This is a genomic window from Tepidisphaeraceae bacterium (assembly GCA_035998445.1).
Classification (GTDB): Bacteria; Planctomycetota; Phycisphaerae; order Tepidisphaerales; family Tepidisphaeraceae; genus DASYHQ01.
Window position 1 is genome coordinate 230,687 of the sequence record DASYHQ010000061.1, and the last position, 57,671, is coordinate 288,357.

45 protein-coding genes (2 of these 45 running past the window's edge) are annotated in these 57,671 nt (G+C 64.2%); 15 read left to right on the forward strand and 30 right to left on the reverse strand.

Translation table 11 applies throughout. The annotated features are described in order from the left end of the window. From VGN72_23380 to VGN72_23390, 3 genes are all read right to left on the reverse strand, one after another. A protein-coding gene (locus VGN72_23380; protein ID HEV7302300.1) for a xanthine dehydrogenase family protein molybdopterin-binding subunit crosses the window boundary here: on the reverse strand, positions 1–1,331 show its 5' portion. Its footprint begins 1,189 nt before the window's first position; only the first 1,331 of its 2,520 coding nucleotides appear in the window; its start codon is at positions 1,329–1,331; its stop codon lies off the left edge, out of view. Continuing rightward, a complete protein-coding gene (locus tag VGN72_23385) occupies positions 1,331–1,948 on the reverse strand; it encodes a (2Fe-2S)-binding protein (GenBank protein ID HEV7302301.1) in 618 nt (205 codons plus the stop codon). The genes VGN72_23380 and VGN72_23385 overlap by 1 nt, the downstream gene beginning before the upstream one ends. A gap of 338 nt (positions 1,949–2,286) precedes the next feature. Further along, positions 2,287–3,114 (reverse strand): AraC family transcriptional regulator, encoded by an 828-nt coding sequence (locus VGN72_23390; protein HEV7302302.1) that lies wholly within the window; start codon positions 3,112–3,114, stop codon positions 2,287–2,289. A 76-nt stretch (positions 3,115–3,190) separates the two neighbouring features. Here VGN72_23390 and VGN72_23395 point away from each other — a divergent pair, with 76 nt between their 5' ends. Both VGN72_23395 and VGN72_23400 read left to right on the forward strand, forming a co-directional pair. After that, positions 3,191–4,270: a glycoside hydrolase family 172 protein gene (locus tag VGN72_23395; protein ID HEV7302303.1), complete on the forward strand. Its 1,080-nt coding sequence runs from the start codon at positions 3,191–3,193 to the stop codon at positions 4,268–4,270. Positions 4,271–4,360: 90 nt separating this feature from the next. Continuing rightward, complete coding sequence (locus tag VGN72_23400) at positions 4,361–5,347, forward strand: aldo/keto reductase (GenBank protein HEV7302304.1); 987 nt, start codon at positions 4,361–4,363, stop codon at positions 5,345–5,347. Positions 5,348–5,513: 166 nt separating this feature from the next. Here VGN72_23400 and VGN72_23405 read toward each other — a convergent pair whose 3' ends face one another. The 9 genes from VGN72_23405 to hpnC form a co-directional block, all read right to left on the reverse strand. After that, complete coding sequence (locus VGN72_23405) at positions 5,514–7,373, reverse strand: alkaline phosphatase family protein (protein HEV7302305.1); 1,860 nt, start codon at positions 7,371–7,373, stop codon at positions 5,514–5,516. Between the two features lie 222 nt (positions 7,374–7,595). Then, positions 7,596–8,771 carry a glycosyltransferase family 2 protein gene (locus tag VGN72_23410; protein ID HEV7302306.1) on the reverse strand — a complete coding sequence of 392 codons (1,176 nt, stop codon included), beginning with the start codon at positions 8,769–8,771 and terminating at the stop codon, positions 7,596–7,598. Further along, positions 8,771–9,586, reverse strand: coding sequence for a lysophospholipid acyltransferase family protein (locus VGN72_23415; GenBank protein ID HEV7302307.1), 816 nt, complete (start codon positions 9,584–9,586; stop codon positions 8,771–8,773). The genes VGN72_23410 and VGN72_23415 overlap by 1 nt, the downstream gene beginning before the upstream one ends. 148 nt (positions 9,587–9,734) lie before the next feature. Beyond that, on the reverse strand, positions 9,735–11,306 hold the full coding sequence (gene crtI, locus VGN72_23420; GenBank protein ID HEV7302308.1) for a phytoene desaturase family protein: 1,572 nt from the start codon (positions 11,304–11,306) through the stop codon (positions 9,735–9,737). Beyond that, a complete protein-coding gene (locus VGN72_23425) occupies positions 11,303–12,787 on the reverse strand; it encodes an aldehyde dehydrogenase family protein (GenBank protein HEV7302309.1) in 1,485 nt (494 codons plus the stop codon). Before VGN72_23425 ends, crtI (VGN72_23420) begins: the two co-directional genes overlap by 4 nt. Before the next feature lie 67 nt (positions 12,788–12,854). Next, a complete protein-coding gene (gene crtI, locus VGN72_23430; GenBank protein HEV7302310.1) occupies positions 12,855–14,420 on the reverse strand; it encodes a phytoene desaturase family protein in 1,566 nt (521 codons plus the stop codon). Then, positions 14,417–15,907, reverse strand: coding sequence for a hydroxysqualene dehydroxylase HpnE (hpnE, locus tag VGN72_23435; GenBank protein ID HEV7302311.1), 1,491 nt, complete (start codon positions 15,905–15,907; stop codon positions 14,417–14,419). The genes crtI (VGN72_23430) and hpnE overlap by 4 nt, the downstream gene beginning before the upstream one ends. Further along, positions 15,904–16,812: a phytoene/squalene synthase family protein gene (locus tag VGN72_23440; GenBank protein ID HEV7302312.1), complete on the reverse strand. Its 909-nt coding sequence runs from the start codon at positions 16,810–16,812 to the stop codon at positions 15,904–15,906. The genes hpnE and VGN72_23440 overlap by 4 nt, the downstream gene beginning before the upstream one ends. Before the next feature lie 2 nt (positions 16,813–16,814). Beyond that, positions 16,815–17,789 carry a squalene synthase HpnC gene (gene hpnC, locus VGN72_23445; GenBank protein ID HEV7302313.1) on the reverse strand — a complete coding sequence of 325 codons (975 nt, stop codon included), beginning with the start codon at positions 17,787–17,789 and terminating at the stop codon, positions 16,815–16,817. 126 nt (positions 17,790–17,915) lie between these two features. On the opposite strand from hpnC, the gene VGN72_23450 reads away from it, so the two are divergent. Then, a complete protein-coding gene (locus VGN72_23450; GenBank protein ID HEV7302314.1) occupies positions 17,916–18,605 on the forward strand; it encodes a hypothetical protein in 690 nt (229 codons plus the stop codon). 192 nt (positions 18,606–18,797) lie between these two features. Here the strand turns inward: VGN72_23450 and VGN72_23455 are convergent, their stop codons facing one another. After that, positions 18,798–19,022, reverse strand: a complete 225-nt coding sequence (locus VGN72_23455) for a hypothetical protein (protein ID HEV7302315.1) — start codon at positions 19,020–19,022, stop codon at positions 18,798–18,800. Positions 19,023–19,130: 108 nt separating this feature from the next. Here VGN72_23455 and VGN72_23460 point away from each other — a divergent pair, with 108 nt between their 5' ends. After that, the gene (locus VGN72_23460) at positions 19,131–19,856 is read left to right on the forward strand and encodes an MBL fold metallo-hydrolase (protein HEV7302316.1); all 726 of its coding nucleotides are present in this window, start codon (positions 19,131–19,133) and stop codon (positions 19,854–19,856) included. Between the two features lie 284 nt (positions 19,857–20,140). On the opposite strand, the gene VGN72_23465 is transcribed toward VGN72_23460, so the two are convergent. The 5 genes from VGN72_23465 to VGN72_23485 all read right to left on the reverse strand — a co-directional run bounded on the left by VGN72_23465 (position 20,141) and on the right by VGN72_23485 (position 25,644). After that, on the reverse strand, positions 20,141–21,001 hold the full coding sequence (locus VGN72_23465; GenBank protein ID HEV7302317.1) for a sugar phosphate isomerase/epimerase: 861 nt from the start codon (positions 20,999–21,001) through the stop codon (positions 20,141–20,143). A gap of 317 nt (positions 21,002–21,318) precedes the next feature. Further along, positions 21,319–22,383, reverse strand: coding sequence for an ABC transporter substrate-binding protein (locus VGN72_23470; protein HEV7302318.1), 1,065 nt, complete (start codon positions 22,381–22,383; stop codon positions 21,319–21,321). Between the two features lie 176 nt (positions 22,384–22,559). Further along, positions 22,560–23,450, reverse strand: a complete 891-nt coding sequence (locus VGN72_23475) for an ABC transporter permease (protein HEV7302319.1) — start codon at positions 23,448–23,450, stop codon at positions 22,560–22,562. Positions 23,451–23,481: 31 nt separating this feature from the next. Beyond that, positions 23,482–24,261: a formylglycine-generating enzyme family protein gene (locus VGN72_23480; GenBank protein HEV7302320.1), complete on the reverse strand. Its 780-nt coding sequence runs from the start codon at positions 24,259–24,261 to the stop codon at positions 23,482–23,484. Positions 24,262–24,327: 66 nt separating this feature from the next. After that, positions 24,328–25,644: an aromatic ring-hydroxylating dioxygenase subunit alpha gene (locus VGN72_23485; GenBank protein HEV7302321.1), complete on the reverse strand. Its 1,317-nt coding sequence runs from the start codon at positions 25,642–25,644 to the stop codon at positions 24,328–24,330. A 730-nt stretch (positions 25,645–26,374) separates the two neighbouring features. Here VGN72_23485 and VGN72_23490 point away from each other — a divergent pair. The 4 genes from VGN72_23490 (at position 26,375) to VGN72_23505 (ending at position 32,020) form a co-directional block, all read left to right on the forward strand. Further along, complete coding sequence (locus VGN72_23490; GenBank protein ID HEV7302322.1) at positions 26,375–27,403, forward strand: ABC transporter substrate-binding protein; 1,029 nt, start codon at positions 26,375–26,377, stop codon at positions 27,401–27,403. Between the two features lie 185 nt (positions 27,404–27,588). Next, positions 27,589–28,977, forward strand: coding sequence for a hypothetical protein (locus VGN72_23495; GenBank protein ID HEV7302323.1), 1,389 nt, complete (start codon positions 27,589–27,591; stop codon positions 28,975–28,977). 240 nt (positions 28,978–29,217) lie between these two features. Then, positions 29,218–30,045, forward strand: coding sequence for an AraC family transcriptional regulator (locus VGN72_23500; protein ID HEV7302324.1), 828 nt, complete (start codon positions 29,218–29,220; stop codon positions 30,043–30,045). 112 nt (positions 30,046–30,157) lie between these two features. Beyond that, positions 30,158–32,020, forward strand: coding sequence for an FAD-dependent oxidoreductase (locus VGN72_23505; protein ID HEV7302325.1), 1,863 nt, complete (start codon positions 30,158–30,160; stop codon positions 32,018–32,020). Between the two features lie 194 nt (positions 32,021–32,214). Here the strand turns inward: VGN72_23505 and polA are convergent, their stop codons facing one another. Next, entirely contained in the window at positions 32,215–35,049 is a 2,835-nt protein-coding gene (polA, locus tag VGN72_23510) for a DNA polymerase I (GenBank protein ID HEV7302326.1), read from the reverse strand. 596 nt (positions 35,050–35,645) lie between these two features. On the opposite strand from polA, the gene VGN72_23515 reads away from it, so the two are divergent. Then, entirely contained in the window at positions 35,646–37,091 is a 1,446-nt protein-coding gene (locus VGN72_23515) for a hypothetical protein (protein HEV7302327.1), read from the forward strand. Between the two features lie 709 nt (positions 37,092–37,800). Here VGN72_23515 and VGN72_23520 read toward each other — a convergent pair. The 6 genes from VGN72_23520 to VGN72_23545 form a co-directional block, all read right to left on the reverse strand. Continuing rightward, positions 37,801–38,985, reverse strand: a complete 1,185-nt coding sequence (locus VGN72_23520; GenBank protein HEV7302328.1) for an ABC transporter permease — start codon at positions 38,983–38,985, stop codon at positions 37,801–37,803. Between the two features lie 243 nt (positions 38,986–39,228). After that, positions 39,229–40,257, reverse strand: a complete 1,029-nt coding sequence (locus VGN72_23525; protein HEV7302329.1) for a spermidine/putrescine ABC transporter substrate-binding protein — start codon at positions 40,255–40,257, stop codon at positions 39,229–39,231. A gap of 161 nt (positions 40,258–40,418) precedes the next feature. Beyond that, positions 40,419–41,351, reverse strand: a complete 933-nt coding sequence (locus tag VGN72_23530) for an ABC transporter permease (GenBank protein ID HEV7302330.1) — start codon at positions 41,349–41,351, stop codon at positions 40,419–40,421. 244 nt (positions 41,352–41,595) lie between these two features. Further along, entirely contained in the window at positions 41,596–43,005 is a 1,410-nt protein-coding gene (locus VGN72_23535; GenBank protein ID HEV7302331.1) for an aldehyde dehydrogenase family protein, read from the reverse strand. Between the two features lie 117 nt (positions 43,006–43,122). Then, positions 43,123–44,046 carry a histone deacetylase gene (locus VGN72_23540; GenBank protein HEV7302332.1) on the reverse strand — a complete coding sequence of 308 codons (924 nt, stop codon included), beginning with the start codon at positions 44,044–44,046 and terminating at the stop codon, positions 43,123–43,125. Beyond that, the gene (locus tag VGN72_23545) at positions 44,043–44,906 is read right to left on the reverse strand and encodes a hypothetical protein (GenBank protein ID HEV7302333.1); all 864 of its coding nucleotides are present in this window, start codon (positions 44,904–44,906) and stop codon (positions 44,043–44,045) included. Before VGN72_23545 ends, VGN72_23540 begins: the two co-directional genes overlap by 4 nt. Positions 44,907–45,089: 183 nt before the next feature. On the opposite strand from VGN72_23545, the gene VGN72_23550 reads away from it, so the two are divergent. From VGN72_23550 to VGN72_23575, 6 genes are all read left to right on the forward strand, one after another. Continuing rightward, a complete protein-coding gene (locus tag VGN72_23550; GenBank protein ID HEV7302334.1) occupies positions 45,090–46,712 on the forward strand; it encodes a glycosyltransferase family 39 protein in 1,623 nt (540 codons plus the stop codon). A 9-nt stretch (positions 46,713–46,721) separates the two neighbouring features. Further along, positions 46,722–48,077: an aminotransferase gene (locus VGN72_23555; GenBank protein HEV7302335.1), complete on the forward strand. Its 1,356-nt coding sequence runs from the start codon at positions 46,722–46,724 to the stop codon at positions 48,075–48,077. Between the two features lie 293 nt (positions 48,078–48,370). Further along, positions 48,371–49,417: an LLM class flavin-dependent oxidoreductase gene (locus VGN72_23560; GenBank protein HEV7302336.1), complete on the forward strand. Its 1,047-nt coding sequence runs from the start codon at positions 48,371–48,373 to the stop codon at positions 49,415–49,417. Between the two features lie 206 nt (positions 49,418–49,623). Further along, a complete protein-coding gene (locus tag VGN72_23565) occupies positions 49,624–50,787 on the forward strand; it encodes a PatB family C-S lyase (GenBank protein HEV7302337.1) in 1,164 nt (387 codons plus the stop codon). 380 nt (positions 50,788–51,167) lie between these two features. After that, positions 51,168–51,728 (forward strand): hypothetical protein, encoded by a 561-nt coding sequence (locus tag VGN72_23570; GenBank protein ID HEV7302338.1) that lies wholly within the window; start codon positions 51,168–51,170, stop codon positions 51,726–51,728. Positions 51,729–51,953: 225 nt separating this feature from the next. Further along, positions 51,954–52,406, forward strand: coding sequence for a hypothetical protein (locus tag VGN72_23575; protein HEV7302339.1), 453 nt, complete (start codon positions 51,954–51,956; stop codon positions 52,404–52,406). Between the two features lie 285 nt (positions 52,407–52,691). Here VGN72_23575 and VGN72_23580 read toward each other — a convergent pair whose 3' ends face one another. The 5 genes from VGN72_23580 to VGN72_23600 all read right to left on the reverse strand — a co-directional run. Further along, the gene (locus tag VGN72_23580; GenBank protein HEV7302340.1) at positions 52,692–53,126 is read right to left on the reverse strand and encodes a cytochrome C oxidase subunit IV family protein; all 435 of its coding nucleotides are present in this window, start codon (positions 53,124–53,126) and stop codon (positions 52,692–52,694) included. Continuing rightward, positions 53,126–53,914 (reverse strand): cytochrome c oxidase subunit 3, encoded by a 789-nt coding sequence (locus VGN72_23585; GenBank protein HEV7302341.1) that lies wholly within the window; start codon positions 53,912–53,914, stop codon positions 53,126–53,128. Before VGN72_23585 ends, VGN72_23580 begins: the two co-directional genes overlap by 1 nt. A gap of 129 nt (positions 53,915–54,043) precedes the next feature. Further along, positions 54,044–55,747 carry a cytochrome c oxidase subunit I gene (gene ctaD, locus VGN72_23590; protein ID HEV7302342.1) on the reverse strand — a complete coding sequence of 568 codons (1,704 nt, stop codon included), beginning with the start codon at positions 55,745–55,747 and terminating at the stop codon, positions 54,044–54,046. A gap of 188 nt (positions 55,748–55,935) precedes the next feature. Then, entirely contained in the window at positions 55,936–57,057 is a 1,122-nt protein-coding gene (coxB, locus tag VGN72_23595) for a cytochrome c oxidase subunit II (protein ID HEV7302343.1), read from the reverse strand. 189 nt (positions 57,058–57,246) lie between these two features. Beyond that, positions 57,247–57,671, reverse strand: the 3' portion of a protein-coding gene (locus VGN72_23600) for an SCO family protein (GenBank protein ID HEV7302344.1). The gene runs 322 nt beyond the window's last position; the window shows 425 of its 747 coding nt (coding positions 323–747); its start codon lies off the right edge, out of view; the stop codon is at positions 57,247–57,249.

Genomic DNA, 57,671 nt, shown 5'->3' on the forward strand with positions numbered 1-57,671 from the left:
GGACCGGCATTGGTGAAGACGTCGTACTGCTCGGTGTGCACGTTCTGGCAGGGGTAAAGCGAGCTGTAGCAAAAGCCGATGCCCGCGCCACCGGCCACGCCACCGGTGCCATGGCTGACGACGTGGATCGCCGTCAGCGTGCCGTCCTTCTTGGCGCCGATCTTCACCTTCTGGTAGCTGCTGGGTCGATTGCCGGCCGAGGTGTGTTCCTCGCGGCGGTCGAGCATCATGCGTACCGGCGCTTTGGCTTTCCGCGACAAGTGGATCGCGAGCAAGCCGAAGTTATTGATGCCGTACTTGGCGCCGAAGCCGCCCCCGATGTAGTCGCTGATGACGCGGATCTTGCTCTTGGGCAAATCGAAGTGCTCGGCCGCCTCGTCGCGCACGCTGTTGGTGTGCTGGGTGCTGGCGTAGATCGTCAAACCGTCACTGCGCCAGTCGGCGACCAGGCCGTGGGTCTCCATCGGCACGTGCGTCTGCACCTGCGTGCGGAACTCGCCTTGCACGATCACGTCCGCCTCGTCGAAGCCCTTGGCCGTGTCGCCGCTGGGCTTGGAACCGCGCTCGCCCATGTTCGGCCCGCGCACGTTGCCGTTCTGCGGCAGGCCCTTGGGCGCTCCACCCCCACCGGCGGTCGAGGGTTGCTCGACCGGGCCGGGGAAGACGACCGGCGAACCTTCCTTCATCGCGGCGTCCAGATCGGTCACGTGCGGCAACTGCTCGTACTCGATCTTCACCAGCTTCGCTGCTTCTTCGGCGGCGCGGGCACTCGTGGCGGCGACGGCGGCGATGGGCTGGCCGGCGTAGCGCACGGTGGGGTACTTGTTGCCCGCGTCGGCCTTGGGGTCGCGCAGCTGCGCGGTCTGCAGCACGCGCTCCAGCACGTGCACCGCCTTCACGCCGGGATGCTTCTCCGCCGCCGACGTGTCGACCGACAGCACCTTCGCGTGCGGCCACGGGCTCACCACCCGCCGGGCCCACAGCATGCCGGGCAACTGGATGTCGAACGTGTACTTGGCCTTGCCCGTCACCTTCGCGACCGCGTCCAGCCGTGGCACCGATTTGCCGATCGACTTCAGCGTCGCGTTCTCCCCCAGCGGTGGGGGCTCGTCCATCGGCACGCGGCGCGTGACCTGCTTCATGTCGGTGCCGACGATGCCGTACGTCATCTGCTGCTCGCGCAGCGCGGCCTGTGGGTTGGCCTTTTGAGTTGTCGGTTGCGTCGCCGCCTTGCCACCGGCGGGCTGTTGGGCCTCGCCCTTGGCTTGGTCGGACGATTCCGTGTCCCCCGGCTTCTGCGTCGCGGCGCCCTTTGCGTCCTCGTCGGCCATCACTCACCCACCTTTCGCCCGGCGACCGACAGGGTCGCGTTGAAGATGTTCTGGTACGTGCCGCACCGGCACAGGTGGCCGCTGATCGCGCCCTTCACCTGATCCAGATCCGGGTTCGGATTGCGATTGAGCAGGGCAGCGCAGCTCATGACCATGCCCGGCGTGCAGAAGCCGCACTGCAGCGCATCGTGCTCGATGAACGCCTGCTGCACGGGGTGCAATTGGTCCTCGCGCGCCAGTCCTTCAATGGTCGTCACCTCGCGGCCGCGCGCGTCCAGGGCCAGCGTCATGCAGCTGCTGGCCGGCTCGCCGTCCAACCAGACTGTGCAGGCCGAGCAGGCGCCGCGGTCGCAACCGACCTTGGTGCCCGTAAGGCCGAGCTCGTCGCGAATGACTTGGACTAAGGTGGTGGCCGGGTCGACCGTCACATTGGCCGTCTGACCGTTGATGGTGAGCTGCATCGGTACCGCGCCGGGTCCCAGCACTTTGGCGCTGCCGGCTATGGCGCTTTCCTCGGCCGCGCGGGCCAAGCCTGAGTCGAGCAGCGCCGTGGTGATGGCCGACGCGCCGGCCCCTTTGAAAAAGGCCCGTCGCGAGACGCCGGATCGTTCGGCCATGGTGACGCTCCTTCGCAAGCAGTTATGCGTTGAACGCGACTCGACGCGGTCGAGTTACAGACAAACGTGAAATTATCCGAAGCTGCGCGCGCGACGACATGCGTGGATCGCGATCGCACCTGCTAAGCATTGGCGCGCCGTCGGCGGCAGTCAACGCTATTTCGAAATGGATCGCTCACTCCGGCCCCTCTCCCGGTACTCCGGGGGAGGCTGGGTGGGGGCGATTTCGAACGGCTGACGGCTCAAAGAGAACAAAATCACCCTCACCCAACCTCTCACATGCGTACATGGGAGAGGGGCCAGAACTTGATCTCGGTACGTATGGCGTGCGTCACGCTTCACCGTACGCCGTTCGTCGACCGGTTGCGCAACTGCGACGGCGCAACGCCAAAGCAGGCCTTGAAGTGCTTCGAGAAATAGAACGGATCGTCGTACCCCACGCGCCGGCCGATTTGGCCGACCGCCTCGTCGGTCCCGCGCAACAGCGCCGCGGCGGCGTGCAGGCGGCGGTGGATAAGGTAGGCCATGGGCGAGGCGCCGAAGTGCCGGCCGAATTCCGTACAAAGGTGGCCACGCGACAGGTTGGCCATTTCGGCCAGAGCGGCCAGCGTGATGCGCTGCTCGTAATGCGTGTCGATGTGTTGCTTCACGCGCGATAGCCCCTCGGGCGTTTGCCGTCGCGCGGGGGCGCGTTCACCCCGAACGGCCTCGCGGATGAAGTTCTCCAGCAGGTTGCGCAGCACGATGAAGTCGGGCGCGTGCGGGCCGTTGATCTCCTCGTACATCGCCAGCAGGTAGTTCTCCAGAGGCGACGGGTCGCGCAGGCGCACGATGCGCTCGCGATCGCCACCCGCACCAGCCAAATGCCGGGAAACGACGTTCCCATCGCAGTGGATCCACGAGTGCCGCCATCGCCGATCGATGTTGCCATAGTGGTGCGCCGCTGCGCTGGGCCACAACGCAACGCTGGGCCCGCCAACTCGGCGGCGAGCGTTGGCCGGGCCTAGTTCCACGTCGTCGTAGAACAGCATGAACAACCGGTCACCGGTGCCGGCGGGGCGCTCGATGAACGACGGTGGCATTGTCTCGTTGATGCCGATGCCGCGAATCTCCAGTCCCGGCCCGCGGTACCAGGGTTGGCTTTGAAGATGGCGGATGGAGAGCATGTCGCCGGAAGATCGTACAAAGAATCGTCAATCGGCTCCATTCTGGTGCGTGGGGCAGTTCGATAAGCTGACCGGCATGAAATTCAACGGTCTTGGCATGAACCTCGGGAACCTGTCGCAACTGTCTGACGCGAAGACGCGCTCGATCAGCCCGGAGAACTTTACCGGCGAGAAGGGCAAGGGTGGCATGGCCACCGAGGGCACCGGCGCCAACTGCGCCCGCGACCTTGGCCAGGGGTGGAAGATCTCGCCGTCGATCACGATCAAGGCTGGCGAGGAGCGTGTGCTGGCCGACATTTCGGGCAGCGGGGCGATCCAGCAAATATGGATGACCCCGACGGGCAACTGGCGCATGAGCATCCTGCGCATTTACTGGGACGACCAGGAACAGCCGTCGGTGGAATGCCCGGTCGGCGACTTCTTCGCGTGCGGCTGGGGGCAGTATGCGCCGCTCAGCTCGCTGGCGGTCTGCGTGAATCCGGGTAGCGCGTTTAACTGCTATTGGGAGATGCCGTTCCGCAAGCGCTGCCGCATCACGATGACCAACATCGCCGCCGACGACATGCGGCTGTATTACCAGATCAACTACACGCTGACCGACGTCCCCGAAACGTGCGCCTACTTCCACGCGCAGTTCCGCCGGGTGAACCCGCTGCCGTACAAGGAGGTTTATACGATCCTGGACGGCGTGCAGGGCAAGGGGCAGTACGTGGGCACCTACATGGCGTGGGGCGTGAACAACAACGGCTGGTGGGGCGAGGGGGAAATTAAGTTCTTCATGGACGGCGACAAGGACTACCCCACCATCTGCGGCACCGGCACCGAAGACTACTTCTGCGGCAGCTACAACTTCGAGAACCAGGTGACCAAGCAGTACCAGGAGTTCACCACTGCCTACGCCGGCCTTTCGCAGGTTATTCGACCGGACGGCGTCTACAAGAGCCAGACGCGCTTCGGCATGTATCGCTGGCACATCACCGACCCCGTTCGCTTCGAGACGGACCTGAAGGTGACCATGCAAGCCCTTGGCTGGCGATCGGGTGGCCGTTATCTGCCGCTGCAGGATGACATCGCGTCGGTCGCCTACTGGTACCAGACGCTGCCGGCGGCGCCGTTCCCGAAGCTGCCGGATAAGGATTCCCTCGAGATCCTGTAGCGCCGGTAGTGCAGGCAGAGCCGCATCTGATGACACGAACCGCTCTATGCCTAAGATGCTCCGCGGCACGCCGTTACAGGAGCATCGATGATGGATTACGTTCGTGTTGGTAAGACCGGCCTCAAAGTCTCCCGTCTCTGTCTGGGTTGCATGAGCTTTGGCGTGCCCGAGCGCGGGGCGCACCCGTGGACGATGAACGAGGAGCAGAGCCGGCCGTTCATCAAGGCGGCGCTAGAGGCGGGCATCAACTTCTTCGACACGGCCAACGTCTACTCGGACGGCACGAGCGAGGAAATCACCGGCCGGGCGCTGCGCGACTTCGCCAAGCGCGAGGAATACGTGTTGGCGACAAAGGTGCACGGGCGAATGGGTCCTGGCCCCAACGGCGCGGGGTTGTCGCGCAAGGCCATCATGAGCCAGATCGATGCCAGCCTGACCCGGCTGGGGACGGATTACGTCGACCTGTATCAGATCCACCGCTGGGACTACGACACGCCGATCGAGGAGACGCTGCTGGCGCTGCACGACGTGGTGCGGGCAGGCAAGGCGCGGTACATCGGCGCGTCGTCGATGCACGCGTGGCAGTTTGCCAAGTCGATATACCTGGCCGACCGGAACGGGTGGACGCGGTTCGCGTCGATGCAGAACCACTACAACCTGCTGTATCGCGAGGAAGAGCGCGAGATGATGGGCCTGTGCGCCGCCGAGGGCATCGGCGTGCTGCCGTGGAGCCCGCTGGCGCGCGGGAAGCTATCGCGCCCGTGGGACCAGCGCGCCGCCACCGACCGCGCCAGTGGCGACGAATTTGGCAAGACGCTTTACAACGAGCCCGGCGGCGCGACCGAGACCATCGTGGGCCGCGTGGGGGAGATCGCCAAGGCCCGCGGGGTGTCGCAGTCGCAGGTGGCGCTGGCGTGGATGCTGACCAAGTCGTACGTCACGTCGCCGATCATTGGGACGACCAAGCCGCATCATCTGGACGATGCGCTGGGGGCATTGTCGCTCGCGCTGACGCCGGATGAGGTGAAGCGGCTGGAAGAGCCGTACCAGCCGCAACGGGTGCTGGGGTTCGCGTAAGCCGCTCCGGCCCCTCTCCCGGTACGCCGGAAGCGGCTGGGTGAGGGTGATTTCGTATTGGCCTACGCAATATATCGAAGGATACTGCTGCTACTCGTCATCCTGAGGTACTCCGAAGGATCTCCCCCCGTATTCGCCTCGGGAAGAAGAGATCCTTCGGAGTACCTCAGGATGACGAAGTGGCGGCGTGCGATCGAGTTCGTGCCGGTCTACCGACGCTGAAGAACGCCGCGAGCGCCGCGGTCATCGCGATCAGCAGCGTCTCCACGATTACGACGGAAACCAGCGCCACCGCCATTGCGGCTTGGCGCGTGTCGTGGAAACGAATCGCCAGCAACAGGCTGCCAATGATCGCCTGTGCGATGAGCGCCGTCATCAACCCTGCCGCGAACGTACCCGATTGCCGTTTTGGCGCGTTGGTGAGACCCGTGGCGACGGGCATCACGACCGCCGCGATTGGCAGCACCTGCACCGCCATCACTACGCCAAGCGCGGCGATCGGCCCGGCCCAAGAATCGAGCATTGCGAACGCCACGCGGACGTTGATCGTGGACAAACTCAGTCCCTGCCCACCCAGCGCCGTCAACAGCGGTACCGCGATCAGGATGACGACCCATTGCGCGGTGGCCGAGCGTCGCAGTGCAAGCCGAGCCGCCCACCCAGTTGCCACGCCCACAGCGCACGCCGCGGCGAGCGGGGGGCCGGAGACCAGGTAGGCCAGCCCCGGTGTCGCCAGTGGCAGCAGATCAGCCATTTGCAGCCGACCGATGTTGGATAAGCCAGACGGCCAGCCAAACCGCAGTAGGCCGATCATCAGCAATCCACCAAACAGCACCGCCACGCTCGCTCCGAGTGGCCACGAACGCAGCGGCGAACCGTCGAGCGACGCCAACCCGATCCACCATCGCAGCAGTCCAACCATCGCGCCAAACGCCAGCACGCCGGCGATGACAAGATCAATCCGATACAGGCGGTTGCGACGCGCGAATAGAAGTAGCGCCACCAGCGCACACGTCGCTGCCAGGCCGAACAACGCGAACCCCAGCAGCACGAGCGCCGGCCACAGCAGGTTGTTCAACAGCGTGTAACCCCGATGCCGCGACCGATGCGGAATGCCGGACAGGATGGCGCAACTTGCGAGAATGCCGACGAACGCCAGCAGCCATGTCGGCGATATCCTCGTGCCAACCTGCGGCGGCGGCTGCCACGCGACGCCCGCCGCTTCCGTGATCAATCGCGGCACGATCGCCTGGCTCACGTCACCCATCTGGCCGCGCGGCAACCCCGGCCCCCAGGCGACCAGCGGTGTGTTTCGCACGGCGTCTTCTGGTCCGGCATGACCGCCGAAGTCCGTAACCCCGTGGTCGGATGCAACCACCACCGCCATGTCCGGTGGTGCGATGGCCGCGATGCGCGCGACGGAGGCATCGGCGCGGGCGACGAACGCCGCGTAGTTCGCCGACGTGGCCCCGAACAGGTGCGCCACCTCGTCACCCTGCGACAGATGGATGATCACGAGGTCGTTCCGCGCATCTGCAATCGCGGCCAGGCCGGCGCTAAGAATGCCGTCGTCGTCGCCAATCCGATTCGTAAGATGCGACCGGCTGATCCACGGCCGATACCGATCGTGCCACAGCCGCGGCCCGGCCACGAACGTATCTCGGCCGGAGTCACGGAAGGCCTGCAGAACGCCACCGTCGGCCGCGACGGGCGCGCCGAAGTCCAACAGGAAACTCGTCGGCCCCGGGACGCGGCCGGTGATGAACGTCGTGATGCCCGCAATGGTCGACGGCACCGCCGCCTCCACCCGGGCGATGCCCCACGCGTGCCGCTCGGCCAGCGCGTGCAGGTTGGGCATGCGCGCGGGATCGCGGGCGGCGTCGAGCCGCAGGGCGTCGATCACCACCAGCGCCACCCGCGTTGCCCGCTCACTCTCAACCTGCGGCACGCTCGTGGGCAGCCGCGGCGATCCATCCTGAATCAACAACGGCCCCAGCGCCGCCAGCAGCACCACGATGCACAACATCGCGACGTTGCCGGCCCCGGCAATCTGATGGAGAAAGGTGGGAAGCTTGGGGCGGCGCAAGGGTCACGCGGTCCACGTGGAGAGAATCGGAATGAAGTGCACTGCCTGCATCTCCATCTTTCACCATATTGCCCCCGGCTTGCCGGGGTAAGACCACCGGAAAGTCGGAGGCCAAGTAAGGAGCAGAAACCTGATCACCCAAGAAACAGACGGCCTACCCAACTACTTCACCCCCGCGACGGCCGCGCCGTACGAGCGGCCACGCCAGGTGGACGACCGGCCCATCACGCGGCGAGACAGCGCGTACCACTGGATCGCCAGCAGCACGACGATCGACACCGGGTGCAGCATAGCCCCAAGCCGCGACTGCCGAAACCGCGCCGCTCCGGCCAGTCGTACCGCGTAGCTCAAGAGCACCGCGATGCCGGCGCAGATGAGTACCACCATCCGGTAAGGTATCGCCGGCGCGAGCGCGGCGTACGCGAACCAAATCATTGGCAGCACCTGTCCAAGCGTCAGCATGATCGTCCACGGCACGATCGCCGCGGGCGCGGCCATGCCTTCGGTCGCGTTCTTCGCCAAGCCGTGCCATGTCTCGCCGTTCGACTGGTACATGCGGCAAGTGGCCGTGTCGGTCGCGTCGAACAAATCGGTGCGATCTCCAGCGTTGCGGAACGCGCGCGGCAGCGTCACGCCGTCGTGCAGCGACGCGCGGATCGCGGCGTGGCCACCGGCGCGGTCGTAGGCGTCTCGCCGCGCGATGAAGAACTGTCCGCAGCCCGCGCCGTACGCGGGTGAAGTGGACATGCGCATTCGCCGGATCGGCAAAAAGCCCAGCAGCACGAAGTGGATGAGCGGGATCAGCATGCGCTCCAGCATCGTGCCGGTCTGTTGCCGTGGAAAGCCACTCACGAGCGGCGCGTCGGCCGCGACGGCGAACGCGATGGCCCGGCGGACCGCGTCGGGCGACAGGCGCACGTCGGCATCGATGAAGGCCAACCACTGGCCACGGGCCCGCATCGAAAGCACGTGACACGCGTGCTGCTTGCCGCACCAGCCGACCGGCAGCGGTGGGGCGGCCTCAAGGCGCAGCCGTGCGTCGCCCGCGGCGATGTCGCGCACGATGTCCGCGGTGCGATCGGTCGAACCGTCGTCCAGCACGATCACCTCCAGCTCACGGCCGTCGCCCGCATCATTGGCAAGCACGGCCCGCACGCAGTCGCCGATGCTCGCCTCTTCATTCCTTGCAGGGATGAGGACGGACACCACGCCTTCGCTGCCTACCCCAGCAGCGGCGTTGGGTTGTGGCGCGGTGCGGAACTGCCGCAGATTGTCGAAGAACAGCCCGGCCGACAGGATCGACAGCAGCAGACCGACGATGGCCAACACCAATAGCATCACGCGTGTACGTCCTCCATGTGGGCGGCCGAGAAGCGCCGACCGGTCGCTTTGGCCTTCATCCATCGCCACGCGTCGTACGTCGCGCTGCTGCCGGCCGAGCCGCGCAGGATGACGTCGAACCGGCCAGCATCCTTCGCGATCGCGTCGGCTGCCAGCCCGTCCATCGTGGTCGCCAGCGCGTCGTCAATCGCGAGGTCGCCGGCATGCAGATCGCATGGCGGACCGAATCGCACGAGCGCCTCGGGCTCCCGTTCCGTCCAGAACGGATACTCGATCGCCAGCGGCAGCACGACCGCTTGCTCACATCGCTCGGCGAGCCTTGCCAGACCGGCGGCCAGTTCGACGGGTCGCTGGCGCGGGTCGGCGAAACGGCCCTGCGCGGTGATCCACAGGCACGTGTTCGGGGACGCCGCGACGCGCGAGGCGGTCTTGAAGAACGCAGCGCCACCGGCCCGCGACGCGCGGTCGATCCCGAAGAAACCGAGCTTGCGGAAGAAGCGATACTTCTCCAGCATCGCCGCGTCGATCGGCGCGTAATGTCGACGGCCCGGCCACAGGTGTTGCGACAGCACCAGCGCCATCAGCGGGTCCCACCAGCCCGGGTGATTCATACAGAGGATGATCGGTGTGGCCGCATCGATCGTCGGCGGGTAGCCATCGCGCGCGATGCGAACCGTATGAAAGTGCTTACGCGCAAACCGCCGCGTGTACCAGTGGAACAGCCGAAACAATGGGCGGTTGATCGTCGGCAGCGCGTGCTCGCGGTCGCGCGTGGTCGCGATAGGTGGCGAAGATATGAGCTGATCTGGCATGGACGGAAGGGCGCTCTGGTCCCTCTCCCGGTAATCCGGGAGAGGTTAGGTGAGGGTGATTTCGAACTGCTGACGAATCTCGAAAGAACGAATCACCCCCACCCAGCCTCCCCCGGAGCATGCGGGAGAGGGGCAGGAAAGGATCGACTTACACCGGTGCCAGCGCCGCCTCGCGCGTGTCAGGCGAGGCCGTACTGCCACGCCGATCCTGATCCAGCGAATCGCCCGCGATCCAGCCGCTCATCAGCACCATCGGCATGCCGGGTCCGGGGTGCGCCGCGCCACCGGCGACGTACAGCCCCGCGATGTCCTTACGACGATTGGCGGGTTTAAACGCGCCCAGGAACTTGCCGTGAGACGCAAGGCCGTAGATAGCGCCGTTCAGCACGCGGTAGCGGTCGTGGATGTCCTGCGGCGTCAGCGTGCGCTCGACGACGATGCGGTCCTCAATGTCCGTCAGGCCGGCGGTGCGCTTCAGCTTGTCCAGGATGACGCGGCGATAGTCGGGCAGCATCTTCCTCCAATCCTGGCCCGGCCGCAGGTAGGGCGTATGGACGAGCACGTACAGCGCCTCGCCACCGGCGGGCGCCACGCCCGGTTCCGTGCCGGCCGGTGCGGCCAGGTAGCACGTGGGATCAGGCGCCGGTTCGCCGCGTCGATAGATGTAGTCGAACTCCTCGTGCGGGTCGCGCGAGAAGACGAAGTCGTGGTGCAGCAAATGGTCGTAACGCTGCTTCAGGCCGAGGTAGAGCACCACGCCACTGCAGGCGGGCTCGAACGAGCCGCGCGACTTCTCGAACTTCTGCGCGTCGCGACCGCCGATCAACTCGCGGTAGGTGCGCACGGCGTCCATGTTCGACACGACCGCGCTCGCCGGCAGCCGGCGGCCATCCTTCAGCGTCACGCCGGCCACGCCGTTGCCGTCGTGTTCGATGCGGGCCGCTTCAGCACTGGTGATCACGTTTACGCCGAGTTCACGCGCCAGCTTCGCCAGCGCCGCCGGCACGGCGCCGGTGCCGCCCATGGGGTACCACACACCGTCGTTCGTCTGCATGTGCGCGATGCCGCACAGCACCGCCGGCGAGGCCTCGGGGCTGCTGCCGACGTACTGCGTGAAGTGGTCCAGCATCTGCGACACGCGGCCGTCACCGATGTACGAGCGAATGGTGCCCGCGACGCTGCGGCCCATGCCCATCGCCATCACGTCCGACAGCGTGCCCAGGTTAAAGCTGGCCTTGGGGTCCATCATGTCACGAATGCCACCGATGGATTTCCAGAAGTAGAAGCGTTCGCTGATGTCGTGCAGGCGGTGCGAGTGGTTGATGAACTTCTCGTAGCGCTCGACGTCGCGCGGGTCGGTCGAGAACGCCGCCAGCGTCTGCTTCATCTTGGCAACGTCGGCGCAAAGGTCGAGCGTCGAGCCGTCGTCGAAGAAGCAGCGCCACTGCGGGTCGAGCGCCACCAGATCGAGGTAGTCCTCCATGCGCCGGCCGGCCTCGGCGAAGATGCGCTTCAGCACGCGCGGCACGGTGAGGATGGTGGGACCCATGTCGAAGCGGTAACCGTCCTGCTCCCACACCGCCGCCTTGCCGCCCAGCCAGTCGTTGGCCTCCAGAATGGTGACGGCATGCCCGCGGGCCGCCAGCGTGCATGCGGCAGCCAAGCCACCCAGGCCGGCGCCGATAACGATGACAGTGTTGTCGCTAGTGGTGCTATTCATGTGGGTGAACCTTTTCCTCGTGTCGCAAGCGTCTTCATCAATTGTAGCGCCGCCCGCACGCGCCCGCCGACCGATCGGCCATGGGCGGCGTGCAAGTAGGCCGCGAACATCGTCGCGTCGCTCTCGTGCGGCTTATCGTAGTGCGGGCGAAACGTGCCACTGCGGCTGGCGACGGCCTTGGGGCGCGTCATGGCGAGCAGGCCGTCGGCGCCGCGCGTCACGCCGAACCCACTGTGCCCGCGGCCACCGAACGGCAGGCGCGGGTCGGCGGTGGGGGCGATGCAATCGTTGATCACAACGCAGCCCGCGTTCACGCGCTGCGCCAGCGCGGTCGCAGCGTCGGCTGGGCCGAAGATCGTCGCGCCCAATGCGAACTTGCATTGGGCCGCCAGCGACAGCGCCTCATCGACCGATGCCACCGGCACGACCGCCAGCAGCGGCGCAAAGGCTTCGTCACGCAGCACGCGCGCGCCATGAGGCACGTCGGTCAGCAAGATCGGCGATAGCGTGCTCGCGTCTTCCGTAGGCACATTGCCAGCCAGCAGGCGACCGCCGAGTTCGATCGCGTTCGATGCGAGTGAACGTGCCCGCCGTATGCTCGGTGGCGATGCGCGGAACGTCGGCAAATCGCGCAACGCATCACTTAGCGATGCATTCAGCGCCGACAGCATGTCGGCGGGCACGAACACGCGCCGCGGCGCGATGCAGGTCGCGCTGTTGTTGAACGTCAGCCCGAACCGCAGCGCCCGGCTCGCCAACTCCAGGTTGGCGCCGGGCAAGATGAAGACGGCGTCGTGTCCCGACAGTTCCAGCGTGGCCGGCACCACATGTTCGGCCGCCTCGGCAAGCACGGCGTGACCGGCGGTGAACGAGCCGGTGAAGACGACGTGATCGACCTGGCCGATCGCGTCGCGCGCGGCCTGAACATCTGAAGCTAGAACGGTGAGTAAGCCTGCCGGCAGCCCCGCGGTCGTCGCGATCTGTGCAAGCAGATCGACCGCCTGCTCGCAGCCCGGAGCCGGCTTTACCAGCACCGCGTTGCCCGCAGCGATCGCCTGCAGCGCGTGCGCGACTGGCAGGAACAGCGGATAGTTTGACGGGCCGATCACCAGTACCACGCCAAGCGGTTCGCGGTAAATCGTTAGGTCAGATCCCGGCAACCACGCCGGCCGGCCTGCGCGCCCGAGGCGCTGCGGGCGCAACAGGCGAGTTAGGTTGCGCTCGAGAAAGCGAATGCCGTCCAGCACGGGCAGCACCTCGGCCGCCAGCGAATCGGCAACGCGCCGTTGCGTGATCGTCGATAATGCTGCCGCGATCTCGTCGGCACGATCTACGACCGCGTGGCGAAGCTGTCGGAAGATCACGACGCGGCGTTTCAGCGGCACGCGTGCCCACGCCGCGCCGGCTGCTCTGGCGCGCGCGATCGTCCCAACGTCACTGGTGACGTCAGCGTCGCGAGGTTGTTCGGCAAGCATCGTCATCGGTCGCGATCCGGTCCCTCTCCCATGAGTACATGGGAGAGGGACCGGAAACACCTTCTATAAAAACTTACTGTGAACCTGTCGCGGTCGCTTTCCCACGGGTCGCGTACTTCGCTGCCTGGCCGGTCTGGCCCGGCCAGTGGTACGGGATCTTCTGATCGTCCAGCAACAGCCCGCTGCTGATTCGGGCCGATTCGAAGATCACCGGCAGCCCGCTACCCGGATGCGTACCACCGCCCACGAGGTAGACGTTAGCCAGATCTTCAAATCGATTGTGCGGCCGGCGGTGCAGCATCTGGCCGAGGTTGTGCGCCAGGTTGAACGTGGCGCCGCGGTACAGCTGGTAGTCGTTCACCCAGTCTGCGGGCGTCAGCACCTTCTCGTACCGAATGCGGTCGCGCACGTTATGGATGCCGATGCGCTCCATCTGTGTGAACGCCAGTTCGCGGAACGCGGGCGTCTCCTTGTGCCAGTCGATCGTGCCGACGTCGTTCGACACCGGCAGCAGGCAGTAGAGCGCGCTGTGGCCCGCCGGCGCTAGCGATGGGTCGGTCCGGCAGGCATTCTGCACGTAGAACGAGGGGTTGCACGACAGGCAGTGGCGTTCCTCGATGTCGCGCAGATTCTCCTCGTAATCCTTCGCCAGCCAGATCGTGTGATGTTCGAGATCGGGAAAGGTGCCTTCGACCCCGAGGTACATCATGAACGTGCTGCACGAGAACCGCTTGCCGCCGATGGCCTTGTCCTTCCAACGCTTGCGGATGCCGTCGGGCACGAGCTTGGTCATCGTGTTGGCAAAGTCGGCATTGATGACGGCGGCGTCGCAGTCGTAGGTTGCGCTGGACGTGGTGACGCTGCGAACGCGGCGCTGTTCGTCGAACGATAAGGACGTCACGGCCTCGTTCAGGCGGATGTCGACGCCCATCGATTCCGCGACGCGCGCCATGGCCGCGGTGACGGCGTTGCAGCCACCGATCGGGTGCCACACGCCGTACTCGTACTCCAGGAACGACAGAATCGTGAACAGGCTGGGGCACTGGAAGGGGCTCATGCCCAGGTATTTGCTTTGGAAACTGAACGCGAGGCGCGTGCGCGCATCGTGGAAGTACTTGCACAGATCGGTGTGTACGCTGTCCAGCGGGCGCAGGTGCAACGCCGACTTCATCACCGATGGCCGCAGCAAATCCAGTGGGCTGGCGAAAGGCGATTCCAGAATGGCGCGGAACGCGGATAGCTTCTTGCGGTTGTCGGCGAGGAACTTGGGAAAGGCGGCGGCGTCGCGCGGGTCGATCGCCTTCAACATCTCGCGCATCTGCGCGACATTGTGGGACGCCTTCAGTTCACCACCGGCCTCGAAGACCAGGTGATACTGCGGGTCGAGGCGCACCAGCTGCACCTCATCGTGCAAATTGCGGCCGCAGGCGGTGAAGACCTCTTCGAGGACGCGCGGATAGAGGAAGAACGTCGGCCCGACGTCGAACGTGTAGCCGGCCTCGGTGATGCTGCTGGTGCGGCCCCCGACGCGGTCGCGGCGTTCCAGCACCGTGACGTCGCACCCACTGGCCGCCAGCAGCATCGCCGAGGCGAGCCCGCCGGGTCCGGCGCCGATAATGATCACGCGACGACGACTCATGCGGTTAGCATCTCCGGTGTAAACGTTGCGGCGCGATAACGATTGGCGCACGGCAGATCGGCGACCCCGCACTTCTGCCCGGTGATGGCGGCCGCGGCCAAGTAGCCGCTTCGCACGGCGCCTTCCATTGTCGCGGGCCAGCCGGTCTGGCAGTAGTCACCGGCTAAGAACAGGTTCCGCACGCCGTTGCCTACGACGCAGGCGCTCGGGCGGATGTGGTCGACGCCGGGAGAAGGGTTGAACGTCGCGCGACGTTCCTTGATCACTTTCGCGTCAAGCAGATGAGCTTCCTTCGCCGCCGGCAGGTACGTGGCGATCTCATCCTGCGCAAGGCGAATGATCTCGTCGCCCGGCAGCTCGACCCACGCGTCGGCGGCGGAACTGACGGCTCGCAGCTGTTGGGGGGCATCGGTGGTCGCTGCGCCGTTGGCCGCGTCGAACAGCCACTGCACGGGGGAACCAATGAACGCAATGTGCGGGTGGGGCAGGATCCGGCGGTCGTAATGCAGGTGAATGCCGATCGTCGGGCTGTACGTGAACTCGCTCAGGCGCGCCAACCGATCGTCGTTCAAGCCGGGCGACGCGACCGCGATCGCAGCGAGGCGGTCGGCGGGCACGGCACTCACGTAGACGTCGGCCGACAACGAGCTGCCATCACTGGTCTGCACGGCTTCGATCGTATTGGTTTGCGAACCGACGACGATGGACCGCACCGCCGACCCCAGCCTCACTTCACCACCGTTGCGCGCCAGGATCGCCTGCAGCGCATCGTACAACGCCACCAACGGCACGCGCGGCACGCCCACGCGGTACGCGTCGCGATGGCCCATGAACCCCTGCAAAATCACCTGCAACGCGTACGCTGCCGACACCGCAGACGCCGGGGCGTTCAGCGCGCTGATCGTCACCGTCTCCCACACGCGCTCGATGGCTGCGGGCGACTGCTTGTGGTCGCGCAGCCAATCGGCGAACGAGATGTCGCGCCATCGTGCGCGGCCGCTGGGCGACGTCGCGAGGGCGGCCAGCAGCGCACGGCCGGCGGAGGACTTCTCGCGCAACGTTAGACCGCGGAACGACGCCGCGGCGCGGGCCAAGTGCAGCGGGGCGGGCAACCGGTCGGCCTTCAACACGCTGTCACGCCCCTCGCGGTCGCGGAAATGCAGCGTGTCGTGCCATTCGATGGAGTTCGTAGCACCGAGCCGATCGTAGAGATCGATCAGGTTCGTGCAGCAACCCATCAGCACGTGCTGGCAGTTGTCGATCGGCTCGCCAGAGGCGGGGTCCACATGGCTCGTCGCCCGGCCACCGAGGCGCTTGCGGGTCTCCAGCAGCGTCACGCGGTAGCCCCCCTCCGCCAGTCGCATCGCCGCCGCCATGCCGGCCAGGCCACCGCCCATCACGAGCGCAGTCTTACCGTCGCCGCAAGCCGTCGTGCGAGCGGCGGGGGGCGCAGTGATGGGCGCGTCGATGGGGACGGAGAGGGTCACCGTAGCATCGCTTTCACGAGAATTCCGAACTTCTCGATCGAGTTGAGCCGTACGCGCTGTGGCGCGAGGACCGCGGACGGGTCGGCGGCGATCTTGCGCAGCAGGCCGCCGTAGCGTTCGGTCATCGCCCACAGGCACCGCCGGGCATGGGGTGAGACGAGCGCGTCGAGCGGTGCCGACTCGGCGTAGAACCGCTGCGCCTGTTCCAGCGTGCAATCGATGCCGCGCAACACGTTCGGCCGACCGGCCAGCACGTCGGCGGGCGTGACCCCTCCCTCGGTGAAGCAGGTGGGCAAATACACCCGACCGACCAGCGCGTCCTCGCGCACGTCGCGCACGATGTTGGTCAGTTGAAACGCCAGGCCGCGCTTGATCGCCAACTCGCGCGTCGCTTCCCCGCCGTCGTAGCCCCACAGTTCAATGCAGAGCAAACCGACGGTCGACGCGACGTTGTAGCAGTACTCGCGCAGCGACTCGAACGACGCGTACGACGACGTGTTCAAATCTGCGAACTGTCCGCGAATCGAAGCCTGCAACGGCGCCAGTGGCAGCGTGTGCCGCTGAACCAGATCGGTGAACGCCGCCCACAGTGGCTGCGTGTGCAGCATGCTCGGCGCGTCGACCGTTGGCACGTGCCCCTCGTACGCCCGGCAGGTGTACTCAGAGAACCAGCAGAGCTGCCGGCCCTTCTCGGCGAGGTCGGTCGTGGTGTTGTCGGCCAAATCATCGGCATGGCGCAGCCACGAGTAGAGGATGAACGTATCGGTGCGCAACGGCTCGGCGATCAGCCGCATGCCCTGGTAGAAGCTGGACCCGCTGATGCGCACCAGCTCGCGACAGTGCGCAACGCTGGAGCGCAGGTCCGTCGGCGCCACCCGCTGCCCGACCGACGTGGAGGTGAACACCGTCATTTTCCTCCCAGTCGATAGGTGATCCACGCCTTGCACAACAGCGATGCCTTGCCGATCTTGCCGACGCGCGGGCGACGGAGATCGGTTCGGTAGTCGATGGCGGCAATGCGGCGCAGCACCGCTTCACCACCAAGCGTGAAGAGCGCGATGACCGGCCGCACGTCGCGCGACACGCGCGGCAGCAATTGCCGGCCGTCTGTGAACAGCGATCGCGTGCGGTCACACAGGTCGATCAGCGTCGCGCGATACGCGGCCGCAAATGGATCGCCGTTGGCGTCGCGCAAGTCGCGCGTTGCGCCGCTGTGGGTGATGCGCTGATGCAGTTCCTGCAGGTCCAAGCCATGCGCGTTGGCGATATCGGTGGGGATGTAGATGCGATCGACATCCAGAATGTCCCGGCGAACGTCCTGCCAGAAGTTCACCAGTTGCAGCGCGGTACAGGTGGCGTCCGAATGGCGCAGCGCATCGTGGTCATCCTCGCGATGACCGCTCAAGCGCAGCACGAGCCGGCCAACCGGATTGGCGCTGCGGGTGCAGTAGTCGAGCACGTCGGTCCAGCGCTCGTAGCGCGACACGTGCTGGTCTTGCCGAAACGCCGACAGCAGGTCCAGGAACGGCTCGATCGGCAGGGCGTGCCGGTCGATCGTCAGCTTTAGCCCGACAAAAAGGGGCTGGTCGGGCGACCCGGCGTAGCAGGCGCGCAGCTGTTGCTCGCAATCGTCCAGTCGACGCAGCGCCACGGCGCGGCTCGGGGCGGTGTCGGCCAGGTCGTCGGCGTGCCGGCAGAAGGCGTAGACGTTCGCGAAGTCGACCCGCAAATGCTTAGGCAACAGGCAGCTTAAAACGTGGAAGTTCTCGCCCGTCGAACGGGCAGTTAACGCGCTAACCGATGTCGCGTGTTCGTTCGGAGATGCCGAGGCAGGGTCGCCAGCACCGATGCTGGTGGGAAGTTCATCGACGGCGAATGGCATCTTGCTGCCATCGTAGGCAGTTAGCAGCGGGGCGGCCAACTAGAAATTCAGCGTGCTGATCGGAATTGAAAATCCTGCGTCAATCGATGGCAATGCGCGCCGCCATCCACAAAATGGCGCGGACCGATGCAGATGCAGCCCTACCTCATCACGGCGACCCTTCTCCTGGCCCTTTTCGGTTGCGCCGATCGGGAGGCCAACAGGCCCGTCGCGGCGCCAGCCGCGACGGTGGATCGAACTGCGTCAACCACGCAGTCGGCAACGACGAACCCGTCACACGCCTGGGCCGAGGGCAAGCAGCTGTTCTACGAGTTGATCTCCGGCCAGTCGAAATCGACGGACGCATCGCAGCGCTACTGGCAGCGCGCCGCCGACGCCCAGCCGGACGCCGTCGTGCCGCAGGCGTACCTCGGGGCGACGAACATGATGGCGTCGGCGCACTCCCGGTGGCTGCCCACGAAGGGACAGCTGGCGCGCACCGGCCTGAAGCAGTTGGACGCCGCGGTTGCCGCCGATCCGGAGAACGTGGAAGTGCGGTTCTTGCGCGGCATGACGAGCTATAACCTCCCCGGCTTCTTCGAGCGTGGCGCGATCGCAGCGGAAGATTTGGCGTTCGTCGCCGGGCGGGCGAAGGAGGCGGTCGCAAGCCAGCAATTGCTGCCGGGCCAGGGGGCGGCAGCGCTGTATCACCATGGCCTGTTGCGCGAAGTCGCCAAGGACCGCGCAACCGCCCGGCAAGCATGGCAGGACGCGATTGCGATTGCGCCAGACAGCGCCCCCGCCAAAGCGGCGCGCGAGCGCCTGAATGAAAACTGAACGCGACGGTCTCAGTACGATCTAGCGATCGCTTGCGGCTTCGGGGAACGGAAGCGGTCGGGACTGCGAAGCCGCAAGCGACCCGAGGGATCTCGAACGCCGAGCGATTGACGCCAGTGGGAGATCCCTCGGGTCGCTACCGCTCCCCTCGGGATGACAGGCTTCGCGGAAACTCGATCCGTCAGACCGTGGCTAGAACGGCGTCTTCATGCCCATGCCGCGGACGACGCAGTAGCCGGCCTTGGCTTGCCAGAGGCAAAGCGCCGCCGCCGCGACGAAGCTGCCACCGACGATCGCGACGGGCACGTTCTGCCAGAAGTACGCAGCCAGCAGCAAAGCGATCGCGACGATGAGGCAGACGATGCCGATCGTCCTGCGGACGCGCCGGCCGTGGGTGTCGATGTTGCATTGCATCATAAATGGGTCGCCTTGATGTTGCGCGTTGTGGCTCACGGGCGCGCAGCGCATTGTGATACGATCGTCTCAAGAACCATCCCGCAGCCGCTACCGTTGCCAGTAAATCTTATGCGATACACTACCTTACCCGATTGGTTCACGGCCACCGAAGTGGGGCCGGGCGTCGTGCGGATCAACGAGCCTTACTATAGGCAGGACTACCGCTGTAACATTCTGCTGATCAAGGGGCACGACCGCGACCTGCTGATCGACACGGGCCTGGGGCTCGGCAATTTACGCCAATTTCTACGGCCGATGAGCGAAAATCCTCTATTAATCTGCAGTCACTCGCACTACGACCACATCGGCAGCAACTTCGAGTTCCCTGAACGGCTCATCCACCCCGCCGAGGCCGACGTCGTCGCGCAACCCACCCAGCGCAACACATTCGCCGACCCGGTACTGCTGACGAAGGACTTCAGCACGCTTCCCTGGCCCGGTTGGGACGCGAATGATTGGTCGCCACCCCCGGCGCCGGCGACGGGCTCGCTGAACGAGGGAGACGTGCTGGAGCTTGGGGACCGTTCGCTGCGCGTGTTGCACACGCCGGGCCACTCGTGGGGCAGCATCTGCCTGTGGGACGAGCGCAGCCGTGAGTTGTTTTGTGCCGACACTGTCTACGAAGGGGAGATCTTCGACTTCCTGCCCTGCTCGGATGTGCCGACGTACGTGAAGTCGATGCAGCGACTGCGCGAACTGCCGGTGCGCGTGGCGTACCCTGGGCATGGGCCGGTGTTGGAGGAGGCCGCGTTCTTTGGGATCGTCGATGGGTACATCGCGCGGAATGCGAATTGAGGTTTGAAAGAGAACGCGAAGGCGCGAAGGACCGCGAAGAAAGCCGCGAGGGAATGCAATAGATGTGGCGCCCGATCCGCGTCACTCTCGCAGGGCGGCACTATAGAAGCGTAGTGGCACAAGCCCCTGTCTACTTCGCGGTCCTTCCCGTCCGCCCTTTGCGTTCGCATTCTCTGCACTTGAAGCGAGAGAATACGGGGGGAGAGTAAGACGGGGGGAGAGACAGGCAGGAATGCCTGTCCTACAGAAGCGCGGTTTATTTAGCATCGCTGGTTCGTAGGCCGTCATGATTTGAACCGTCCGAACCGTTGCTTCTGTCGTTGGCCTTGCCAGCAGACGACGTTCCAGAGATTGGCGACGGGTTGTTGGGTGTAGGGCAGTTGCTGCATGTAGCCGTCGGGGCCGAACTCGCTGGTCATGGTGACGACGGGCATGCCGCGGGCGCGTTGCGATTGCCAGATCTCGTCCCACCAGCGCTCGTGGGCCAGCAGGGCCGGTTGATATTCCGGGGCGGCGGGGTCGGGCACCTGGGCGTGCTGGGCATAGCCGACACGGCAATGCACGTGGTGCGCGCGGGCGGCGCATTGCCTGATGATGTCCATCTCCGTGTCGATCAACCGCTCGGCCACCACGCACCAATGGCTGAAGTCGCACGTGAGCTTCATCGTCGGCAGCGCCGCGATCACGTCGCGCGTGATCCACGGGTTGAACAGCGACCGGCAGCGGTGCGTCTCGAAGCTGATCGTGACGCCGCTCCGCTCGCTCATCTCGACGCCGCGGCCGAAGAAGTCGAGGTTCTGCTGCAGGCTCCAGGCGTCGTAGCCGCACATCGTGCTGATGAACAGTGGTTCGACCTCGCTGGCGAGGTTCACGGCCGTCTGAAGATCGCGCAGGTGATCGTCGACCGTGAAGTGCGGCTCGGGCACCCACCAATCGTAGGTCGGCTTATCGCTTAGGCCGGTCGTTACCTCGGAGATCATCGACAGGCCATTGCGCGACAGCAGTTCGCGCAGCCGCTTGCGCGTGGGGGCGTCTTTGGGAATCGGCATCTCGATCCCATCAAACCCGCCGGCGACGGTTTGGGTCACCAGCGTTTCGAGATCGGTGGGGGCACCCCACCACGTACGGCACATTTGCAGTTGCATGGAAATCCCTGTCTTTTTCCGCACGTAGCATGGGCGTCTCGCCCATGAGTGTGGTTAGAACCCGCGTCGTTATTGCTGGCGGATCGCGCTGCTCGAGCGGCACGTTGCAAATTCGATCTCTCTGACTTAATGCGGTCATGGGCGGGACGCCCATGCTACGTGAAGAGCGGGCGCCCTCACGTGCTTCCAGCGTTTCCCACTCGCAGTTCACCACCGACGCCCACAACAGCAAAACCCCGCGAGCCGCCGCCCGCTCCGGGGGGGAAGAGACGGGACGGACGGCCGCGGGGAAAATCGGGTGATGCATCAGCGAAGCGTTACTTCGCCTCTGCCTTATACCCTTCGTCGGCCAGCATCTTCAGTGGCGTCAGGTCGACGCTGGCCTCGATGGGCATGTCCTTCTTCATAATGCCGAACTTCACCCACCAGTCGTTGGTGAGCTTCGTCGTCGCCTTCACCTGGCCGTTGGACTGGCCCTCGGGCGCGTCGCCCGGCAGCACGCCCATGTAGCGGGCGGCTTCCTCGAAGGAATAGACGTACATGCCGCCGACCTTGGGCTTGCCGTCGCTGCCGATCGTCTCCTCGACGGCCGACACGTCGAACTTGATCGCCTTGGCGATGATCGCGTTGCCCTCGGCCGGGTTGGCGCGCCAGAACTTGATCGCTTCGTACCAGCCCTTCATGACGTTCTTGGCCACCTCGGGCTTGTTCTTGATAAAGTCGGCGTTCATGTAGACGGCGTCGTGCAGCAGGCCGGTCTTCAGCCAGTAGGGGTCGTGCGAGTTGGCCAGGACGTGCGAGCCCTTGATGTTCTTCAGCACCTGTCCGCCGTACGGTTCCCAGAATTCCCCAGCGGCCACCTCGCCACCGATCATGGCGGCGGCGGCGTCGTCCATGATGACGTTGACGTACTTGGCGTCGGCGAACGGCACGCCGTTGATTTCCAGGTAGATGCCCATGAAGATCTGCGACAGCCCACCCTCCATCACCGCCACGCTCTTACCCTTCAGGTCGGCGGCGGTCTTGATCTCCTGGCGCGCGATGATCTTGTCGGTGCCGTAGCTCAGGCCGTGATACGCGACGTACTTGATCGGGCTGCCCGCCTCGGCGGCGATCGGGCCATATTCACCGGTGCTGCTGATAACGTCGAGCTGACCGGCCGACATCATGCCGAAGCTCTGCATGGGGTCTTCGATGATCTGAATGTCGAGGTCAACGTCGGGCGCGAGGTTCTTCTCTTTGGCGATGAACCAGAAGCCGTACGTGGGCCAGGAGAAGATCGACACGCGCACCTTTTCGGCGGCGTGGGTGAGGGAACTGGTAGACAGGATCGTCGCCGCGCCGATCGCGGTGAGTAAGAGGGTCTTCAACGGGTTCTTCATTCTGTTCTCCAATGGTTGGTTGCAGAAAATACGGACGCTGCTCCTGCCCCTCTCCCGGTACTCCGGGGGAGGCTGGGTGGGGGTGATTTCGAGCTGCTGACGGTTCTCGGCAGCACAAAATCACCCTCACCCAGCCTCTCCCATGAGTACATGGGAGAGGGGCAAGATTCTCAGGCTCACTTGGCCGCCTTTAGTCGCAAGTACGGGAACACCACGTGACGCGCCAGCCGGAACAGGCAGTCGAACGCCAGCCCCAGCGCGCCGATGACGAGGATGCCGGCCAGCACGTCCTCGGTGCGCATGAAGCGTTTGGCGCGCATCATCACGGCGCCGATGCCGTCGGTGCTGGCGACGATCTCGGCGATCACGAGGTAGGTCCAACTGACGGCCAGCATCTGCCGCATCACGTCCAGCACGTGCGGCATGACGGCCGGCACGACAACGCTGAACATCAACCGGCGGCGGCTGGCGCCCAGCGTCTGGGCGACCTCGATCAGGTCCATCGAGACCTGCTTCGTGTGGTCCATGACGAGCGTGATCAGGAAGAAGACCACGCCCAGGAACAGCAGCGCCAGCTTCTGCATCTCACCCGTGCCGAACCACATCAACAGCAGCGGCACGAACGCCGGCGCGGGCAGGTAGCGCCACACCGCCACCACGGGGTTCAGCAGCGCCCCGGCCCGCGTGAAGGTGCCCATGACGATGCCCAGCGGCACCGCGACCGCGCACGCCGCGGTGAAGCTGGCCAGGATGCGGACGACGCTCGTTCCGATGTCGGCGGCGAAGTTGCGCTCGGCGAGCAGCGTGTACAGCGCCTTCAGCACGTCCCACGGCGACGCCAGGATGACATTGGCCGCCGACGCCGACTGCCAGTGCCAGAAGCCGATGAAGAGCACGAAGCCCATCACGCCGAGGAACAGCGTGTGGCCCGTGCCGATCGGCGCGCGCACGGCCAGCAGGCGACTGCGCCGGCGCGACGGTGTGGTTTCGATTCCGGGAACATTTCGCGACGACGCCGCCGGCATCAGCTTTGGGCTGAGATCGGTCGTGTCGCCTGCGTAGGACATCAGATCAACCCTTCTTCGCGATAACGGAAATTCACAGGTCACAGGCCACGCGGAAACCGGTGTTGTCGAATCGCTGTGCGCTGCCGATCCAATCGCGATAAGCGCAGCGAAGGACGCGCGGCAGCGCGTCCCAGCCACCGTTGCGGACGACCTTCCATTGTGATGGACGGTCCCCACTGTTCATCCACGCCGAGCCGTCCGTCGGGGCGCCGGTGTAGTCGTCGTGCCAATCGTCGGCCGTCAGTTCGCAGACGTTGCCGTGCATGTCGAACAGGCCGAAGGCGTTGGCGGGATACGAACCGACGGCCACCGGGCGGCCCTTGCCGGGTTCCTGGCGGTAGTCGTAGTAGAGGAAATTGGCCTGTTCGACCGTGATGTTCGACCCGGTGGCGAAGACGCCCGTCGTGCCGGCCCGGCAGCCGTACTCCCACTCGGCCTCGGTCGGCAGGCGATAGGCGCGACCGGTGATGCGCGACAGCCACAACAGGTAACCCTGCACGTCGTCCCAACTGATGTTGAAGACCGGCAGCCACCCACGCCCCCAGCCACAGTCATCGGGGCGATGTGCACTGGGCACGGCGGCCGAGTAGGCATCCCACGCGTCGAACGTCACGGGATATCGGCCGATGGCAACGTTCGGCTTGATCTGCACCGTGTGCCGCGGCAGTTCGATTCGGCTGATGAACTTGTCGTCGCCGTCCGTCGCGCCCATCGTGAACGCGCCCGCAGGCAGCACGACCATTTCGGGCGCGGCGTCGGCATCGCGGAACGTCGTGCCCGCGGGGAGAGGTGCGGTGAGCGTGCTGGTCATCGTGCGCCTTGGAGAACGGGGCGTAGGGAGAGCTTCATGGAACAAAGCCAAAATTGAGGCATGCACCTATGCCCGCACGTGCGCCGCGGCGACGTCATACGCGCGGGCGTCAACGGGTTCGTCGTGGCAGTCGCCGGCGCATTGGGGTGAATAGGCAATCGCGCCACCGCGATCCGGTGCCGGGACGGGTTGTTCGTACGCCTCGCGAATCTTGCGGGCGAGGTATCGCTGGATGAACCAGATCGGTTGTTCTAAATAGCTCAGCGGGCCTTGGCGATAGGTGGCGGAGTTCATGCCCTTCTGCACGGCCTCGCAGGCCTCCATGTCTTCCATGTGGAAGTCCTTCAGCATCTGGATGTCGGTCTCCAGCGCCTTCTCGAAGTGCGGCATCTTGCGCGCATCGGGATGGGCGAGAATGGTGGTCAGCAGCTTCACCCGCTGGGGACCATCGGGCACCACGCGGTACCAGTAGACGCGGTCGGGCGCCGCGAACAGCAGCATGGTGGGGTAGCCGACGTAGACGTACCACTCCACGCGTTTCTCGACCGGCACGGTGGGAATATCGATGAAGGTCTTCAGCTCGCTCTTGTCCGATCGCACGTCGTCGGCCAGCTCTTTGATCAATGGCAGATGCGCAACGGTGTACATCGGCTGTTCTTCATCCGAATAGCACGTTTTAGCCGGAAATAGCGGTTCGAACGTCTTGATGTGCGCGCCGCAGTGGTGGTAGCACTCGGCGAAGTTCTCGACGATCACCTTCCAGTTGAAGGCGCAGTCCCACTCCATCTCGGCCATCACTTCAAGGTTGCCCAGCTGCCAGTCGGCCAGCTTCTTGCCCATGTCGCCGTACACTTCAGCGGCAGGGGGAATGTCGGCGGCGAAGGTGACGAAGATCAGGCCGTTCCAGATTTCCGAGCGAAAGTGGGGCAGGCCGGTCTCTTTGCGGTTGAAGTTCTCGCTCTTGTTCATCTCGGGCGCGCCTTTACAGCGGCCGTCGAGGTCGTAGGTCCAGAAGTGGTAGGGACAGATGAGGAACCGCGCGTTGCCCTTGGCCTCACGGCCGTACTCGGTTGGGTTCACGTCCATGCCGCGATGCGGACAGACGCGCGACAGCACGCGCACGAGCATGTCCTTGCCGCGCACGACGACCATCGGCTCGCCGAGCAGGTCTAGGTTGAAGTAGTCACCGGCCTTGGGAATCTGCGAGACGTGGCCCACGCTGAGCCACTCGCGCTTCAGGATATTGTCGACCTCGAACTCGTAGTGGACCGGGTCGGTGTACGCGCCGGGCGGAAAGGTCGTCGCCTGGCTCAACGGCCGACCGGCCGCTTCCAACATTTTCTCATGAAGCACGGACAACGGGGTCGTCTTGATAGCCGACATCTGTGATACCTCGAACATCAATCACAAGATCGCTCCGTTGTTGCTGTGCACTAGCTGCCCGAAGGTTGCACAGCAAATGGAGGGCCAAGCGGGGAGGGGCGGCCGGGACGACGGGGCGAGGATGAAGTCAGGGGCCGCTCCAGGCGTGTGCAGGCAGTTGACGAACGGCTCTAGTAAACCGTCATCCTGAGGTACTCCGAAGGATCTCCACCGTATTCGCTTCGAGAAGAAAGACATCCTTCGGAGTACCTCAGGATGACGCGGACTGCGCGGATGACGTGTTCCACAAGGGCAAAGTTCATATGGCCGAACGTGCGATGTCTGCGCGCTTTCGGGGCATCGCATCACCGGTTGCAGCGGAACTGTGCATCATGGGGATCGACCACCGGTGCACGTGTTGCTGGATCCGGATGTATCCCGACCCTGCGTTTGATCCGTAAGTCCTGCATTGTTCCGCGTGGAACACGCGTTGCGCCACGTTCACCACTACGCCTGCCATCCGGCGGCACGGCGGTTGCTTTACGCACCTTCGACAGTTTGGTCCCGCCGTACGGCGTAGGTGGCAATCAAAACGCCACCGAGATTCGGCCTCCCCGGCCGTCCGACCAACACCGCTCAGTTGTTGCTGATTTGCAGCACTAGCCGCCCAAGCTTACTGCAACACGTTTAGCAACGGTCTACCACCCTTTACTGGTCGTGCGCACGCCGGTTCGTGCGCATCGGAGGCTCCATGGTGTCACCCGTCAGGTCCCTCGCGTTCGTCTTTGCCTTTCTCATCTCCCTGGCGCTGTCCGGCGTTGCGCGGGCACAGGAGGCGCTGCGCATCGGCTATAGCGACTGGCCCGGTTGGCACCTCTGGGACGTCGCCAAGGAAAAGGGCTTCTTCGACAAGGCCGGCGTGAAGGTCGAGCTGGTCTGGATGGACTACATGGCCAGCATGGAGGCCTTCAGCGCCGGTAAGCTCGACGGTGTCGCGATGACCAACGGCGACGCCATGGTCACCGGCGCCGGTGGCCGTAAGGGGACCAACATCCTCCTGAACGACTTCTCCAACGGTAACGACATGATCGTCGTCGCGCCCGGCCGGGGCATCGAGACCGTGAAGGACCTGAAAGGCAAGAAGATCGGGCTCGAGCTGAACATCGTCGACCACCTCCTGCTGCTGAAAGCGCTGGAGATGAACGGCATGAGCGAGTCGGACGTGACGCTGGTCAACGTATCCACCCCCGAAACGCCGCAGACGCTGGCGTCGGGCGATGTGGATGCGATTGGATCGTACTACCCGTTCTCGGGGCAGGCGCTAACGCAGGTGCCGGGCTCGAAGACGATCTTCACCAGCAAGGACGCGCCGGGCCTGATCTTCGATTGCCTCTACGTCGGCCGCGAAAGCCTCGCCGCCCGGCGTGGTGATTGGAAGAAGGTGGCCGAGGCGTGGTACATGGCGGTCGACTACCTGAAGGACCCGGCCACGCGCGACGACGCGATCAAGATTATGGCCGGCCGCTGTGGGGTGGCGCCGGCGGAGTACGCGCCGTTCCTGGACGGCACGTACCACCTGTCGCTCGACGAGGCCGCCAAGGCTTGGCAGAAGAGCGAGGCGCTGACCTCCATCTACGGCAGCACGAAGGTCGCCGACGCGTTCAACGTGAAGCACAAGGTCTACGAGTCGCCGCAGGACATCGATTCGTACCTCGACCCCAGCATCACGATGGAACTGGCCAAAGCCAAGGGCATCACCGTCGCGGCGGATACGAAGTAATCGCTGATCGGTTTGAAGGTAGGACGGCGGCAGTCCGGGCAAGTGTCGCCGTCCTCCTTTTTCAGTAGTTCCATTCACCTATTTAGATTGCAGGATGCGTCAAAGCCGCAGGGTGCCAGTGCGCCATCGGTCTAGCCGTAACCTGCCAAGTTGTTCTTTCTGTTTTTGTTTTTGAGGGACAAGTCATGCAGATGATCGAACAGGACCCGAAGTTGGTCGCCGCCACGAAGAAGAAGCTGATCGACGCGGGTGTGGAGTATTGCTTTGCCAGTTACGTCGACGTGCACGGCGTGCCGAAGGCCAAGTGCGTGCCGATCGAGTTCTTCGAGAAGATGTGCAAGGGGTCGGAGCTGTTCACCGTCGGCGCGATGGAGGGCATGGGACTCGTGGGCCCTGAAAAGGACGAGTGCGCCGCGGTGCCGGACTTGGCATCGTGCGTGATCTGCCCGTGGGACAAGCGCTACGCCTGGTTTGCCAGCGATCTGTACTTTCACGGCAAGCCCTACGTCAACTGCGCCCGCGTGATGCTGAAGCGCGCGATCGCCCGCGCCGCCGACCGGAATTACCTGTTCAACATCGGAATCGAGCCCGAGTTTTACGTGTTGAAGGAGACGCCCGACGGCAAGTACGTGCCGCTGGCCACACCGTACAAGGGCATGTGCGCCGCGTACGACGTCGACCAGACGATGCAGTCGGCTGGCTTCCTTGTGCCACTGGCGAAGTACATCAAGGAACTTGGCTGGGGGTTGTTCAGCTTCGACCAGGAAGGGGGCTACGGCCAGTACGAGTTCGACTTCAACTACGCCGAATGCCTCACGATGGCCGACCGCTTCATCTTCCTGCGCCTGATGGCCAAGAACGTCGCGCGCAGCATCGGCGCGATCGCGACCTTCATGCCCAAGCCCTTCAGCCACGACTTCCGCAACGGCGCGCACCACAACATGAGCCTGATGGACACGAAGACCGGCAAGAACGTCTTCATGCAGGATGACCCCAACGAGCCCCTGGCCAAGAAGTATGGCCTGCCGTTCAGCAAGTCGGCGTTCCACTTCGTCGGTGGCCTGCTGAAGCACGCTGGGGCGATCACCGCCATCTCGTGCCCCACGTTCAACAGCTACCAAGGGTTACTGGCCCAAGGTGACATGACCGACGTCAGCTGGGCGCCGGTGCTGAAGGGCTACGGCAACAACAACCGCTCGGCGATGCTGCGCCTGCCGATGAGCCGGCCGGTCATTGAAAACCGTTCACCGGACATGAGTTGCAATCCGTACCTGACCGCCGCGCTGCACCTGGCGGCGGGTCTGGAGGGAATCAGCCAGCAGATCGACCCCGGCGAGCCGCTCAACATGAACTTGTACGAGATGACGGAGGACGAGAAGAAGCGTCGCAACGTCCAGAGCATCCCGCGCACGCTGATTCACGCGCTGGACGCCTTCGAGGCTGACGAACTGGTTCCCGAAACGTTCGGCAGCGAGTTCCGGGATATCTATTTGAAGACGAAGCATGCCGAGTTCAATAAAACGTTCTTCCGTGTGACGGATTCGGATCGGGCGGCGATGTTGACGTATATCTGATTCTGGCCACGCGCGGGTGCGCCCGTTTCGTTGTCATCCCGAGGGGAGCGGTAGCGACCCGAGGGATCTCCCACTGGCAGCGATGTTGCGCCGTCGGGATCCCTCAGGTCGCTACCGCTCCCTTCGGGATGACATGTTGCATTAAAGGCGAACGAACTGTGTTGTCCGCGATCGTCCTGAGACATCTCCGGACACCATTGCCAAACCAATCCGCCGTAGCGATCATCGACCGCCACTGGCATGGCCACCGCAGTCGATTATCTCGCGGCGTTGCTTCGGTCGCGCCTCATCATTACCGAGGCGCAGGTGTTGACGTCGCCGCCCGGGGCCGTGCACGCACGGCACGTGGTGGCGTTTCCCAAGCTCATGCTCGTCTACGACGGCGCGATCGAATATCAGATCGATGGCCAGCTCGTTCGGTTGCACGCGGGGGACATGTTCTACCGGCCGGCGGCGTCGGCGGCGCGGTGGACGTTGGCGCCGGGGCAGACGTGCTCGATCGGCTGGTGCGAGTTTCGGGCTGAGCCGGAGCTGGACGAGCCGCATCATCCGCTGTTGCGCGCGACGAGCGACGTGCCCCTGGAACTGGCCAGTTTCCATCGCATTCGCGATCTGTACCAGCGCGACGATGCGCCGTCGCGCCTGACGGTCGAGGGGGAGCTGAAGGCCGTGCTCGGGCGCTTCCTGCCGACGGCGACGCCGTTGTTCGACGAGACGATCAGCGACGGGTTTACGTCCGACGCCTCGCGCGGCGACGATTCGGTGCGGCAGGCAGTGGCATGGCTCGGCCGCCACTTCGCCGAGGCCAGCGTCGCAACGAAGGTCCGCGATCGCACGGGGCTTAGTCCCGACCACTTCCGGCGGGTGTTTAAAGAGATGACCGGGCTCAGCCCGAATGGTTACCTGCTGCGATTGCGCATGAGTGCGGCGCGGTTTTACCTGCAGCGGTCGGACCTCAGCATCAAGCAGGTCGCGGCGCAGGTGGGATACGCCGACCCGCTGTACTTCTCCCGCCTGTATCGCCGGTACTGGAAGTCCACGCCCACCGCCGACCGTAAGCGGCAATAGCTGCCCAGCTTCCGTCCCATAAACGTGCAGCGACCGTCCCGCGCATGTTTCGTCCATGCTTTCCGCGGAAGCCCCCATTTGAAATGGCCGGTTCTATGGCATGATCGTCCATATGAACGACCTTCACGAAATCGAGACAGACCTCCTGGTGGCCGGTGGTGGCATGGCTGGCGTGTGCGCGGCGATCGCGGCGGCGCGGCAGGGGGTGCGGGTGGTGCTCGTGCAGGATCGCAGCGTGCTCGGTGGCAACGCGTCTAGCGAGATCCGCATGCACATCGTCGGCGCCGACAACCACGGCGGGCGCAAGGGCTGGCGCGAGTCGGGCATCATCGAAGAACTCCGCCTGGAAGATGCCGTGCGCAACCCCGAGCGGTCGTTCCCACTGTGGGACGCGATTCTGTACGAGAAGGTCATCGCCGAGCCGAACATCACGCTGTTGCTCGATTCCGACGTGGTGGGCGTCGAGATGGCGTTCGGTGGCTTGGATCCGGCGAAGCTGCCAGCGCGCACCGATCGCATGTACGAGTTCAACGGCGTGCCGGGTCGCATTGCGGCGGCACGCGTGGTGCGCAACATCACGCAGGACGAGTTCGTCATTCGAGCTAAGCAGTTCGCCGACTGCACCGGTGACGGCCGGCTGGGGTTCGAGGCGGGCGCCGACTTCCGCATTGGCCGCGAGTCCAAGGCCATGCATGGCGAGTCGCTGGCGGTGGACGTGGACGACGTGCACACGCTGGGCAGCTCGATGTTGTTGACGACTCGCAACGTGGGTCACCCCGTGCCGTTCACGCCGCCGCCCTGGGCGCGCAAGTTCGACCCCGAGCAACTGAAGGTGGGACGCCACTTCCGCTCGTGGGAATACGGATTCTGGTGGATCGAGTGGGGCGGCACGCTGAATACGATCAAGGACAACTGCACCACGATCCGCCACGAGCTGTATCGCATCGCGCTGGGCCTGTGGGACTACGTGAAGAACTCGGGCCTGTTCCCCGACAGCGCCAACTGGGCGCTGGACTGGGTCGGGGCGGTCCCCGGCAAGCGCGAGAGCCGGCGCTTCATGGGCCCGCACGTGCTGACGCAGCAGGACGTGCTGGAGGCCCGCCAGCACCCCGACGTGGTGGCGTACGGCGGGTGGGCGATCGACCTGCACCCGGTGAGGGGCATCGACGCCGTGGACGAGCCGCCGTTCACGCCCACGCACACGCCCACGGTGTACGGAATCCCGCTGCGCTGCTACTTCTCGCGCAACATCGAGAACTTGTTCTTCGCCGGCCGCGACATCAGCGCGACGCACGTGGGGTTCGCCTCGACGCGCGTGATGGCGACGTGCGCCATCGGCGGCGAGGCCGTGGGCTTCGCGGCGGCACAGTGCGTGAAGGAGCAGGTCACGCCAGCCCAACTGGTCGCCGACGCCCAGCGCCTTCGCCGATTGCAGCAGACGATGCTGCGCCACGACGTCACGCTGCTGAACACGAAGGTCGACCCCGCGGGCAACCACGTGATGTCGGCCGAAATCACCGCCAGTTCGACGGCTGCGCCGTCCGCGGTCGAGAACATCCGCAACGGTCAAACGCGCGACGAGGTGGCCCCGAAGACCGCCGAACTCCTGCGAAGCCACGGCTGGCGCAGCGCCGCCCTGACCGCGGGCACACCGCAATGGATCGAGGTGCGCTGGCCGCAACCGGTCGAGATCCGCGAGCTGCACCTCTGGTTCGACAGCGGCTTCACCCGAGAACTGATCCTCAGCCCCAGCAACGGAACCACGTCCCACTGCATCCGCGGACCGCAACCGGAACTGGTGAAGGACTACACGATCGAGGTGAACGGCGACAAGGCCGTGACGGTCGCCGGCAACCACGAGCGCAAGCGCGTGCACCGGTTCGAGAAGCCCGTGGTGGTGCGCTCGCTGCGCCTGAACGTCACCGCGACGCAGGGGGCGGAAGAGGCGCGGGTGTTTGAGATCCGGGCGTACTAATGGTTTCGTGGAGGCGAGTCTGACCGTGGCATGGGCGTCTCGCCCATGCGTGTAGATAGCACAGGCGATTTTATTTGTGGCCAACTGCTTCGGTCGCGCAGCAAGCCACAAAGTAAATCTTCCCGCCTCATTACAAGCATGGGCGAGACGCCCATGCCACGGTGAAGAGGCGGTACGGGGGGCGGGCCGTGGTGCTACTTCACTTCCTGCCAGTTCTTGCCCCAGCCAACCTCAACCTTCAGCGGCACCCTTAGCGTCATTGCCTTGGTCATCTCGTCGCGCACGAGGGCGGCCTCGGCTTCCACGACGGCTTGGGGGGTTTCAAAGACGAGTTCGTCGTGGACCTGCAGCAGCATACGGCTGGCGCTCTTAGTGGCGGTCAGGCGTTGGTGGACGTGCAGCATGGCCAGCTTGATGAGGTCGGCGGCGCTGCCTTGGACGACGCTGTTGATCGCGGCGCGCTCGGCGTAGTTGCGCTGGGCGATCACGCCACTGGCGATGTCGGGGATCGGTCGCCGGCGGCCGCTGATCGTCTCGACGAAGCCCTTCTCGTGGGCCTCCGCGACGCATTTCTTGAAGAACTCGTTGATGCCCGGGAATCGCTTGTGATAAGCCGCGATCAGCTCACCGGCGGCCGAGACGCTGAGGCCTTCGATGCGCTGCGATAAGCCGAAGGCGGATACGCCGTAGATGATGCCGAAGTTGATCGTCTTGGCGTAGCCGCGCTGCTGGCGCGTCACCTCGGTCAGCGGAACGTTGAACACCTCGCTGGCGACGGCCTGGTGAATGTCCTCATCTTCGGCGAAGGCTTTCACCAAGCCCGGTTCACCCGTGAAGTGGGCGAGGATGCGCAGCTCGATCTGGCTGTAGTCGGCCGTAAGTAACACGTTGCGCGCCGCGTCGCCCGGGACGAACGCGCTGCGAATCCGCCGGCCTTCATCCGTGCGAATCGGGATGTTCTGCAAATTCGGGTCGCTGCTGCTCAGTCGGCCGGTGCCGGCGCCGGTTTGGTTGAAGTGGCTGTGGATGCGGCCGGTCGCGGGGCTGATGTACTCGGTGAGGTTGTCGAGGTACGTGTTCTTCAGCTTCACCATGCTGCGGTAGTCCAGAATCATACGCGGCACGGGGTGCTCGGTGGCCAGGCGTTCCAGCACCTGCACGTCGGTGCTGAAGCCGGTCTTGGTCTTCTTGCCGGTCTTCAGACCCAAGCGGTTGAAGAGCACGTCGGCCAACTGCTTGGGCGAGTCGGGGTTGAACTCGCCACCGGCCTCGGTGTAGATGCGCTCGCGCAGCTCGTCGATGCGCACGCCGAGCACCTCGCTTTGCTCCTTCAGCACGGCCGGGTCGACGGCGATGCCGTTGGTCTCCATCGTGGCCAGCACTTCGATCAGCGGCGTCTCGAGTTCGTCGCCGAGCTTTTTGATCGTCGGCAGTTGTTCCAGCCGGTTGTGCAGGAACTCGTACAACCGCCACGCGACGTCGGCGTCCTCGCTGGCGTAGCGGCTGATGGCGTTCAACTCGACGCAGTCCATCGTGCGCAGCGTCTTGCCCTTGCCCAGAAGTTCGACGGTCGCCACCTTCTTGATGTTCAGCAGGTCCAGCGCCAGGCGATCGATGCCGTACTGCATGCGGCTGCTGTCGATCAGGAACGCCGCGATCATCGTGTCGAGCTCGATGCCCCGAAAATCGATGCCCGCCTGCCGCATGACCATCAGGTCGTACTTCAGGTTGTGGCCGACCTTTTTGATCTGCTCGTTCTCCAAAATCGGCTTGACCGCTTCCAGCACGCGCTCGCGCGGCAGAATCGTGCAGCCGACCGGTCCCTTCACGGGAATGTAATAGCCCGTGGTCGCACGCCAGCTGAAGCTCATGCCGACGAGGTTGGAACGCATGGCGCCGAGGTCGTCGGTCTCGGTGTCGAACGCGAAGCGCGGCTGCTTGCTCAGTGCAGTGATGAAAGCGTCGAGCTTCTCTTCCGTATCGATCAGTTGATAGTCGCAACTGGCGCACGTCTCGGGCGCGTTGATGGGCGTGCCGTCTTCGTTGGCTTGCGGCGCGGATGTGTCGGGACCGAACAATCCGTCGGAGAACAGGTTGGGCGCTTGCGGCTTCGCGGAGGCCGCTGTCTGCTTCCCGCGTCCGCTCGTCTGCGAAGCCGCGAGCGGGGCATCGCCACCAATGCGTCGGATCAGGTTGTTGAAGCCCAGCGTCTGCAAATGCGTCGTTAGCGCGCTCTTGTTCAGTCCCTGAAATCGGCACGCCTCCGGGTCGAACTCCATCTCGACGTCATCCTTCAGCGTCACCAGCTGGCGCGAGATCGGCAGGCGGTCGGCGTACTTCTCGAAGTTTTCTCGCTGCTTGGGCTTTAGCTCGGCCAGGTGATTGAGGACGTTGTCGGCCGTCTTGTACTTCTTGATGAGCTCGAGCGCGGTCTTCGGGCCAACGCCGGGAATGCCGGGGACGTTGTCGGTGCTGTCGCCCATCAGGGTCTGAATCTCGACCGCCTCGTGCGGGCCAAAGCCGAGCTCGGCTTCCATGACGGCGGCGTCGATCACCTTGTCGCCGGCCATGTCGTACATCTTCACGCACGGGCCGACGAGCTGGCGCAGGTCCTTATCCTTGCTGACCAGGAACGTGTCGTAACCGGTCGTACACAGCCGCTTGGCCATGGTGGCGAGCAGGTCGTCGGCCTCGAAGCCGTTCTTGCCGAAAATGGGGATGCCGGCGTCGCGCACGATCTGGAGGATGCGCTCTTCCTGCGGGCCGAAGTCGTCGGGGCGTTTGTTTCGGTTGGCCTTGTATTCCGGGAAGATCTCCTTGCGGAAGACGTGCTCGTCGCCGCCCTGGTCGATCACCATGGCCAGGTAGTCGGGCTTTCGGTGTTCGATGAGGTTCAGCAGCCACTGCGTGAAGACGAACGTGCCCTTGGTGGGCTCGCCGGTGGGGCTGGTCAAATCGCGGAACGGCGCGAAGTAGGCGCGGTAGATCTGGGCGTGACCGTCGATGATGTAGAAGGATTTGTTTGGCATCCGTGCGACGAATCTTAGGGGCAGCAGACGCGAACGTCGATTTATGAGACGGAGGATCACACGCGAGCAGTCGAAGGAATGCCCCAAGGGTGTGACGCCGTATCCCATGCGTGGGACGGAGCATCCCATGCATGGGACGGAGCATCCGATGCATGGGACAGAGCATCCCATGCATGGGACGGAGCATCCCATGCATGGGACAGAGCATCCGATGCATGGGATGGAGCATCCCATGAGGGTTATTTGCCACCAGGATCATGCGAAGTGGCGAAAACGCCCTGAAAACGCCTTCGCCCCGCAATGCGTCCGGTAACGCAGTTCAGGCCGGGTGCCACGAGTCGGCGTACTCGCAGACCTGTGTCTTCCTTTGTCCGCCGCCGTGGTGAAAACACAGGTCTCGGGGTACCGCGACCCGTGGCACCCATGCGAGGATCGCATCCAGTTTACGAACGCCCGATAACGTCAATCTGTAGCGGTGGCTTACAGTTTTCTTGACCCGCGCGCGAGCGGGTCGGTACACTTGTCCGATGCGATAGGCGGAATCGTTCTAGCCCCGCTTTCCTGCTTCGATAACTGCACCGACGGAGGCCTCACCTATGCCCCCCATTTCCCCGCAAGGTTCGCGCGGCGGTCTGATTACGGCCGTGGTCATCTTCGCGATCCTGTTCGTCACCTCGACGATCTTCGCGTTCATCTACAGTGCCCGGGCGACCCGCTCGGAAGAGGATCTGCGCAGCTTCCGGCTGCGGTACAACGGCATCGTGGCCGAGTCGAACCTGCAGGGCCCGGAGATTGAAGCCCTCAAGGCCGCCAAGGATGCCCCTGCCAGTGGGTTTGGCCCGAACGACACCGCCCTCACGGTCGCGCTCGGTCAGACGCGACAGGTGGCGACGCTGCTGAGCGGCAAGCCCGATGTGACCGCGGCCACCGCCACGGCCCGGCAGGCGCTGAACAGCGCGAAGGACAAGCTGAAGGGCGTGCAGGGCGTGACGATCGGCAACGATCTGGCGAGCGCGGTTTCGACGCTGGCCGATGCGATCGTCGCCCGTGAAGGGCAGATCGCCCAGCTGACGACGCAGCGCGACGCGACCGCCGCCGAGGTGACGGCCGCCAAGCAGCAGCAGGAGGCCATGGTCGCCGCCAACGCGACGGCCGTGCAGGAAGCCCGCGACCAGGCCGCCGCCACCGCCGCCGCGGCTCAGACCGATCGCAGCAGCAAGGATGAGCAGGTCGCTCAGATCGAGGCCGAACGTGAGGCCGAACGCACCCGCGCCGCTGCCAACACCGAAGCCCTCAACACGCAGATCGCCGAGCGCGACAGCACGGTGAAGAACCTGCAGAGCGAGCTGAAGCGCATCCGCGATCGCATCGCGCTGCTCCGCGGCAACGTGACGAATGCGGTCATCGGCCAAGCCGATGGCACGATCATCCGCCTGCCGGGCAACAACATCGCCTACATCGGCCTTGGCGCCGGCGACCAGATCGCCCCGGGCCTGACCTTCGAGGTGTACGACAAGTCCGAAGGCGTGCCGATCCCCAGCGCCGAGTCCAACGACCTGCCCCAGGGCAAGGCGTCGCTTGAGGTGTTGCGCGTCGGGTCGACCAGCAGCGAGTGCCGCATCACCCGCACCACGCCCGGCGAACAGCTGACCGAGGGCGACCTGATCGCCAACCTCGTCTACGACCGCAACACCCGCTACGCGTTCTACATCTACGGCAACTTCGACCTCGACCAGAACGGCGTCTCGACCCCCGGCGACGCCAACGTCATCAAGCAGCTCATCACCCAGTGGGGCGGCCGCGTGGGTGACCAGATCAACGTGAACACCGACTTCGTCGTGATCGGCGCCGAGCCGGTCGTGCCGAACTTCACCGAAGAGGAACGGGCCGACCCCGTGAACCAGAAGAAATACGAGGACGCCCAGGCCGAGCTGAACACGTTCCAGGAAATCCTGAACCGTGCCGGCGAGCTGAACATCCCCGTGCTGAACCAGAACCGCTTCCTGTACTACGTGGGCTACTACGACCAGGCCCGCCGGTAACGGTTAGGTTGGACAACTTGAAGTAAGACGAGCCTCGCCCAATCTGGGCGAGGCTCGTTCATTTTACCTTTACGGCGACCCCCGCAACCGCCGCGTCGCGTGGCACCCTCTTCTGTAGGACAGGCATTCCTGCCTGTCTCTCAGGGCGTCCTCCTCTCCCCCCGTATTCCTTCTTCTGCGGGACGAGCATTCGTGCCTGTGTCGCTTCCGTCTTTTGCCTTTGGGTGGGGCATCGTTCTCGTCAACCACGTTGCGGAGCCGCGACAACGAAGAGGAAGAGACGCGAAGGCGCGAAGACGCGAAGACGCGAAGGAGGCGCGAAGGGTGTTGCGCCGGTTCCGCGTGAACGGCGCAGCGCGGGCGTAGAGATGGATAGCGTGCTCTTTGACAACTGAATAGCCGACGTCGCGCGGGGCGCCCCGCTCAATCGCATCCACTTGATGGTGCATAATGGTGCATAATGGTGCACGGTTTCGCGTTCTGCCTTACCCAAACCGCCGTCGCCACAACTGGTTGCGGAATCTCCTTCGCGTCTTGCTTCGCGCCTTCGCGTCTTCGCGTCTCTTCTTCGTCGACGAAACCGCACTATTCGCGCAAGGAGAGACCGACAAGAATGTCCGTCCTACCGGGAGAAGAAAATACGGGGGGAGAGACAGGCAGGAATGCCTGTCCTACAGAAGAGCGGCGGGTGAGCGTGGGTGGCCCGCGATCAGGTCGTCGCGTCTTTGCGGCTGGTCCACCAGAAGACGACGATGAACATCAGCAGCAGGGTCATTCCGAGGGCGGCACCGAAGGGGGCGTTGCGGGCTTGGCCGAACTGGTTCTGGATGATGTTGCCGATCATCTGCACGCGCCGGCCACCCATGAGGTCCTGAATCGCGAACATGCCGATGGCGGGGATGAAGACCAGCAGACAGCCGGCGACAATGCCGGGCTGGGTGAGGGGGATGATGACGTGGCCGAACGCCCGCGCGGGGCTGGCGCCGAGGTCGAACGCGGCCTCGACGAGGGCGTTGTCCATCTTCTCGACGCTGCCGTAGATCGGCAGAATCATGAACGGCAGGTAGGAGTAAACCAGCCCGATCATGATCGCGACCGGTGTGTACAGCAAATCGAACTGCCCCTCGGCGGTGATGTAGGGCGCATCCCGATAGCTGAGCCACTTGGCTAAAAATTCGAACTGCACGAGCTTTGCCAGCAGGAACGAGACGCCTGCGAAGTCGACGAAGCTGTTGAGCAGGCCTTCCCTCTTCAGAATGGTGATCCACGCGTAGGTGCGGATGAGGAAGCTCGTCCAGAAGGGGACCATCACCAGCATCAGCAGGCGGTTGCGGTTGGCCTCGCTCGCCCGGCCGATGAAGTAGGCGACGGGGTAACCGGCGATCACGCAGATGATCGTGGTGTACGCCGCGTACTTCACGCTGCGCCAGAGGATCTTGAGGTAATTGCCCCCTTCGACGAGGTCGACCGAGCGGTCGAACCCGACGAAGAACGCGATGACGCCGCCCCAGATCAACCCGCGCCAGATCGCCCGCGATTCCGGTCCGACGCGACCGGTGCGGTGCCACCAGAGCAGCGCGATCGCCAGTCCGATCGCCGCCCCGCAGATGGCCCATCCCGCCGAGCGGGTGAAGACTTGGAGGTAAGCGGGGTCGAAGACGCGCAGGTAGTTGTCGAACGCGGTGATCTCACCGGTCTTCTCGTCGCGCCACTCGAACTCAGCCTGGCCGAGTGCGTCGCGCTGCCCGAAGCTGTAGGCGAGCAGGATCGCCGTCGGCGCGATCACGAACAGCGCCAGCCAAAGCAGCAGCGGCGCCATCAGGAGCCAGCCGAACAGGCCGGGACGCCGATGGGCGGTGGGCGTGGCAAGCGTCGTGGGGACGGTGGGGGTCATGGGGCGGTGCGGCGAGGAGCTTACCTGGATGCTGCCGTGCGCAAGATGTCCTCCCGATGGGAGCCTTGGCGACCTGAGGGATCTCGATTGGCCTGACGATTCGCGGCTGACCGAGATCCCTCCCGTCGCCTGAGGCTCCGCTCGGGATGACAATGGAAGGGATTCTGTGGTCGTTCGAAATCACCCTCACCCAGCCTCTCCCGGCGTACCGGGAGAGGGGCAGGATCTGCGATCGACTTCCGATCAGCCACCGCTGCGCACGTCGGTGACGAGCTCGTCGATCAGCGTCGCGCCATCGCCGATCTCGCGGAAGGTGGAGAGCTTGGCCTCCTTCGGGTAGCTGGCGGCGTTATTGCGCTGCTCGTCGCTCAGCAGTTTGCGCGCCTCGGTGTTGGGGTTGGTGTAGGGGAAGTCGTCGCTGATCAGCTTGCTGACCTCGGGACGCAGGATGTAGTTCATGAACAGCATCGCGTTCTCCTTGTGCGGCGCGCCCTTGGGGATGGCGAGGCTGTCGATGAACTGGTGGGCGCCCTCTTCCGGCAGGATGTACTTGTACTTGGCCGGGTCTTCCTGGATCAGCAGCGCTGCCTCACCGCTCCAGACGACGCCGAGGTCCACGTCGCCGTTGAGCATGGCGGTCTTCGGGCTGTCGCTGTCGAACACCTTGATCAGCTTCACCCACTCGGCCAGCGTCGGCTTCACACCGGCCAGCACCTCGGGGGTGATGTTGTTGATGTCCTTGCCTTGCGCCGCCAGCACCCACGTCACCATCTCGCGGCCGTCGTCCAGCGCCACGATGCGGCCTTTGTACTTGTCCTGGAAGACGTCGGTCATCCCCTTGATCTCGTCGGTCATCTTCTCGGTGTTCACCACGATGCCGACCGTGCCCGCCATCCATGGCACCGTGAATTTCTGCTCGGGATCGTGCGGCAGGTTCTTGTACGCCTTGTCGATGTTCTTGATGTTCGGCACCTTCGACCAGTCGATCGGTTCCAGCTTGTCCAACTTCACCAGCGACTCGATCGTGTACTCCGACGGCTGAATGAGGTCGTACTGCGTGGCGCCGGCCAACAGCTTGGCCAGCATTTCCTCGTTGCTGGCGTAGGTCTCGTAATTCACCTTGATGCCGGTCTCCTTGGTGAACCCGTCGATCACGCCCTGCGGCACGTACTCGGACCAGGCGTACAGGTTGAGTTCCTTGCTCTGCGCACCGGCGATCCCGGTGGACATGAACACAAGCCCGGCAGCCAACAGTTTTATGAAACGCTTCATCTGACCTCCTTATGAGATAATGACCAATGACCAAATCCGAATGACCAATGAATGACCAAGCACCAATGACCATGTCGCTCACGTTGACTCCTAGGGTCGCATTGGTCATTGAACATTGATTGGTCATTCGGGTTTGGTCATTCGTCATTCCTTTTATCACACTATCGCTTCCACCGCCGAGCATATTCTGCGCCCAGAACCAGCACCACCGTGGCGACGACGAAGATCGTGCTGATCGCGTTCAGCGACGGGTCGAGCCCCTTGCGTACGCGCCCGTACACCACGATCGGCAGCGTTTGCGAGTCGGCGGAGTAGACGAAGTAGGTGACGATCAACTCGTCCAGGCTCAGCGTAAAGCTCATGAGCGCCCCGCTGATGATCGCCGGTAGCAGGTAGGGCACCATCACCTTGAAGAACGCCTTGGTGGGCGTGGCGCCCAGGTCCAGTGCCGCCTCTTCCAGCGCCGGGTCGACGCCGGCCAGACGGGCCTGGATCGCGATCAGCACGAACGGGAAGCAGAACGTCACGTGCGCGATGATGATCGTCGTGTATCCCAGCGACATCGGGTTGCCGTCGAAGCCGATCTGCCCCAGCAGCACGTTGCTGTGGCGGTTGACCAGCGCGAACAGCAGCAGCAGGCTGATGCCCATAATGATCTCGGGAATGATCATCGGGACGAAGATCAGCGTGTTGACCGCCCGCATGAACGGGTACTTGTAGCGGTACAGCAGCCAACCCCCGAGCGTGCCAAGGATGACCGAGATGACGGTCGTGATCGCCGCCACGATAATGCTGTTGTTCATCGCGCCGATCAACGGCGGCGCCGGCATGAGCGCCGCGGGCGCAGCGCCAATTCCGATCTTGGCGAGCGTGGTCTGCCAGACCCATTTCGTAGCCGTCCCGTACCATTCGAGGCCCAGGTCGCCGTACCACTTCCAGGTGAAGCCTTCCCACTTCACGTTCAATCGCGAATCGTTGAACGAGAAGACGACCAGCAGGACGATCGGCAGGTACAGGAAAATAAGGATCAGCAGCGTCCAACTGCCGAGCAGCAGGTTGACGAGCCGCATTCCGGAGGGCAATCGGACGGTCATAGCATGACGATCACACGCGAGGCGGACTGGTTCGCCCGAGTGTAGCGGCAGCGGTGGGCGGAGGGCAATGTTTTGTTTAGCGGGATTGCCTCAGCGGAAACGAGCGGCTCTGGTCCCCTCTCCCGGTACGCCGGGAGAGGGTTAGGGTGAGGGTGATTCTGAACTGCTGACGACGCCGGAAGATTAAAGGCACCCTCACCTAGCCTCTCCCGGCGTACCGGGAGAGGGACCGGATCGACATTCTTTACCTTTCAAACCCGTCCTTCCCCAACTGCACCACCTGCTCGTCGGTCGTGAACCGCACAAACCCACGGCCACCGGGGCGACCGTTGCCGGAATCGCGCAGGCCGCCGAAGGGGAGCGTGGAGGGGGAGAACGTCGTCGGCAGGTTCGCGTAGACGTTGCCGACGGCGAGCCCGTCGGCCATGCGGTCGAACGTCGCCCGGCTGCGCGTGAAGACGGATGCCGTCAGCCCGAAGGGCGTCAGATCGTGAAGGGCCAGCATCGCTGCTTCATCCGCGGCCGCCACGAGCGTGATGATCGGCGCAAAGGCTTCCTCCGCGAACAACGCCGGCTGCTCGGCGGCCAAGCCGTCGGGCAAATGCAGAAGGGCGGCGTTCACGTAGTGCCCCCGCTTGCCATTCACGCTCGACGGCATGGCCGGCGGGATGATCCACTGGCCATCCGCCTCGGCGGACGTCATTCGCTCGTAACGATCGACCGCCGCCTGACTCACCAATGGTCCCAGATTCGTCGCTTCATCCAGTGGATCACCCGGCACGAACTTCTTCAGCGACTGCCGCAACCGCTCGATCAACCCGTCGCTCACACGCCGATCAACGATCACCCGGCTCGTCGCGTTGCAGCGTTGGCCGGCGGTCAGACAGGCGGCCTCCGCGATCGCGTCGGCGGCCTTTTGTAGGTCGGCATCCGCGCAGACGATGGCGGCGTTCTTCCCGCCCAGTTCCAGGGCAACATCCTTCGACAGATCGCCCGCCAGCAGCGTCGCCAATTGCCGGCCGACGGGGACCGATCCCGTAAACGCCACCGACCGCACCGCCGGGTGCGTGCAGAGCGCCTTGCCTTCCTCACCGCCTCCTTGCACGAGGTTGAACACGCCTGCGGGGAAGATGCCGGCCATGACGCGCCCGTACCGCGCGCAGACGTTGGCCGCCAAGGGCGAGGGCTTGAAGATGACCGGGTTGCCTGCGATCAGGTGGGCCAGGATCTGCCCGTGCGGCAGGTGGATCGGAAAGTTAAATGGCCCCACGACCACCGCCGGCCCGCGCGGCCGCCGCCGGACGATCGCAGGGTGCAGATTTTGGGGCGAATCGTCCGCTAGCAGCCGCTGGGCGTCGTCGATCGTGAGATCGAACTTCGCGATGACGGCACCGATCTCACCCGTCGCCTCGCGCAACGGCTTACCGGTCTCCAGCGCGATACCGTCGGCCAAGTGCTGCTTGTCCTGCTCGATCGCGGCCTGCGCCTGCTTGAACATCGCTACGCGGTCGCCAAGCGGCGTCGCGGCCCAACCGCGCGACGCGTTCACGGCCGCCTCGATCGCGGGCTCGGTTGGGTCGCTGTGGACTTCGGGCAACTCAATCGACAGATCGCCCGGTGATCGATTGCGCCATGATGTGACGGTGTTTCCCATAACCTATCCTATGCCGCGCGCCGCACAACTATCCCCGTACCACGGCGTCCCGCCCGTGTCTCTCTTCGTCTCCATAGCGAGGGAACGGGCGAGCCGCCCGTGGTACGGCGGAACCGTTCAACTGTACACCGACACCGCCGCCTCGAACGTGTTTGTGTGAACCTTCACCACCTGCATCACGTCGCTCGTGTAGCCGCCGGCGAGCACCCAGGCGATTGGGATGGAGTGCGACCGCGCGAACTCGAACACCTTCCTGTCCCGCGCCAGCAGATCATCGTGCGTCAGGGCCAGTGGCGAGAACGGGTCCTCGCGATACGGGTCGGCGCCGGCCTGGTAGATCAGCACGTCCGGCTTGCCGCGCGACAGCATCAGAGGCAGGACAGTGTCGAGCGTCGCAGCGAGCGTCGCGCCATCACAGCCAGCGGGCAAGGAGATGGACCGGTGGTTCTCGCCGTCCTCATGCCGGCGAACAGAGACGTCGCGGTAGGCGGTGTTGTCCCAGTAATCGTTGCCATAAATCGACCACGCGAACACGTACGGGCGGGTGCGCGCCAACTGCGCCGTGCCGTTGCCGTAGTGCAGGTCGCAGTCCAGTATCGCCGCGGTGCGGATTGTGCCCTCGGCCCGCAGGCGGTCGAGCGCGATGATGAGCCCGTTGAACGTGCAGAACCCCTCGCCCTGGCTCGCGTGGCTGTGGTGAAACCCACTGACGAGCCCGGCGGCCACACCCTCGTCGATCGCCGCCTTCGCCGCGGCGTAGCACCCGCCACTGGTGAGCAAGACCGACTCGTACAACTGCGGGCTCCACGGAAATTTCTGGCTCTCCGCCAGCGCCCGCGGCTCGCCGGTGCGGACGGCGTCGACGTACGCCCGTTCATGCACCCGCAGCACGTCCGCCTCGCTCACCGGCTTCGGCTCGATCAGCCGCACGCGCGGCTCGCCCCGCAACGCGTCGGCAATCAGGCCAAACTTACGGATCGGCATAATGTGCTGTCCAATCGGGGCGGCGTATCCGGGATGGTAGAAGGTGCTGATCGTCATCGTGAGTCCGTGGGTAGCACCAGGGCAATCGGCACGTCATCGGATGGCAGCGTGGCCAATTGATCGTACACCGCCGCCATGTCTTGGGGGCGGAAGTCGGCGTCGTACATGCGGTATAGCGAGGTGATGATGCGGCGGACGGTCGCTGCGACGATCGTGTCGTCGGCTTCGTGCCCCACTCGTCGCACGACCAGCGACATGGGCAGCGGCCGCACGACGTCAGCGTCGATCGCGGCGGCATCACGGAAGTCTGGCTGATGGTAGTCGATGGCCGCGGGGTCAATCTTGCGAAACCCCGCCTTCTCGTATGCGATCAATCGTGACATCTTCGCCGGGTCGATTGGATCCGGATGCTCCATCTCGGCCACCAGGATGGTCGGCACCGGCGTCGAGATGCCTGCCGCGGCCGCGCATTCTGCTGCGGTGGCCAGCGGCCAGGTCCGCATCCATCCCGCGAGCCCGCTGCCCCGGTGCGCCGGCGCGATTAGCACGTGCGACAGGTGCACGACAAACATTGGCGGCGCCGGGCTGGGCGACAGAATCGCCGTGTGGTCGCGCACGCCTACGAATCGGCCCTCAGCCTCGCGAGCGAGGATCATCTCGTAGCACGTTTGGATGCCGCCCTGCATCGGCACGGGGTTCCTTGCCAACCGTTTCTCGATGACCGCGCGGGTCTCCATCTCACCTAGCTGGCCGAATTGCGTCCATAACGCGTCGTAACCCGTTGCGAGCAATGGGTCGCCGGCGCGCGAGATCCGGCGAACGTCGAGCGTGCGGGGATCAAAGGTTCTGGCGCGCCGTTCGCCTGGGGCTAGATCAGCCAGCCGAACGGGCGGAATTTGCTGTTGGTCGTTTGACATGAGAGCGCCGCTCCATCCGTCGACCCCGCACGTGCCGTGTGCCGGGCATGATGGCAGGCCCAATCATACCCGCCGCGTTCGAAATGCGTGTGCAGCGCGCGACACGTTCCGGTAAGCTCCCCGTCGCCACGCGGGGGTCGTTGGTATGGCACCACGACACGACGGGCAACACGGGTCGCCTTCATGAGTCAACCATTGCTCGCAGCTACCTGTGCCTCTACGCAGAAGTGGGCACGGTGGGAGTACCTCGTCGTCGCCATCCTCATGCTAACGGGGCTGGGTCTGCGCGCATACCAATTGGACACCAAGGGGTTCTGGGGGGACGAAGCGTGGACGATGATGGTTTCGACCGGGCGTGGCGCGACTTTTACCGAACTGCCGCTCAATCAGTTGTTGTACCCCGCGCCCAATCCCACGACACTGTCGCCGGACGTGCCGTTCTATGCCGCCTGGACGAACACGTCGTTCGACGTCCACCCGCCACTTTACGCGGTAATTGTGAGGTTATGGCGAGCCGCGGTTGGCGAGTCGGACGTGGCCGTCCGTCTTCTGTCGGTCGTGACCTCCACCCTTGCGGTCGGGCTGATCTACGCCGTCGGCCGGCGTGCGCTATCTCCAATGGTCGGACTATGGGCGGCGACTCTGATGGCGTTCGGGCCGCAGCAGGTGTTTTACGCGCAACAGGCGCGGAGCTACGGACTTGCCACCGCACTGTCGTTGGCCGCGATGTTAGCCGTCCTGAAGTTCCTCCAGGATGGCGCGACTTGGCCCAGGCGTGCCGCGATCATCGTATTGAGTTGCGCGATGGTGTTGACGCATTACTTCACGGCCGGCCTGGCGGCGGCGCTCTGCGGGTACGCGTGGTGGTCCCGTGCCGACCAACGCCGTCGCCGTGATGCCGCGTTCTGCCTCATCGGAGGCCTTCTTCTGGCGGCCGTCAGTTGGCTGCCGTTCGCGATCGACCAGCGCATCGAGGCGGGTGGAATCGGTGGCTGGCTCGACGATTCTGGCCCGGGCCGCGCGGGCCGTCTCTTCGGCGCCCTCGTCGCGGCTCCGGTCTCCTTGCTTGGCGAGGCCTTCCTCAATCCACTGGCTGCAGACGTCGTCTTCACAGGTGTCACGATCACGTTGCCGTTGATATTCATCAGACGCCATCGCGGGCTGCTGCTGCCTTACCTCGGGTTAGTCCTGTGTCTCGCGCAACCGCTCGTGCTGGATGCGATGCAATCGACTCGGACGTTGCGGGAGGTGCGGTACGTGCTGCTGGCCATGCCGAGCCTTTGCCTTGTGCTGGCGTCGTTCGCGCAGGTCCTCCACGGCCCGCTCCGCCATGCCGTGCCTGCGCTCGCGCTGGTGTTCAGCCTGTTCGGCCTGTTCGCGGGCGACGCATACCGAAAGCGCTACGGGGACTGGCGTGAACTGGCTACGCCTCTCGCCGCCGCCGGGAACGACGGCCGGGTATTGGCAGTCGCAGGGCATCATGGAGAGTCCGCCACAATTCACAACGATCCGCGGTACATGTACCTCTGCGTCGAACGCTACCTGCCGCCCGGTCGACCCGTCGTCCTGCTGAATGATCGCGCCAGCGACGAGACGCTGAAGCAGTTGAGGCAACATGGCGACATCTGGCTCATCAGCGCGATGGAGATTGACCTAGAGCAGGTTCTGCCCGGGTCGAGACTGGTTGATCCACGCCCCCATGCGTTCGAGTTCCCGCTGGGGACAACGCTGGTTGTCACCTTCGATCCACCGACCACCGCACCCACCGTCTCAGAGAGTTCTGTCGGCACGAAGACGGCGCGGTAGAATGAAAGTATGGACCGCACCCAACTCGACAACCTCCGCGCGTCGGACCGGAAGTTTCACCTGCACCCGTTCACGCACCACGCCGACATGCACAAGGCTGGCACGCAGGTGGTCACCGGGTCCAGCGGCGTGTACGTGACCGATCAGGACGACCGCCAGTTGCTTGACGGGCTGGCGGGCCTGTGGTGCGTGAACGTCGGATACGGGCGCAAGGAGATCGCCGAGGCGGTCTACAAGCAGATGCTGGACGTGCCGTACTACCCGTCGTTCTTCAACACGACTACCGAGCCGGCCGTGAAGCTGGCCGAGAAGCTGGCGGCGATCGCGCCGAAACGCATCAAGCGCAGCATCTTCTGCAACAGTGGATCCGAAGCCAACGAGTCGGCGGTAAAACTGGTGCGCGGCTACTGGAAGCTGAAGGGAAAGCCGGGCAAGTACAAGATCCTGACGCGCACCTACGCCTACCACGGCGTGGGTGTGGCCACGACCAGCATGACCGGCCTGCCCAGCTGCTATGCGCCATTCGACCTACCGCTGGAAGGGGGCATGTTCGTCCACGTGCCGGGCCCGCATCATTACGAGGCAAAGACGGACCTCGATCCGATCGCCTACGGCCAATGGTGCGTGGACGAGACCCGGCGGATCATCGACCAGCAGGGTGCCGACACGGTTGGCGCGATTTTCGTCGAACCGATCCAAGGCGCCGGCGGGGTGATTGTGCCGCCAGATGGCTACCTGAAATCGCTGCGCGAACTGGCGCGCGAGAAGGACGTGCTGTTCGTCGCCGACGAGGTCATCACCGGCTTCGGCCGACTGGGCGACTGGCTGGCGTCGAACCTGTGGGACCTGGATCCCGACCTCATCAGCGTCGCCAAGGGCCTGACCAGTGGCTACCTTCCGTTGGGCGCGACGATGGTGAGCGACGAGATGGTCGACGTGCTGAACACCGGTGGCTATCTCGCTCACGGTTTCACCTACAGCGGTCACCCGACACCCTGCGCCGCGGGGCTGGCGAACCTGGCGATCATCGAGAACGAACGGCTCGTCGAGCGCGTGCGCGACAATGTCGGCCCGTACTTTCAGCAGAAGTTGCGCGCGTTCGCGAGCCATCCTGCGGTCGGGGAGGTGCGCGGATATCAGCTGATCGGCGCAATCGAGTTGTTACCGGCGTCGCGCCAGAAGGCCGACCGCGTCGCGACCAGCCCGCTTGGCATCAAGGCGGCGGCCATCGCGCGAAAGCATGGCGTGATCGTCCGCGGCATTCGTGACCTCATCGCGATAAGCCCCCCGTTGACGATCACGCATGCCGAGCTCGATTTCCTGTTCGAAGTGGTCGGGAAGACGCTCGACGAACTGTGGGCCTGAAGGCTGGCGGACAAACCGCTGCGTTGATCCGAGAGGTGTCATCCCGATGGGAGGCTTGCCGACCTGAGGGACCTCCCCTTGCCGAGAACCGTTTGTGGTTCGAGATCCCTCAGGTCTCCTTAGGCTCCCTTCGGGATGACAAGCGCGCGAGGCGACAGAGTTTGTCCGCTAGCCTTAAAGCTGAAGGGTCTGGATTTGCATCGGCCGGCGTGGTTGCTTGAGCGAACACGCCGGCCGTTGTCTGCGCCTATCGTTAGATGTTCGGCCCGCGTCGAACAATAGGAGTCGCACCGATGAGCCCGCAATCGCCCGTTCGCTATTCTCTGCTTGATCTTGCACCGATTATCCCCGGCAGCACGGCGGCGGTGTCATTCCGCAATTCGGTCGACCTAGCGCAGCACGCCGAGCGACTGGGTTACCACCGTTTCTGGCTGGCCGAGCACCACAACATTGCAGGCATCGCCAGTGCGGCCACATCAGTGGTCATCGGTCATGTCGCCGGCGCTACGAGTCACATTCGCGTGGGGGCGGGTGGCATCATGTTGCCGAACCATGCGCCGCTGGTGATCGCTGAACAGTTCGGCACGCTGGAGTCGATGTACTCGGGGCGGATCGATCTCGGCTTAGGTCGAGCCCCCGGTGGTGACGGCCGTACGGCCCGCGCCCTCCGGCGGAACCTTGGCAGCAGTGGAGACACGTTCCCGCAAGACCTGGCCGAGCTGCGATCTTACTTCCGCCCGGCCGAGCCGGGGCAGGCGGTGCGGGCGGTGCCGGGCGAGGGGTTGAACGTGCCGATCTACCTGCTGGGCTCGAGCGATTTCAGCGCCAGGTTAGCGGCCATCGAAGGGTTGCCGTTCGCGTTTGCGTCGCACTTTGCGCCCGATTACCTCGCGATCGCGCTCGACCTGTACCGCGGGAACTTTCGGCCAAGCGATCAGCTAGATCGCCCGCATGCGATGGTCGGCGTGAACGTGTTCGCGGCCGACACCGACCGCGAAGCCGTTCGGCTCTTTACAACGTTACAGCAGACGTTCCTGAGCCTCGTCCGCGGCATGCCGCGCGGGCTGGCGGCGCCGGTCGATTCGATGGAAGGCCGCTGGCATCCGGAGGAGGCGGCCCACGTACATCGCATGACGCGATACTCGGTCGTCGGTTCACCGCAGAGCGTCCGCCAGCAGTTGCAGCAGGTGCTCGACGACACTACCGCCGATGAATTGGTTCTGACGGCTCAAATTTACGATCACGACGCGCGGAAGCGCTCGTTCGAGATCGCCGCCGGGGCGTTCGATGAGATCAACCGCGAGCGGGCATCGAGCGAACTGCAGACGGCGGGGGGATGATACCATCGAGCGGCCGGGAAGGTGTGACGATCGACGAATACCCCACGGTTGTCATCCCGATGCGAAGCTTGCCGACCTGAGGGATCTCGCAAGGCCAAGAACCGTCCGTCATTCGAGATCCCTCAGGTCGCTACCGCTCCCGTCGGGATGACATTCACGCGATGATCGAGTAACCATTCTTCTTTACGTTCGCTTCGAAAGGCCCCATGCCCTCCGTGCAATTCCAGATCGACCAGACCGCCTTGCGACATCCCGACAGCTTCAAGTGGACGAAGTACCCGCAGGACGTGCTGCCGTTGTGGGTGGCGGACATGGATTTCCCGGTCGCGCCGTCGATCATCACGGCCATCACCGATCGCCTGCGACACGGCATTGGCTACCACCAGCTCTACGGCGATCCGGAACTCACGGGCCTGCTGCGCGCAAAGCTAGAGAAGGACGGCTTGGTTGGCCTGCCCGAGAAGGGTTGGATGGGTTACCTCGTCGGCGTCGTGCAGGGGTTGTACGTCGCGGTGACCGGGCTCACACGCGCGGGCGACGACGTCATCACGATGACGCCGATCTATCCGCCGTTCATGTCGGCGATCACCGATCACGGTCGTAATGCACGGCTGGTAGCGTTGGCGGAATTGCCCGAGGGTTGGACGATCGACTGGCCCGCGATGGAGGCGGCGGTCACACCGGCGACGCGATTGCTGATGCTCTGTCACCCGCACAATCCGACCGGGCGCGTCTGGACGCGCGACGAGCTGGCGCGGCTCGCCGACTTCGCGGATCGGCACAGGTTGTGGGTGGTGTCGGACGAGCTGCACGCCGACCTCACGCTCAGCGGTGAGTACGTGCCGTTCGTCGCCGTTGCGCCGCCGGCGGTGCAGGCGCGCACCGTCACTCTGATCGGCCCGTGCAAGGCGTACAACACCGCAGGGCTGGGCATCGGGGCGATGGTCAGCCACAACCCGCAGTTGATCGCGCGACTGAAGAAGGCGGGCGCGGGGTTGATGGGGCATCCCGGTGTGCCGAACGTAACGATGTGGAAGGCGGCGCTGCGGGACGACGGCATCTGGCTGGCCGAAGTGCTCGACTACCTGCGAGGGAACACCGACCTGATCGCGGCGTTCGTCCGCGACCGCCTGCCGGGCGTTCGCTACGTGCCACCGCAGGCGACGTACCTCGCCTGGCTCGACTTTCGGAATCACCCGCGCGCCGGCGACATCCACAAGTACCTGCTGGAGACCGCAAAGGTCGCGTTGAACGACGGCCCGGCGTTTGGCCCCGGTTACCAAGGCTTCGTCCGCCTGAACTTCGCCACCAGCAAGGCGATCTTATCCGAAGCGCTGGAGCGCATCGCCGCGGCCGACGTGGCGCGGTAGAACATATTGTCGACTGTCCCATTGTCCACGGGAGTCGTGATTGCCACCGGACGAACACGGTGACGTATCACCCGTGGCACCCACCCAATGGAGCCGATGCGGGCTACGCTGCACTGCAGCGAGCGCATCTAAGCCGCGATCTTCAGCGCAACTATCGTAAGCCCATTAAACAGGTCCGCGCCTCGCGCGAGCTTCATGCAGGTCGCGAGTCTGTCCGATAACCGCTCGCCAGCTCGCGTCCCACCTTTCGCACGGCGCAGGCGTTACAGACCACGCAACGCGGGGCCTCTCCGCGAGATTTTTGAGCACAGTTATCCGATTTGCAGTTGAATCGCATTGTATCTCTCTCTTCGAACGCTTTTCTAAGAAAGGGAAAAAGCATGCAATGTGGTAAAGGGTTAGTGGCCGCCGTGTTCGCCGTTGGCTCGCTTGTGGCGAGCGCCGATCAAGCGGATGCGGGGTTGCTGTTGGGGACCGCGTCGGGCAACGACCACAAGGCGGACGTCGTCGGCGTCATCACTGCGTATAACGCGGCGAACACGACATCGCTGTCGACCGACATCTCGCTGTTCAAGAAGACCGACGATAACTCGACGTTCGTCTTTAACGCGAGCAACGGCTTCACGTTCTACGATAGCCAAGTGGGGGGCAATCAGATCTCGACCGAAAACGGTCTGACGAACACGACGACCGCGTGGTTCACGTACACCGGTCCCGCATCGGTGTCGTACTACTCCCTGAAGGCGTCGGGTAATTTTTCCGTCTACTCTTACGATGCGGGGGTGCGTAACTTGCTCCAGGTGCCGGACACCAAGTTGAAGGACATCTCGCACGCCAGCTTCTGGACCACGCCCACCGCGGTCCCGGAACCGGCAGGTATCGCGACGATGGCGGTGCTTGGGTCCATCGCGTTGGTGCGACGCCGCCGGGCTAACGCCTAAGGGGTAGGAGACCGTCTGGCTTGTGAAATGAAACCTTGCCACTGATGTGGCAAGGCCAGGCTGGACGGTTGGGGGGATCGAATCTGTAGTAATTGGCCTCGGCCGTCGCGCAATGCGTGACGGCCGAGGCTTTTTTTGAGCCGCTGCCGACAGCGGGCGGGGCCGTCAGTGGTTGAAAATCGGGGCTTGTCCTGGCGCGAGTTTCGTCCAACAATTCAGGCGATCATGCATCGCGATCCGCAACCCATCCAGTTGGACGACGCGACCGCGTCACTGCCCGCCGCCGACGTTCGACCACGCATGGCCGAGCCGCTACCGGTGCGGCTGGTGGCGATCAACGACGTGCAATTGCCGGCGCCTGCGGGCGTCGAGGTAAAGCTGGACGCGTTCTACGAGGGGATCTTCCGGTTCGCGCGCTCGGCGGACCTGCACGAGCTCGTCTACCACGCCGACAACTTCGACCTGCGGTTCACCGTGCTCGACCGGCCGGTGCCGCATGCCAGCATTCGCCCGACCGGCATCGAAGTGCCCCTGCTGGCCGACATCACCCAACGGCTAACCGAGGCCGAGATCGAGTACACGGTCCAACGCGGCATCTTCCCCGGCTTGGAAAGCCTGCTGCTGCTGGACCCGGCTGGGAACTGGATCGAAGTGACAGATCAGCGGGCGGTGGGATAGATGGAGGGGAAGGGAACATCCCAGGCCCTAGAGCACTTTTATTTCATTCGTAGCGGGCCAAGACACTGTCATCCCGAACCCAGCGGTAGCGACCTGAGGGATCGGTATGAAGATAGCGCTCGTCCCGTCGAGATGGGTCAGGTCGCTACCGCTCCCATCGGGATGACAACGTGTCCTGCGCTCGCTACTGATGAACTGAAAAAGCGCTAAACGCCTCAACGAAATCGGCTGGCCACATTGGCCAGCCGACTAAGTTTATCTGCATTTGAACCGCGGGCGGGGCAGTTAGTGGTGCTCGGCGGTGCCTGAGCGTGGGCCAAGGTTCTGGGCCTCGCCGACCTCGTTGATGCGTTTCTCGCCGTCCTCGAGGCCAAGATGGGCGGGGGTGTAGCTCTCGCCGATCGGGCTTTCCCAGCCGGGCATCCAGCCGCGGGTGAGGTACTCGTGGCCGGTGCCGATGATCAGGATGCCCAGCCAGAGGAAGCTGGCGCCGACGAAGACCCACGTCAGCTTGCTGGCATCCTTCACGTGCATGAACCAGAGCAGTACGACCAGCGCCTTCACCGTGGCGATCAGCATCGCCAGCGAAATGTTGGCGCCGGTGAAGACGTGTTCGAGGTCGATGTCGGCCGCGAGGACGGTGGCCAGCAGCAGCACCATCAGCACGAACCAGACGACGATGTACGTCCCGACGGAAGATACGTGTTTGTGCGCTTGCATTAGCGGATCAGGTAAAGGAGCGGGAACAGGAAAATCCAGACGATGTCGACGAAGTGCCAGTACAGCCCGAGCATTTCGGGGAAGTTGGTCTTCTCGATGGCGAATCCGAAGAACTTGGCGCGGACGACGAGCCAGAGCATGACGCCGACGCCGATCACCATGTGAATGGCGTGGATCATCGTCATCATGAAGTAGAAGAAGAAGAAGATCCGCACGTGGTTCTGGTGGATCGCCGTGATGCTCTCGGGGGTCGTGAACCCTCTGATGTTGAGCCGCATTGCCTCGGCGATCCAACCGTGCTCACCGAAGGGGTTCCAAGCCGTCGCGAGCGGGACGAGGCCGAGGTGCCACTCGTGCGTGTACTCCAGCGACAGCTTTAGCGCCACGAACGCGGTGCCGAGGATGGCGGTCAGGAACAACCAATTGACGCAGGCGTTGCGGCGGCCCTGGTGGGCGGCCCGCACGCTCATGGCGGCGGTGAAGCTGCTGCACAGCAGCACGCCGGTATTGGCAAAGCCCACCCACTTGTTCAGAAAGTGGCTGCCGATCATGAACCCGTCGAAGAATTCGCCACGGTAAATGACGTACGCGCAGAAGATGCCACCGAAGAAGAGCACTTCGGTCGCCAGGAAGGCCCACATGCCCAGGGTCGTGGCATCGTACTGCTGGACGGCGTCGTCGAACTGGTGGGCATGGTCGTGCCCGTGATCCGCCGGCGCCGCCGCGTGCGCGGGCGTGCCGTGCTCGGTGAACGGGGTGGTGGAATGTGTCGCTGCTGAGTGTGCCACGCTAGGTTGCTCCGTGTCTTCAGTTGCGGATTGCGGAATGCGGATTGTGAAATCCCCACTGTGCAACCCGGCCATTCAATGCCTAAGTCTTAAATCCGCAATCCGAACTCCGCAATCCGCATTCCTGCTTTAATGATGTCCCTTGTTCTCCGGCCGGGGGAGGCCCAGCTTATCGGCGCGGATGTCGTCGTAGGCGTAGGCCTCCTGCGTCACGATCGGCGTCTCGTCGAAGTTGAACGTGGGCGGGGGGCTGGTCGTCTGCCATTCCAAACCGGCGGCGCCCCATGGGTTCGGGCCGGCGACCTTGCCGTCCCACAGGCTCTTCACCAGGTAGAACAGCGGCAACGCAAACCCGACCGCCAGGATGCTGGCGCCAGCCGACGACAGCACGTTCAACAACTGGAACTCGTCGGGATAGGCCGCGTAACGGCGCGGCATGCCGAGGTAGCCCAGCAGGAACTGCGGGAAGAAGGTCAGGTTGAAGCCCATGAACACCAAAACGGCCGAGATCTTGCTCCAGACGTCGTTGTACATGCGCCCGGTCATCTTCGGCCACCAGAAGTGGATGCCTGCCAGGTACGCCGTCACCATGCCACCGACCATCACGTAGTGGAAGTGGGCGATGACGAAGTAGGTGTCGTGCAGGTGGATGTCCATGCCCATCGCGGCCAAGAACAGCCCGGTCAGCCCACCGATGAGGAATAGGCCGATGAACGCCAGCGCGTACAGCATGGGGGTGTCGAGCGAGATCGACCCCTTATACATCGTTGCGATCCAGTTGAAGATCTTGATGGCGGTGGGGACGGCAATCAGGAACGACAGCAGCGAGAAGACCATGCCGCCGTACGTGCTGATGCCGGTGATGAACATATGGTGGCCCCACACCAAGAAGCCAATCAGGGCAATCGCCAGCGAGCTGAACGCGATGAATGAGTATCCGAACACCTTCTTACGGCTAAAGGCGGTGATGACCTCGCTGATCACACCGAAGCCGGGCAATATCATGATGTACACGGCCGGGTGGCTGTAGAACCAGAACAAGTGCTGGAACAGCACCGGGTCGCCACCCATGCGGGGATCGAAGATACCGATACCAGCAAGGCGCTCGGCGAGCACCAGCAGCATCGCGATCGCAAGCACCGGGGTGCCCAGGATCATGATGAGGGCCGTCGCGTAATTCGACCAGACGAACAGCGGCATGCGGAACCAGGTCATGCCCGGGGCGCGCATCGTGTGGACGGTGACGATGAAGTTCAACCCGGTAAAGATCGAGCTGAAGCCGGCGATGAAGATCGCGCAGATCGCCAGCACGACGTTCGTGTTCGAGAACGTGCTGGAGTAGGGGGTGTAGAAGGTCCAACCGGTATCCACGCCACCCATCGCGAAGACGACGATCGCCATCGCGCCGGCGATCGCGTACAGGTACCAGCTGAGCAGGTTGATGCGGGGAAAGGCCAGGTCGCGGGCGCCGATCATGATCGGCAGCAGGAAGTTTCCGAGCACCGCCGGCACGGACGGCACGAGGAAGAAGAAGATCATCGCCACACCGTGAGCCGTGAACAACTTGTTGTAGTTGTCCGGCTCGAACATGTCGGCCTTGGGCGTCGCCAGTTCGAGGCGCATCAGCGTCGCCGCCAGACCACCGATCGCGAAGAAGAACGTGATCGAGATCAGGTAGAGGATGCCGATGCGCTTGTGGTCGACCGTCAGCAGCCAGCTGCTGATGCTGTGCCCGTTGCTGAGGTAGTTGTCGGCCGGGATCGTGTGTTCACCGGGAGTCGACGCGTCTTCCGGGGGGCGGTCGAAGGCGGGATCAAAGGGAACGGTCGTCATGGTTTCACTCGTTTACGGCTATTCAGATCAGCTTCTCAGATCAGCTTCGGGCGTCAATCGAGTCCCGGTCATAAGGGCGATCGCCCTCAGAAGGGCAATTGCTCGGGCACCGGACGAAGATTCGAAGCGATTTTCTTGCTCGGTCGTCTTCAATTGTTCATTTCGTCGGTCACGGTGCCTTCATGGACTTAGGGCTGCGTGGTCGGCCGGGTCGTTGCGGAACCGAACGGGACGATGCCGTCGTCGACGTGCATCACGCTTTCGCGCGGTCCCGAGGCGGCCGCGGGATCGGGGACGATCGCGCCTTGCGGCATGGGTGCGGCATCGACCGGCCGGCCTTCCGGGCGGCTGCTGTTCGTGTCGTTCAGCGACTTCACGTACGCGATCAGTTGGTTCACCTGATCTTCAGTAAGAATGCCCTGATAGGTCGGCATGAGCGGGGGGTAGCCCTCGACCAGCTCGGCCTGCGGGTTCAGGATCGCCCGGCGGACGTAGTCCTCGTCGGCGAAGACCTCGACGGTCTTACCGCCACGAACCACACGACGCGGGGTGCCGTAGATGTTCGCCAGCGTCGGCGCTTGCTGCCCGTGGCAGGTGATGCAGCTGAACTGTTCGAACAGCTTTGCACCGGCCAGGTGCGGGGCCTCGTCGGCGACGCTGTTGGTCAGCCAGGCGGCGTATTCCTGCTCGCCCATTACGACCAGCCGACCGACCATGCCCGAGTGCAACGTGCCGCAGTATTCGGTGCAGAACAGGTAGTACGTTCCGGCCTCGGTCGGCGTGAACCACATCTCGGTGTAACGGCCGGGCACCACGTCGTGCTTGGCGCGGAACGCCGGCAGCGCGAACGAGTGGATCACGTCCTCGGACGTCATGCGCAGCTTCACCGGTCGGCCCAGCGGCACGTGCAGCTCGTTCTTCTCGCGCTTGCCGGTCGGATGCTGCACGTTCCACATCCACTGCTTGCCCGTGACCGCGATTTCCATCGCGTTCTGCGGGATGTTGCTCATGCGGACGAAGAGCTTGGCGCCCCAGAAGAACATCACCAGTGCGATCAGCAGCGGGATGAACGTCCAGGTGAGCTCCAGCACCATGTTGGTCGGCAGCTGCTCCGGGTACTCGTCGACGTGCTTCCGTCGGTACTTGATGACGAAGAAGATCAGCAGGCCGAAGATCAGCACGGTGAAGAACAGGCTGACGGCCGTCAGGAAGAAGTACAGCGCGTCCATCTCCGGCGCGAAGTTCGAGGCCTGCTTGGGGAAGAGGCGGAACGGTTCGATCTTCTCGAATTGGGCGAGCACGCTCATCATCGCAGTTTCTTCTTCAGGTCTTGGACAACTCTGTTCGTCATGCCCGACGCGCCGTCGAAGCAACGCTTCGCTTGCGGGCCGGGCGCCAACGTTCCCCGTCGCGACGAACCGTCGGTCGACGACGCGTTGGCTTACGTCTCATCTCCCACCGGCCGGACCGTTCCGGCCACTCATGCGCTGGCTGCTGCCCTACGAATGCCCCGCGCCCACCGTCGGTGGGGGAAGTGCCCGTCGGTCGCGCATCAACATGATCGTCATAAAGATCGCCAACGCCAGCACGGTCAGGATGCCGCCCAGCTTTAACGCGTTCATGATGACGAACCCGTACTTGCCGGTCGTCGGGTCGTAATGGAAGCAGTACAGCAAAACCGCGTCGACCAGGCCACCGACCTTGTTCTTGTTGGCCGTCGTGATCGCCAGCCGCAGGTCGGTCGGCGAGTAGTCGATGCCGTAGAAGTACTGCGACAGCCGGCCATCGGTCGTGGTGACCATGATGCCGCTGGCGTGGATGTATTCCTTGCGCGCCTCGTCGTAGCGATACTTGAAGCCGACGGTCTGGGCGACGCGCGTGATGTTTTCCTGCGTGCCGGTCAGGAAGTGCCAGCCCGCCGGCG

Bases quoted from the DNA above. Each gene is read 5' to 3' on its own strand.
- VGN72_23515 (HEV7302327.1), top strand. From the start codon at position 35,646: ATGCCCCCCATTTCCCCGCAAGGTTCGCGCGGCGGTCTGATTACGGCC.
- VGN72_23470 (HEV7302318.1), bottom strand. From the start codon at position 22,383: ATGAAGAACCCGTTGAAGACCCTCTTACTCACCGCGATCGGCGCGGCG.
- VGN72_23460 (HEV7302316.1), top strand. From the start codon at position 19,131: ATGCGATACACTACCTTACCCGATTGGTTCACGGCCACCGAAGTGGGG.
- VGN72_23520 (HEV7302328.1), bottom strand. From the start codon at position 38,985: ATGACCCCCACCGTCCCCACGACGCTTGCCACGCCCACCGCCCATCGG.
- VGN72_23540 (HEV7302332.1), bottom strand. From the start codon at position 44,046: ATGACGATCAGCACCTTCTACCATCCCGGATACGCCGCCCCGATTGGA.
- crtI (HEV7302310.1), bottom strand. From the start codon at position 14,420: ATGAGTCGTCGTCGCGTGATCATTATCGGCGCCGGACCCGGCGGGCTC.
- VGN72_23480 (HEV7302320.1), bottom strand. From the start codon at position 24,261: ATGACCAGCACGCTCACCGCACCTCTCCCCGCGGGCACGACGTTCCGC.
- VGN72_23485 (HEV7302321.1), bottom strand. From the start codon at position 25,644: ATGTCGGCTATCAAGACGACCCCGTTGTCCGTGCTTCATGAGAAAATG.
- VGN72_23505 (HEV7302325.1), top strand. From the start codon at position 30,158: ATGAACGACCTTCACGAAATCGAGACAGACCTCCTGGTGGCCGGTGGT.
- VGN72_23410 (HEV7302306.1), bottom strand. From the start codon at position 8,771: ATGCTATTGGTGTTGGCCATCGTCGGTCTGCTGCTGTCGATCCTGTCG.
- VGN72_23450 (HEV7302314.1), top strand. From the start codon at position 17,916: ATGCAGATGCAGCCCTACCTCATCACGGCGACCCTTCTCCTGGCCCTT.
- VGN72_23400 (HEV7302304.1), top strand. From the start codon at position 4,361: ATGGATTACGTTCGTGTTGGTAAGACCGGCCTCAAAGTCTCCCGTCTC.
- VGN72_23565 (HEV7302337.1), top strand. From the start codon at position 49,624: ATGCCCTCCGTGCAATTCCAGATCGACCAGACCGCCTTGCGACATCCC.
- VGN72_23415 (HEV7302307.1), bottom strand. From the start codon at position 9,586: ATGCCAGATCAGCTCATATCTTCGCCACCTATCGCGACCACGCGCGAC.
- crtI (HEV7302308.1), bottom strand. From the start codon at position 11,306: ATGAATAGCACCACTAGCGACAACACTGTCATCGTTATCGGCGCCGGC.
- VGN72_23530 (HEV7302330.1), bottom strand. From the start codon at position 41,351: ATGACCGTCCGATTGCCCTCCGGAATGCGGCTCGTCAACCTGCTGCTC.
- VGN72_23555 (HEV7302335.1), top strand. From the start codon at position 46,722: ATGGACCGCACCCAACTCGACAACCTCCGCGCGTCGGACCGGAAGTTT.
- hpnC (HEV7302313.1), bottom strand. From the start codon at position 17,789: ATGCCATTCGCCGTCGATGAACTTCCCACCAGCATCGGTGCTGGCGAC.
- VGN72_23465 (HEV7302317.1), bottom strand. From the start codon at position 21,001: ATGCAACTGCAAATGTGCCGTACGTGGTGGGGTGCCCCCACCGATCTC.
- VGN72_23490 (HEV7302322.1), top strand. From the start codon at position 26,375: ATGGTGTCACCCGTCAGGTCCCTCGCGTTCGTCTTTGCCTTTCTCATC.
- coxB (HEV7302343.1), bottom strand. From the start codon at position 57,057: ATGATGAGCGTGCTCGCCCAATTCGAGAAGATCGAACCGTTCCGCCTC.
- VGN72_23395 (HEV7302303.1), top strand. From the start codon at position 3,191: ATGAAATTCAACGGTCTTGGCATGAACCTCGGGAACCTGTCGCAACTG.
- VGN72_23580 (HEV7302340.1), bottom strand. From the start codon at position 53,126: ATGCAAGCGCACAAACACGTATCTTCCGTCGGGACGTACATCGTCGTC.
- VGN72_23500 (HEV7302324.1), top strand. From the start codon at position 29,218: ATGGCCACCGCAGTCGATTATCTCGCGGCGTTGCTTCGGTCGCGCCTC.
- VGN72_23545 (HEV7302333.1), bottom strand. From the start codon at position 44,906: ATGTCAAACGACCAACAGCAAATTCCGCCCGTTCGGCTGGCTGATCTA.
- VGN72_23455 (HEV7302315.1), bottom strand. From the start codon at position 19,022: ATGATGCAATGCAACATCGACACCCACGGCCGGCGCGTCCGCAGGACG.
- VGN72_23390 (HEV7302302.1), bottom strand. From the start codon at position 3,114: ATGCTCTCCATCCGCCATCTTCAAAGCCAACCCTGGTACCGCGGGCCG.
- VGN72_23425 (HEV7302309.1), bottom strand. From the start codon at position 12,787: ATGACGATGCTTGCCGAACAACCTCGCGACGCTGACGTCACCAGTGAC.
- VGN72_23575 (HEV7302339.1), top strand. From the start codon at position 51,954: ATGCATCGCGATCCGCAACCCATCCAGTTGGACGACGCGACCGCGTCA.
- VGN72_23495 (HEV7302323.1), top strand. From the start codon at position 27,589: ATGCAGATGATCGAACAGGACCCGAAGTTGGTCGCCGCCACGAAGAAG.
- VGN72_23560 (HEV7302336.1), top strand. From the start codon at position 48,371: ATGAGCCCGCAATCGCCCGTTCGCTATTCTCTGCTTGATCTTGCACCG.
- VGN72_23570 (HEV7302338.1), top strand. From the start codon at position 51,168: ATGCAATGTGGTAAAGGGTTAGTGGCCGCCGTGTTCGCCGTTGGCTCG.
- VGN72_23385 (HEV7302301.1), bottom strand. From the start codon at position 1,948: ATGGCCGAACGATCCGGCGTCTCGCGACGGGCCTTTTTCAAAGGGGCC.
- VGN72_23475 (HEV7302319.1), bottom strand. From the start codon at position 23,450: ATGTCCTACGCAGGCGACACGACCGATCTCAGCCCAAAGCTGATGCCG.
- polA (HEV7302326.1), bottom strand. From the start codon at position 35,049: ATGCCAAACAAATCCTTCTACATCATCGACGGTCACGCCCAGATCTAC.
- ctaD (HEV7302342.1), bottom strand. From the start codon at position 55,747: ATGACGACCGTTCCCTTTGATCCCGCCTTCGACCGCCCCCCGGAAGAC.
- VGN72_23550 (HEV7302334.1), top strand. From the start codon at position 45,090: ATGAGTCAACCATTGCTCGCAGCTACCTGTGCCTCTACGCAGAAGTGG.
- VGN72_23535 (HEV7302331.1), bottom strand. From the start codon at position 43,005: ATGGGAAACACCGTCACATCATGGCGCAATCGATCACCGGGCGATCTG.
- VGN72_23405 (HEV7302305.1), bottom strand. From the start codon at position 7,373: ATGTTGTGCATCGTGGTGCTGCTGGCGGCGCTGGGGCCGTTGTTGATT.
- VGN72_23525 (HEV7302329.1), bottom strand. From the start codon at position 40,257: ATGAAGCGTTTCATAAAACTGTTGGCTGCCGGGCTTGTGTTCATGTCC.